The organism is Microbacterium sp. LKL04, from assembly GCF_900102005.1.
Classification (GTDB): Bacteria; Actinomycetota; Actinomycetes; order Actinomycetales; family Microbacteriaceae; genus Microbacterium.
This window is the reverse complement of record NZ_LT627736.1, coordinates 1134398-1191353: the sequence shown is the minus strand read 5'-3', so window position 1 is coordinate 1191353 and position 56956 is coordinate 1134398. Positions and strand designations below refer to the sequence as shown.

Genomic DNA, 56956 nt, shown 5'->3' with positions numbered 1-56956 from the left:
GACGTCCCGACCGCGGCGGTAGGCCCCGCCCGTGCCCTCGCCGAGACGGTCATCGTCCGGGATCTGCTGCGCACCGTCGATCTCGCCGCGGTCGCATCGGGGGAACGTACGGACGACGACGTGCTCGACGCGCTGATCGGCGGTGGCCTCGACCCGGTGGAACTGCGTCGCCTGCGCGCCGCTCTCCGCCACGCGGAGCTCCGGAGCGGCGGCGAACGATCCGCCCGGGATCTGCTCGCGTCGGGGATGCGGCATCCGATCGAGTTCGACATGATCGACACCCCCGAAGCTCGCCGCGCCGCGCGCGTGGCCCGCACTCTCGCAGACCTGGGAGAGCAGTTGCAGGCCGGTGCGACCGCCCACGAGCTCCTCTGGACCGTTTGGGAGCAGCGTGGCCTCGAACGTCAGTTGCGATCCCTGGCCGACGGTCAGGGATCGATGGCCGACGGAGCCCGTCGCGACCTCGATGCCGTCGTCGCCCTGTTTGAAGCGGCGAAGCGGCACGGGGAGCGCGAGGACGGCACGGCGCCGATCGACTATCTGCGCGCTTTGCTGCACTCCGAGGTCGCCGAGGATCGCCTGCGGACCGGGACCGTGACGAGCGGCGTCCAGATCTCCACGCCGGCTGCAGCCCTCGGCCTCGAGTTCGACACCGTGATCATCTCGGGTGTACAGGACGGGGTGTGGCCGAACCTCCGACTGCGCGGCAGCCTCCTGGAGACCGCGCGGCTCGCTGAGGAGGACACCGACCGTGACACCGCGGACCGGCGCCGCGCGGTCCTGCACGACGAGCTCCGACTGTTCGCGCGTGCGGTGTCTCGGGCGCGATCCCGGCTCGTGGTGACCGCGGTCGACGACGACGACTCTGGCCCCAGCGTCCTGTTCGAGCTGCTGCCCCCCGCGATGCCCGCTCCGCGCTCGGCAGAGCATCCGCTGACGCTGCGCGGTCTCGTTGCGGCCCACCGTCGCACCCTCACGGATGCGCGCAGTGCGGAATCGGCACGAGCGGGGGCGGCGGGCCAGCTCGCTCTTCTCGCCGAGGCCGGCGTTCCCGGCGCGGATCCGGCGCAGTGGTACGGACTCGCCGAGCCGACCTCGACGTCTCCCATCCGGGACCTCGATGCTGCCCCGCTGCGCATCTCGCCGTCGCGCATCCATGCCCTCGAGCAGTGCCAGCTCGATTGGGTCATCGGCGATCTCGGTGGCGATCCAGGGACTGCGGTCGCGGGACTCGGAACCCTCCTGCACGCTGCGCTGGAACGTGCGGAGGCGGGGGATGCCGAGACGCTGTGGGCCTTCGTCGAGGAAGGCTGGTCGCAGCTCGAGTTCGACGCCGCGTGGATCGACGAGGCCGAGCGCCGTCGCGCCCGCGACCTCGTCGACAGACTTGCCGCCTATCTCCGCGACACGGAGCGGGACGGCACCAACCTGGTGGGCGCGGAGCCGCACTTCGAGGTCACGCTGCCGGTTCCCGATGCCGCGCATCCGGCGATCCTGTCGGGCTACATCGACCGGGTCGAGCGCACGCGGGACGGCCGCGTCGTCATCGTCGACCTGAAGACGGGTCGGTATGAGGCGACGGGGGACCAGGCCGCTGCGGAGAATCCGCAATTGGCTGCATATCAACTGGCCTTCGAGCGCGGAGCGATCCCCGAGGTGGCAGGTGCCGACGGGGGCGGGGCGAAGCTCCTGGTCCTGAAGGGGACGCGGAACGCTCCCTACGCACAGCCGAGGCAGGCACCGTTCGACGACGAGACGCGCGCGGCATTCCTCTCCCGCGTCGAGGAGGCGGTCCGTGTGATGCGAGGAACCTCGTTCATCGCACCCTTCGAGGAGCACTGCCGCGACGACCACACCCGCGGGCTCTGCCGCATCCACACGATCGGCCCGGTGAGTTCTGCGTGAGTGCCCCGTTCGTCAGCCCCGAAGCCGTCGCGGCGGCCCTCGGCCAGTTCCCGCCGACGACCGAGCAGTCCGCGGTCATCTCCGCGCCCATGTCTCCCGCGCTCGTCGTCGCGGGAGCGGGGAGCGGTAAAACGGAGACGATGGCCGGCCGCGTCGTGTGGCTCGTCGCCAACGGCCTCGTCCGCCGCGACGAGGTGCTCGGACTCACCTTCACCCGCAAGGCCGCGGGCGAGTTGGCGGAGCGCATCGGGTCGCGGCTTCGCCGGCTCGCCGAGTTCGAGCGGCGAGGACTGCTCCCGCAGCTCGAACGACTCCACGCCGACGGTCGTCTCGCCGTGTTCGGAGAGCTCGAGCGCTCGGGCGCCCCCGACTCGGCCCGCCGCGCCGCGCTCGACGCCCTCGCGCCCGATGGCGCCGCGCCGGATGCGGGCGACGCGCTGCTCGAGCGGCCCGCCGTCTCGACGTACAACAGCTTCGCGGATGCGATCGTGCGCGAGAACGCGGTCCGGATCGGTCGTGACGCCGAAGCGGTGGTGCTCAGCGAATCGGCGGCGTGGCTGCTGATGCGCCAGGTCGTGCTGTCCTCCGACGACCCCCGCCTGCCCGATCGCCCGGAGCGACCCTCGACGATCATCGACGCCGCTCTGCGGATCGCTCGGGACAGTGTCGACAACCTCGTCGCCCTCGCCGACCTCGAGGCATTCGCGGGCGGGTTCCAGGACGTCCTCGACAGGCCGAGTCAGCGCGCCGGGACGACGGTCTATGCGGACGTGCGGACGGCGGCTGAGAAGGTCTCGGGGCTCACGGTCCTGACCGCTCTGGCGCGCACGTACGACGCCGAGAAGCGTCGCCGCGGCCTGATCGACTTCTCCGACCAAGTGGCCGGCGCTCTGCAGGTTGTCCGCGCACATCCGTCGGTGGCCGACGAGGTGAGGCAGCGCTATCGGGTCGTCCTCCTGGACGAGTACCAGGACACGTCCGTCGTGCAGACGGACCTGCTGGCCGCCCTGTTCCGCGGAACCGCGGTCATGGCCGTCGGCGACCCGCACCAGTCGATCTACGGGTGGCGCGGCGCGAGCGCGGGCAATCTCGGCGACTTCGCGCGATCCTTCGATCCGGATGCCGCGGCTCGCACGTACTCGCTTCTGACGAGTTGGCGCAACGGCGTCGACGTCCTCCGCGCCGCCGGCGCCGTCCTCGAACCGCTCGACGCACCCGTGGAGGTCGGAGCTCTCCGCCCTCGCCCGGGAGCCCCCGCCGGACGCGTCGACATCGCCGTCGAAGACGACGTCGACGCGGAGGCGGGCGCCGTGGCCGACTGGTTCCGCGGCGTCCGGGAGGAGCGTCAGCGCGCCGGTCGTCAGACGACGGCGGCCGTGCTCGTGCGGAGCAAGAAGCACATGGTCCGGTTCGCCGACGCGCTGGGGCGGCGCGGCATCCCGCATCGCATCCTCGGGCTGGGCGGTCTCCTCTCGACACCGGAGGTGGTCGACGTGGTGGCCGCGCTCAGAGTGATCAGCGACCCGCGAGCAGGATCCGCCCTCATCCGATTGCTCGCCGGGCCGAGGTGGTCGATCGGGCTCGCGGATCTGCGGGAGCTCGCCCAGGTGGCCGCACGGCTGGTCCGTCACGACACGGCGCTCCAGCCACTCCCGCCCGAGCTCGCCGAGACGATCCGCTCCTCGGCCGGGGACGAGGGCGGCTCGCTCGTCGCGGCGCTCGACTTCGTCTCGCGGCAGAAGCCCGACCACGGCTGGCTGGGCGGCTTCACCCCAGCGGCGCGGACCCGGTTGCGAGAGGCCGGTGCCGTGTTCGCGGGACTGCGCCGCGCATCGGCCCTTCCGATTCCGGAGCTCGTCCGGCTCATCGAGGCGGAACTGCGTCTGGACGTGGAACTGGCCGCGAACGAGTCGCGCGGCCCCGCCCGGACGGCCTCGGATCAGCTGCGCGCCTTCATCGACGAACTGCACGGCTTCCTGCAGACCGACGAACGCGGCTCGCTGCCGAGTCTGCTCGCCTGGTTGGACCGGGCGGAACGCATCGACGAGTTCGCCCCGCGCACGGAGCCCCCCGAGGAGGACGTGGTCCAGCTGCTGACGATCCACGGCTCGAAGGGTCTCGAGTGGGATGCCGTGGCGGTCGTCCGCGGCGTCGAAGAGGAGCTGCCGGCTCGGCTGCAGGACTCGAAGGGCTGGGTGGGGTTCGGGGTGCTGCCGTACTCCTTCCGAGGGGACAGGGAATGGCTCCCCGACCTGAGATGGCGCGCGCACGACGCACCCACCCAACAGGACCTCAAGTCGGCACTCGGGTCGTTCACCGAGGGGATCCGTGAGCGCCACCTGGCCGAGGAGCGGCGTCTCGCGTACGTCGCCGTCACCCGGGCGCGCGAGCATCTGCTGATCTCCGCCTCACCGTGGGCGGGCACCAAGAAGCCGCGCCGGGTGAGCAGATTCGTCACAGAGATCGCCGCAGAGCTCGAGATCCCGCTCCCCGCGGCGGACGAGACCGAGAACCCCTACGAGGGTGCGCGAGCCACCCTCGAGTGGCCCATCGACCCGCTCGGCGCACGCGGGCCGAGGGTCCGGGATGCTGCTGCGCGCGTCCGGGAGGCGATGGTTTCGGCCCCGGCGACACCGACCCGCGACCTCGAGCTGCTGCTCGCCGAACGGGCCGCCCGCGCGGCCGGCCAGAAACGCGCCGCGCCCACCCGCATCCCGGCCTCACGGTTCAAGGACTTCGTCGCCGACTACGACGCAGCAGCGACGGCGGTCGCCCGCCCGCTGCCGGAGCGGCCGTACCGGCAGACACGGCTCGGCACGCTGTTCCACTCCTGGGTCGAGCAGCGCTCCGGGCTCGTGGCGAGGTCCCGTTCCGCGGACGACGTGCTGTGGGACGACGACGAGGACGCCGGCTCGATGTCCTCCGCGGATGCCGACGCGCTGGACCGGCTGCGGGAAGCCTTCCTCGCGTCGGAGTGGGGCCCGCTGCAGCCGATCGAAGTGGAGACCGAGATCGACTTCGTCGACGTGGACGCGTTCGGCGACGGACGCCCGCACATCGTCATCTGCAAGCTCGATGCCGTCTACCGGCGCGGGGACCGCATCGAGATCGTCGACTGGAAGACCGGCCGCCCGCCACGCACGGCAGCCGAACGGACCGAGCGGATGCTGCAGCTCGAACTGTACCGACGGGCGTACCACGCCAAGCACGGGGTGCCCCTTGAGATGATCGACGTCGCGCTCTTCTACGTCGCGGACGAGCTCATCCTCCGGGCCTGACCGCACGCGGGGTCAGCGGGCGGAAGGGCTCAGGCGGTTCCCGTCCAGCGGCGGAGCGCGTTCTTCGCGGCGTCGTCGGGGTCGCGCTCCTCGGCCGCCGGCGCGTCGTCGGTCCCGGGCCAGTCGCTGAACTCGATCGGTTCGGTCTCGTCGCCCTCTCGGGATTCCACCGGCTCAGGAGCCTCGTCCTCGTAGCCGTCCAGCATTCCGGGGTCGTAGGCGTCGGTCTGCATCGACGTGTCGATGGACTCGGTGGTCGTTGCAGGCACACGGCCGATCGCCGCGATGGCGTCGTCGATGCTCACCGTGCCCGAGCCGATCGGCGGCTCGTCGCGGACGCTCTCGTCGAGGGAGGTGAGCAGCGCGACGGCATCCGTCATCACCGAATCGGACGCGGATCCGTGTCCGTGCACGAGCCACTTGGCGAATTCGAGCTCGGCGTGCAGGCGAGCGCGCTCGGCGAGCATCGTGTCGGGCGAGCGTCCCGCGGCCGCGGCATACGCGGCGATGACGTCGGGGGCGGCATCCGGAGCACTGGCGATCCAGCGGAGGTCCTCGGCGGGGTCGCCGACGCTCAGTCCGCCCCAGGCCAGCAAGCCGTCGACGGTCGGGACGCCGTCGACGTCGATCAGGGTGAAGGAGGCGGGGTCGATGCCGCCCAGGACGACCGTGGGCTCGACGTTCCACAGGCCGTCCAGCGCAATGGCGCGGCTCCACCGACGCAGGAGCCCGAACGGCAGACGCCCGGTGGCTTCGGCGCGGTCGAGGAGGCGCTCGGTGTCGGAACGGACCTGCGCGGCCGTGCGGGACGGAAGACCCGCGCTCTGGACGATCGAGGTCGGCAGATCGTGGATGCCGGCGATCGCCGTCGCAACGGCTGTCGCCACACCGCGGCCGGCCGGGATGTGCGCCGCGTCGACACGGTATCCCGGCAGGTGCGTCTCGACACGGGCGGTGCGGCCGTCGATCCGCGCCTGGCCGAGGACCTCGGGGGCGCGGAACGGAAGCATGGCCCGGACACCGGCCGTCAGCGCAGCGAGCGCGGCAGCCTCCCGCGAGGCGTCCGCTTCGGCCTCGTCGCTCTCGGGCACCCGGACGACGAGCCGTGTGCCGTCGTCGAGGTGGACGAGCGCGCTGTCGTACCGCCCGCCGGCCCCTTCGCTCAGCCGTCCCGCTGCGGTGATGCTCGTGCGCACGCCCGAGGCTTGCGAGAGAGCTGCCGTCGCCGCCGCGGCTAGAGTGAGAGGAGAGCGTGCCATGCCCCCCAGGGTAGGCGGGGCCCGCCGCAGCGCATTCGCGCCACGCCCGCAAGAGAGGTCCTCGATGACGACGAAGGACGTCCCGCCGCCACTGGCTCGAGCGGTCATCGACCGTGCAGCCGAAGAGCGGCTCGACGAAGGTCTGCTCACCCGCATCCAGCAGGACGCCGGTACGCGTGTCCTGCTGCTGCACGGCGACCGTGCCCCGCTCGACCAGCATTCCGCCCTCCGGTGGCTCCGTCCGGACGCCGTCCCCGGTGACGCCGTCTGGGCCTTCCTCGGACGCGACGCCGGCGAGCATGCCGTCGCGCTGGCGGCTCTGCCCGCCGCGGCCCCCGAACCGGTCGTGGATGCGGCCGGCTGGGGCAGCCTGCGCGTGATCGGCGGAGAACTCGACCCCGACGACGCCGGACGCGTCGTCCAGGGGTTGAGCCTCGGGCGCTGGCTGCTCGACGCGCCGTTCTGCCCGACCTGCGGAGGGTCGACGGAGATCCAGCAGGCCGGCTGGTCCCGGCGATGCGTCGTCTGCGGGCGTCAGCACTTCCCCCGGACGGATCCCGCCGTCATCGTGGCTGTCGCGAGCGCGGACGGTGAACGACTCCTGCTCGGGCGCAACGCGGCGTGGGGCGACATCCCGGTGTACTCGACGTTCGCCGGATTCGTCGAGGCGGGGGAGTCTCTCGAGACCACCGTCGAACGCGAGGTCGCCGAGGAGGCGGGCGTGCGCCTGGACCGCATCGTCTATCGCGGTTCGCAGGCGTGGCCGTACCCGCGTTCGCTCATGCTCGGGTTCACCGCCTACGCCGTCGCCGATGACGAGGCGCGTCCCGATGGGGAGGAGATCCTCGACGTCCGTTGGTTCACGCGCGCCGAGATCCGCAAGGCTCTCGCGGGTCGCGGTGAGATCCGCCTCCCGGGGTCCGCGTCGATCGCACGCAGCCTGATCCTCCGGTGGGTGGGGGAGTGAGCTCGGACCCCCTCGCCGATCTCGACGACCGTCAGCGCGAAGCGGCGAGCACCCTCCGGGGTCACGTGTGCGTCCTCGCGGGTGCCGGTACCGGAAAGACGCGTGTCATCACACACCGGATCGCTCACGGCGTCGACACCGGCGCCTACTCGCCGCAGCGCGTCATGGCGGTCACGTTCACGACGAAGGCCGCGGGCGAGCTGCGCGGCCGACTCCGGTCGCTCGGCGTGGAGGGAGTCGCGGCGCGCACGTTCCACGCTGCAGCCCTCGCACAGCTGAACTTCTTCTGGCCGCAGGTCGCGGGAGACACCGCCCCGGCGATCGTCGACAGCAAGGTGCGCCTCCTCGCTCACGCCGCCGACGGGATCGGCCTGCGCCTCGATGCGTCTACGCTGCGTGATGTCGCCTCGCAGATCGAGTGGCGCAAGGTCACGATGCGATCGATCGAGGACTACGCGCAGGTGCGGCCCACCGGCATCCCGGGTCTCTCGATCGACCCCCTCGTCGGCCTGCAGCGCGCGTACGAGAAGCTGAAGGACGAGCGTCGTCAGCTCGACTTCGAGGACGTCCTGCTCGCGTGCGCCGGGATGATCGAGTCGGAGCCGCGCGTCGCGACGGCCGTCCATGAGCAGTACCGGCACTTCACGGTCGACGAGTATCAGGACGTCTCGCCGGTCCAGCACCGCCTGCTCCAGCTGTGGCTCGGCGAACGCAAGGATCTGTGCGTCGTCGGCGACGCGAGCCAGACGATCTACTCGTTCGCGGGTGCCGATCCGCGCTATCTCCTCGAGTTCGCCCAGCGCGACGAGGACGTCACCGTCGTGCGCCTGGAGCGGAACTACCGATCGGATGCCGCGGTCCTGGCCGTCGCGAACGAACTGATGCGCGGGCGGCCCGGGGCGCTCCAGCTCGCGACGCCGGCCCCCGCCGGTCCCGCGCCCGAGGTCACCTCCTACGAGGACGACGCCGCCGAGGCCGACGGCATCGCGGATCGGATCGCCGCGCAGCTGAAGACGGGAATCGACCCGCACGACATCGCGGTCCTCTACCGCTTGAACGCTCAGTCGGCGCCGTTGCTCGCCGCCCTCTCGTCGCGCGGCATCGCTGCGACCGTTCTCGGCGGCAAGAGATTCTGGGACCTGCCCGAGGTCCGCCAGGCGCTTCTCGCGCTTCGCGGTGCATCGGTCGCGCCGATGTCCGGGTCCTTCATCGCGACGGTCCGGGACGTGCTGCGGTCGCTCGGGTTGACGGACGAGGCTCCTCCCGCGGGGGGCGCGCTGCGCGATCAGTGGGAGGCGCGGGCTGCGGTTCTCCGCCTCGCCGAAGAGGCGCCGGAGGGTACGACCCTGCGGGCGTTCACCGACGAGCTGACGGCCCGCGCCAAGGCCCAGCACGAACCGGCGATGCGCACCGTGACCCTCGCGACCCTTCACGCGGCCAAGGGGTTGGAGTGGGCGCACGTGCATCTCATGGGATTGAGCGAGGGGCTGCTCCCGATCTCCTACGCGACGACGTTCGAGCAGGTCGACGAGGAACGCCGCCTGGCGTACGTCGGCGTCACGCGGGCCGCGCGAACGCTGTCACTGTCGTGGGCGCAGCGGTCGGGGAATCGGGAGCGTCAGCGATCCAGATTCCTTCAGGAGATCGGCAGAGGCACGCTCCGTGAGGCCGGTGCTCGCGCAGCTCGCGCCGGTCGTCCGTCGCACTGACGACGATCGATCGCCCGGCGTCTCCGGTCCGGAGCATGCGCGCGGCGAGCGTCGCCGCCTCGACGAGGAGCAGCGGGTCCGTCGGGACCGACGGGCGGGCGAGCAGTTGAGCGGCGACGAACGGCCACTCCGGATCACGCTCGCGCCGTTCGGCGTGCACGCACGCCAGGCAGGCGGTGGCGCCGGGGATCACGAGCGGGCCCACCACGACCCGATCGCCCGACAGCTCGATGGGAAGGTGCGGGATGTCGCTCGCCGTCAGGCGCGCAGCGCGATGCGGGTCGACCAGGCGAGCAGCCACGAGGACGATCGGCGCGTACCCCGACGGCAGCGCCCAGCGAGCGGTGTCCTCGACGCTCAGACCGGCGCCCGCCATACCCGCCAGCAGCGTCCGCTCCTCCTCCCGCGCGAGGTCCGCGGGGAGCTCGACGCGCACGGGAGGGCTCGCGATCTCATCGGTGACGAGAGAGTCCTGGATGCGGCGGATGAAGGCGTCCGCCTCGGCATCGCTCGCGCCCAGTTCACGTGCGAGCGGACCGAGTCGCGCGTCCGGGATGCCGCTCACGAGTTCGTCGAGCAGTCGCTCCTGCCACGGGCGCAGTCCCGTCAGGGGAGTCTCGTCGTCGATCCCCAACTGGACGCTGGTGGGTGTCCGCCAGAGCGGAGGATGTGAGGGAGCGAGGCGCAGCATGCCGCGATTCTGTCGGCGACCGCCGCGCGGCGTGTGCCCCCTCCACAGCCGCCGCGATCACGATCCGCTGCGGGGCTTCTGTGGAGGAGGCTGTCGGCTCAGACCGGGCGCGGGCCCGTCGGGCCGTCGTCACCCGGCTCGTCGTCGTTCTTCGGGGTTTCTCCGGAGGCGTCGTCCGCCGCGGCTTCCTCGTCGAGCAGCGCCGCGAGGGCGTCGTCGAAGGCATCGCGCTCGGGCTCCTCGCCCCGCTGACGGGCCTGCAGACGGGCGATGAGACCGGCGGGGTCGTCGATGTCCTCTGCGGTGGGCATCAGGTCGGGATAGTCCCACAGCCCATCGCGGACAGCAGGACCGACGGCATCCGTGACGGCCCGCCACATCGCGGCGGCCTCACGCAGGCGCCGCGGACGCAGCTCCAGACCCACGAGCGAGGCCATCGCCTGCTCGCCGGGTCCACCGACGGCGCGGCGGCGGCGTACCGCCTCGGCGATGCGATCGGCTGACGGGACGCGCGTCGTCGCGTCCGCGGTCACGACGTCGACCCACCCCTCGATCGTGGCGAGGAGGTTCTCGAGCCGGGTGAGAGCGGCGACCTGGGCTTCGGAGCGCTGGGGGAGGAGCGCGCCGCTCTCGATCGCGGCCTTCAGCTCCTCGGGTGCCGACGGGTCGAAGCGCGACGCGAGCTCCTCGAGTGCATCCGTGTCCACGTGCACGCCGCGCGCGAAGTCGGTCACCTGCGAGATGACGTGCAGGCGCAGCCACCGGGCGTGACGGAACAGGCGGGCGTGTGCCAGCTCGCGGGTCGCCAGGACGAGGGCGAGCTGGTCCTCCTCGATCTCGAGGTCGCGTCCGAAGTCGGCGAAGTTCTGCGGCAGGATCGCGGCGTCGCCCGTGGGCATGAGAGGGATGCCGACGTCGCCACCGCTGACGACCTCGAGGGAGAGCTTCCCGATCACCGACCCGAGCTGCCCGGCGAAAAGCGCGCCGCCGACGCGGCGCATGAGGCGTCCCGCGCCCTGGATCGCCGACCGCATCTCTTCGGGCGTCTGCGATTCGAGGGCCGCCATGAGAGCGTCGCTGATCGACGTGGCCACCGGCTCGGCGAGCTCCTGCCACACCGGGAGCGTGGCTTCGACCCACTGGCCGCGCGTGATGGGCTTCGGCTCCTGGGCGAGCTCGGCGATCGCGGTGACCTCGCTGAGCCAGAGCGAGGCGAGGGCGAACGCCTGATCGAACTCGGTTCGGGCACCGGAACTGATGCCCAGCCCGTCGCGGTTGGCGATGTGCAGCGCCTGCGTCTTCGCGGCGGACCAGTCGAGGCCGTCGTCGTCGCCGTCAGCGGACATCGCGGCCTGGAACTGCCGCATGATGTTCTGCATCATCGCCGGATCGATGCCCATGCTCGAGAGCTGACGCAGCTGCTCGGGGTCGATCCCGCCCTGCCCGCCGAGCATGCGCCGCAGCATCTCGGCGAGGTCGTCGTCACCGGGCAGATCGTCGTCTGCAGGAGTCATGTCAGGCGCCTTTCAGCAGGGGGGAGACGTCTCGTTCTACGCTAGTCGCAGGTTTTCTCCGCCCGGTCCGAGCGGGAGACGTCCCGTGTACGCCGGTCGCGAACGAGCACCGGAGGAAGGACCCGCGTGTCGTTCTTCACGCCTGTACCCGAGCGCGCCGAGCGTCGCTCCTCCACCCGTTCGCGGCGGTTCGCCGCCGGCGTCTGGGCCCTCGTCGTCGCGCTCGTCGCTCTGCTCGTCCTGAGCTTCCTTCCGACCGGCTACGTCATCCAGCGACAGGGGCCCGTGGTCAACACGCTGGGGACGGCCGAGAACGCCGAGGGCGAGGATGTCCCGCTGATCTCGGTGTCGGGTGCCCAGACCTACCCGACGGGAGGCGCGCTGGACCTGACGACGGTGCAGGTCCTGGGGAACCGCGAGCAGACCCCCTCGTGGTTCGAGCTCGCGCTCGCCTGGTTCGACCCCGCCGAAGCGGTCCTCCCGGTCGACAGCATCTTCCCCGCCGGGACGACGACGGAGCAGCGGAACGAGCAGAACGCGGCGCTCATGGTCGACTCCCAGAAGGAAGCGACCGCCGCCGCCCTCACCCAGCTCGGTTACACGGTGCGTGAGCACGTCGGGGTGGGCGCCCTCCCGAAGGACTCTCCCGCGACGGGGATCCTCCAGGTGGGCGATGAGATCGTCTCCGCCGGCGGCACGACGATCACAGACACGGCGCAGCTGCGGTCCGTCATCAATGACGGCGGAGGCGAGCCCGTGGACCTCGTGATCCGTCGCGATGGCGAGGAGCGCCCGGTCACGATCACTCCGGCCCGCACCGAGTCGGAGGACGGACCGGTCTGGATCATCGGGATCACCACCGAGCGCGACTTCGACTTCCCGATCGACGTCACGATCCAGCTCGACAGGATCGGCGGCCCGAGTGCGGGTCAGATGTTCGCGCTGGGGATCATCGACACCCTGACACCCGGCGAGCTCAACGGCGGCGAGCAGGTCGCCGGGACGGGGACGATCGACGCGGCCGGCACGATCGGTCCGATCGGCGGCATCCGACAGAAGCTGTACGGTGCGCGGGATGCCGGAGCGAGCTACTTCCTCGCTCCGAAGGAGAACTGCGGTGAGGTCGTCGGACATGTCCCGAGCGGGCTCCGCGTGGTCCCCGTCTCGACGCTCGACGACTCGCTGGGTGCGCTCGACGCGATCCGGACCGGCACGGGTGTCGACGAACTGCCCGTCTGCGCTGCGGGGTGAGCGCGCCACCCCTGCGATTCCGCCGAGAGCGCACGGGGGCGAGGCCGGGTCGCAACAGCCGCCGCCTAGGATGAGGGTGTGACCTCGACACCTGCCGGGCCGGCCACGTCCACCCCTCCGAATCCTGTCCGCCGCACGATCGCCATCACCGTTGGCGTGTTGGTTGTGCTGGTGATCGCGTTCTTCGCGTTCGCGAACCTGTACACGGATTGGCAGTGGTACCGGCAGCTCGGTTTCGACGGCGTCCTCGTGACGCAGTGGACCGCGCGGGTCGTCATGTTCGTCATCGGATTCGTGGCGATGGCCGTCCCCGTCTTCGCAGCCATCCAGCTGGCCTACCGCCTGCGTCCCGTGTACGCACGACTGAGCTCGCAGCTGGACCACTACCAGGAGGTCGTCGAGCCCCTGCGTCGCCTCGCGATGTGGGGGATCCCGGTGTTCTTCGGCTTCTTCGCCGGGTTCGCCGCGTCGGCGCAGTGGGAGACGGTGTGGCTTTGGGTCAACGGCGTCTCGACCGGCCAGAAGGACCCGGAGTTCGGTCTCGACACGGGCTTCTACCTGTTCCAGATGCCGTTCTACAGCATCGTGCTCGGCTTCGCGTCGGCGGTGCTCCTCATCTGCCTCCTCGTCACGGTGGTCGTCGCCTACCTCTACGGCTCGGTCCGGGTGGGTCAGCGTGAACTGCGCATCTCGAAGGCGGCTCGCATCCAGCTGGCGGTCGTCGCGGCGCTCTACCTGGCCGTGCAGGCGGTCAGCCTGTGGTTCGACCGCTACAAGACCCTCACGACGCAGGGCGACCGTTTCACGGGAGCCAGCTACGTCGACGTCAACGCCGTGATCCCGGGTCTCGCGATCGTCTCGATCGCCGCCGCCATCGTCGCGGCGCTGTTCATCGTGACGGCCATCATCGGCCGGTGGCGCTTCCCCCTCATCGGTACCGCACTCCTGATCGTCTCGTCCCTCGTGGTCGGTGTGGCCTACCCGTGGGCCGTCAGCCAGTTCCAGGTCGCACCGAACCTCGAGACGTACGAGGCGCCGTTCGTCGACCGCAACCTCGCCGCGACGAAGTTCGCCTACGGGATCAACGGACTCGAGAAGACCGACTACGAAGCGGTGACCACGGCCGAAGAGGGTCAGCTGCGGGCGGACGCCGACACGACCGCGTCGCTGCGCATCATGGACCCCGCCATCATCGGCCCCACCGTCCGTCAGCTCGAGCAGTACCGCTCGTACTACCAGTTCCAGAACCCGCTGGACGTCGATCGCTACGAGATCGAGGGCAAGACGCAGGATGCCGTGGTGTCGGTCCGTGAGCTGAACCTCGGCCAGCTGGGCAACGCGCAGTCCTGGTACAACAACACCCTGGTGTACACCCACGGCTACGGCGTCGTCGCCGCGAAGGGCAACGAGCGGACCGATGACGGCAACCCCGTCTTCATGGAGCGCGGCATCCCGACCTCGGGCGAGTTGACCAAGAGCGAGAACTACGAGCCGCGGATCTACTTCGGTGAGTACTCGCCGCCGTATTCGATCGTCGGCGCCCCGAAGGGATCGGATCCCGTCGAGCTGGACTACCCGCGCGGCGAGGACGGGTCTGACCAGACGCGGACGACCTTCACCGGCAACGGCGGACCGGACATCGGCAACCCCTTCAACCGGCTGCTGTACGCGCTGAAGTTCCAGTCCACCGACATCCTGTTCTCGGACGGGATCAACGACAACTCGCAGATCCTCTACGACCGGAACCCGCGGGACCGCGTTCAGAAGGTCGCACCGTACCTCGAGCTCGACAGCGACCCGTACCCGAGCGTCGTGGACGGGCGCGTCGTGTGGATCATCGACGGGTACACCCTGAGCAACAACTACCCGTACTCGTCGATCGTGAGCCTCCGGAATGCGATCTCGGACACGACGAACACGCAGCCGCGGGTGGCGCTCGATGACATCAACTACATCCGCAACTCCGTCAAGGCGACCGTCGATGCCTACGACGGTTCGGTGAAGCTGTATGCGTGGGACGAGACCGACCCGCTGCTGCAGGCATGGCAGAAGGTCTACCCCTCGACGCTCCGCCCCATCAGCGAGATGTCGGGCGACCTCATGAGCCACGTGCGCTACCCGACGGACCTGTTCAAGGTGCAGCGCGCGATGCTCGGCACCTACCACGTCGACGATGCGCAGTCGTTCATCCGACGCGACAACGCCTGGCGGACCCCGCAGGATCCGGTGGACAACTCGAACCTGCAGCCCCCCTACTACCTGACGATGCAGATGCCCGGGCAGGACAATCCCTCGTTCTCGATGTTCACCTCGTTCATCCCCGCGTCGGAGGGTGACGGAGAGCGGAACGTCCTGCTCGGATACCTGGCCGTGGACTCCAATGCAGGGTCGGAGAAGGGGAAGAAGGGCGCCGACTACGGCAAGCTCCGCATGCTCGAGATCGGCGCTGACGTTTCGGTCCCGGGACCCGGTCAAGTGCAGAACGACTTCCGGTCGAATGCCACCGTGGCGCGGGAGGTCAACCTTCTGCAACAGGGTCAGTCCGATGTCCGTAACGGAAACCTGCTGACTCTCCCGGTCGGCGGCGGTCTGCTCTATGTCCAGCCGGTGTTCGTCCAGGCCTCGAGCGGGACGCAGCTCCCGCAGCTTCGGAAGATCCTGGTCTCGTTCGGTAAGGAGGTCGCCTTCGAGGACACGCTCCAAGAAGCGCTCGACCAGCTCTTCGGCGGCGACTCCGGTGCGACCGCGGGTGACGAAGGGACCACCCCGACGCCCTCGGGCTCGCCCGAGGCGACGCCGTCCCCCGAGGCGACCGACGGCACCGAGCCGCCGACCGCCGGCACCGGCGATGAGACCGCTCGGCTCCTGCAGGAGGCTCGCGACGTCATGATGGCGCGTGATGCCGCGATGCAGAAGGGCGACTGGGCGACCTACGGCCAGGAAGACGAAAAGCTCACCAACATCCTCGACCGGCTCATCCAGCTCGACGGGAACTGATCCCGCGATGACCCGGTGGGGGCTGTTCAGGACAGGAACAGCCCCCACCAGATCATCAGCAGCGTGACGACGAAGCCGGCGAACTGGTTGAGCCAGAGGAACCGGTCCCAGCCGCGGGTGGCGGACGCGGCATCCTCATCGCGAACCGAACGGTACGGCCACACCGTCGCGAGGTAGGGGAGAGCGACGATCGCCGCGAGGGGCCCAGGCCACGTGGTGCCGAGCATCGCGAGTCCCGCCGCCGCGTAGGCGACGAGCGAGAAGCGCACCGTCCAGGCGGCGCCGCGGACCGTCGCGATCGACGAGATCCCCGCTTCGCGGTCGGCGACGACGTCCTGCACCGCTCCGAATGCGTGCGAGGCCGCGCCCCACAGCGCGAACCCGACGATGATGAGGACGAGTTGCGGTGTCCACGTCGCCTCCGTCAGCACGAGCGCGTAGACCGCCGGCGAGAAGAAGTGGATGCTGCTGGTCACCGAGTCGGCGAAGGGCCGCTCCTTCAGACGGAGGGGCGGAGCGCTGTAGAAGACGACGGCGAGCAGGCTCACGAGAAGGACGAGCCAGGACAGCGGCGGACCGACGATCACCAGGAAGACCACGAACGGCGCGCACAGCAGTCCGGAGGCCCAGAGGGTCGGAGCGTGCAGGCTCTTCTCGAGGATGGCGCCGTGCGCGCCGCCCTTGCGGGGATTCCGCAGATCCGATTCGTAGTCGAAGACGTCGTTGATGCCGTACATCGCGACGTTGTACGGAACGAGGAAGAAGATCGTCCCCACCACCAGGACGAGGTCGATCTCCCGCGCACTCAGGAGGTATGCGGCCGCGAACGGGAACGCGGTGTTGATCCAGCTGACCGGTCGGGAGGACACGAAGAGCTGTCGGGCGAAGCGCACCGGTGTCACGCGGCATCCCTTCGTTCGGGAATCAGGGCCGAGATCGCGGGGAGGAGGAAAGCGACGCAGAGCGGGTAGGCGAAGTCCTCGACAGGAGCGAGCCCGACGCGGATGCCGCTGATGTGCTCTTCGGGATACGTGAAGAGGTCCGCGGCGATCATGATGTTGTCGAAGATCGCGGTGAGGACGAAGAGAACGGCAGCCGTCCACGCTGAGGCGATCAGTCGTTCGCGACGGCCGGGGCGCCGGAGAGAGGCGAGCGTCACGGTGACCGTGATCACGAGGAACGGGACGACGATGAGCGGGTACGTCACGTCGTCTCCTGTCCGCGGGGCCGGCGTCGTGCGGCGCGGGCGCGCGTCACGCCGGCGTGGATCACGAGGGCGAGGTGACAGAGGAAAGCGAGGAAGACGGGTTCCTCGAGCGGCAGGTGCGGAGCGAGGTCGATCCCGATGAGGAGCGGGCTCTCGCCACGGACGAAGACGCCGGTCGCGATCCCGACGAGATCCCAGACGAGGAGGAATACGGTCCCGCAGAGGACGAGGACAGCGGTCCGTCGCGGGGCCTCTCCGAAAGCGAGTCGGTGACGCAGGTCGACGGCGAGCACGCCGAGCGCCGAGACGATCAGGGCGCCGAGGTAGAGACCCGGCATGGACCTCAGCGCTCCGAGGCGAGGGGCTCGGGGATCTGACCCGTGGAGATGTCGCCGTCGAGGAGTTTGACGACGAGTTCGGCGGAGATGAGGCACATCGGCAGACCGACGCCCGGCAGGACCGTCTGGCCGGCGTAGAGCAGCCCGTCCACCTTCGAGCGCAGACCCGGGCGGAACATGGCCGACTGCCGCAGGGTGTGGGCGAGGCCGAGCGCACCGCCCCGGAAGGAGCCGAAGTCGGCGGCGAAGTCGCCGGGCGAGATGGTGCGGCGCACGCGCACGCGGTCGGCGAGGTCGGCGACACCCGTCCAGGCGGCGATCTGGGCGATGACGGCGTCCGCGGCGGCCTCGATAGGGGCGTCGCCGGCGCCGTCGACGCCGCCGCGACCGAGCTCGGGAGCGGCCGGCATGGGGACGAGGACGAACAGGTTCTCGTGGCCGGCGGGTGCGACGTCGTCATCCGTGGCGCTCGGTCGGCACACGTACAGCGATGCGGGATCGGGGATCGCGCCGGTGGTGTCCTCGCCGAAGATCGCGTCGAAGTTCGCCTTCCAGTCCTTCGTGAACAGGAGGGTGTGGTGCTCGAGCTCGGGCAGTTCGCCTTCGACGCCGAGGAGGATCAGGAGGGCGCCGAACGAGGGGACGCGCTTGTCCCACCAGGCGTCGCTCCGCGAGCGGAGGTCGGGCTCGAGCAGCTCCGTCTCGGTGTGGTGCATGTCGGCCGTGGAGATGACGTGATCGGCTTCGACGCGGGTGCCGTCGGCGAGATGGATGCCGGTGGCCACGTCGCCGACGGTGATGATCCGATCGACTTTGCTCGAGGTCCGGATCACGGCACCGCGCTCCTCGGCCAGGCGGGCAATGGCGCGGATGATCTGCACGAAGCCGCCCCGCGGATACAGCACGCCGTCGTCGAGGTCGAGGTGGCTCATCAGGTGGTACAGGCTCGGAGCGTCGTACGGGGAGCCGCCCAGGAACACTGCCGGGTACCCGAGCACCTGCTGGAGGACCGGATCGGAGAACTGCTTCTCGACGTGGGTCGAGAGCGGGCGCAGCAGGAGCGGCAGGAGCGTCCCGAGCTTCCTGAGGACGTCGGGGTGGGCCAGTCCCTTCACGGAGACGTACGGGTCGTAGAGGAACCGCGAGACGGCGAGGTCGTAGATCTCGCCGGCGGAGTCGAGGTACGCGGCGAGCTTCGCACCGGCGCCGGGTTCGCGCGCCTCGAAGGCCGCGACGGCGGCATCCCGTCCCGACACGACGTCGAACGGCTCACGCTCGCCCTCGTGGTAGACGCGGTAGGCGGGGTCGAGCCGTACGAGGTCGAGCTGCTCCGCAGCAGTCGTGCCGAGGAGAGCGAAGAAGTGGTCGAAGACCTCGGGCATGAGGTACCAGCTGGGGCCCGTGTCGAAGCGGAAGCCGTCCTTCTCCCAGCTGCCGGCGCGACCGCCGACGTCGTCCAGAGCCTCGAAAACGGTCACCTCATCCCCGCGGTCGGCGAGGAGCGCAGCGGTCGCGAGACCGGTGATCCCGCCTCCGATGATGGCGATGCGGCGGGTCATGCGGGGGACCTCCGTGAGGGTGCGGACCGTCGGGCGGGGAGCAGGGTGCGGTGCGCGACGGCGGCGCGCACCGCGATCGCGGCTTTGACGGGATTGGGCACGCGGACGCGCGTGTCGACATCCTCGGTGCGGTGCAGCCTCTCGGCGAGCGAGGCGAACAGCCCGTGCGCCGTCGCGACTGCGACACGGCAGTCCGCGGGAAGGAGCGGGATCGTCGCGGCGGCGGCATCCAGATCCGCGTCGATGCGTGCGAGGACGTCGGCGCGTCGCTCGGCGCCGACACCCACGCCGAGGTAGTCCCGGCCGAGGCGGCCCGCGTCATCGGCGTGGTCGCGCAGGAAGTTGATGTCCTGGAACGCCGCTCCGAGTCGCCGGGCACCCGAAACGAGCTCCGCGTCGGGATCCCGCGGTGACGCGCTCCCCGCGTTGACGAAGACCTGCAGGCACATGAGGCCGACGACCTCCGCGGAGCCGTACACGTAGTCGTCGTGCGAGGCGTCGTCGTGCTCGGCCCGCTCGAGGTCGGTTCGCATCGACGCGAAGAACGGCTCGATATGCACCCTCGCGATCCCGCTCTGCCTCGAGGTCCGCGCGAACGCATGCACGACGAGGTTCGCGCTGAAGCCGCGGTCGATCGCCGCGTAGGTCTCCGCCTCGAGTGCGTCGAGGACGCGTCGCTGCTCGTCCAGCGGGACGCCTGCGGCATCGGCAGCACCGTCGACGATCTCGTCGGCGACCCGGACGAGAGCGTACACGTTCCGCACATGGCCCCGCACGCGCGGCCCGAGAAGAGTGGTGGCGAGTCCGAAGGACGTGGAGTAGGCGCGGATGACGGATGCCGCCGCTGCTGCTGCGGTCTCGTCGTAAAGGGAGTCGCTCATCGAGGGATGCGGTCCTCCACGGCAGCCGCGAGGGAGGCGAGCAGAACGACGGCGTCGCGCGGGAGCGCGGCGTCGGCGGCATGGCTGCGTGCGGCGCGGAGCGTCTCGGCGATCATCTCGACAGCACGATCCCGTGCGCCGCTGGCGGCGAGCTCGCGCTGCGCCTCGGCGATGGCGATGGGACCGGTCGGCGCCATGGCGAGGGCGGACGCGATGCGCGGCCACGCCTCGGTTTCGGCCGCCATGGCAATCAGAGGCGTCCGCTTCGACGCGCGGAGATCGGCACCCGGCTCGCGCCCGGCCTCCGCCCGAGACCCGAAGGTGCCGATGAGGTCGTCGGCGAGTTGGAAGGCCACCCCGATCGCCGAGCCCGCGGATTCGAGTGCCGTGCGCTCGTCGTCGCTGGCTCCCGCGAGGAGCGCACCGGCGGCGAGCGGGGCCTGGAAGGAGTAGAAGGCCGTCTTGTCGCGGGCGGTGCGGATCAGCGAATCGGTGGGCGGGAGGTCCGCGCCGATGGTCTGCTCGACGTCGGCGAGTTCGCCGGCGGCCGAGACCAGCAGGGCGTCGTCGAGGAGGACGAACAGCGCGGCGCGCTGCGGTGCGGTCACGGGCGCGGTGGCGATCAGGCGCGTCGCCTCGAAGAGCAGGAGATCGCCGGCGAGGACCGCCGCAGCGGCCCCGAGGAGGTTCGCGTCATCGGCATCCCCGCCGCGCGCCAGAGCGCGTTCGCGGAACCGTCCGACGACGTTCGGGATGCCGCGACGCTCGACGTCTCCGTCGATCAGGTCGTCGTGCACCACGAATGCGGCGTGCAGGAGTTCGAACGCTGCGGCGACGCGCCACAGTCCGGGGGAGTGGCCGATGTCGCCGCCGAAGGCCTGGAACGCCGCGACGACGAGCGCTGGTCGCAGCTGCTTCCCGCCCGTGGCGGAGGCGGCGGTGGCCTCGCCGAGGGCGGCCGATGCCTCGCCGAGGGCGGCGGAACGGATGCGGAGACGCTCGAGCGCGACCTGCAGGGCATCATCGATCTCGCGTCGGGCAATTGCGGACAGGGCGATCATGAGGCCCTCCGGACGGACACCGGGTCTGCCAGATCGAACTGCTGCGCCTGGAGGACGAGCCACGGGCTGAACGCCCAGGGCGCCGCCGAGACCGAGGCGGCGAGGTCGGCAGGGTCGACCCATCGTGCTTCGGCGACTTCGTCCGGATTGAGCACCGGCTCCTCGTCCGTGTAGGCGACGTAGACGGGGCAGATCTCGTTCTCGACGATCCCGGATGCATCGACCGCGCGGTAGCGGAAGCCCGGGATGGTCGGCGTCACGTCGCGTACGGCCAACCCGACCTCGTGCGCGGCGCGCCGGTGGACGGCGTCGAGGACCGCTTCGCCCGGGCCGGGGTGACCGCAGAACGAGTTGGTCCATACTCCGGGCCACGCCGCCTTGCTGAGCGCTCGGCGCGTCACCAGGATCTGGCCTTGCGAGTTGTAGACGTGGCAGGAGAATGCGAAATGGAGTGCCGTGTCGGTACCGTGGACCGTTGCCTTGGGAGCCGTCCCGATGTCGCGGCCGTCATCATCCATCAAGACGACGTACTCGATGTCAGACACGATTCCTCCGTAAGTTGCTAGATTATCTAGCGATCATCCGACATGCTACCTATCGACCCAGGAGGTGTCCAATGGTTGCAGAACCGTGGGTCCCGACCACCGAGCGTGGCGCTGTCGTGATGAGTGCACTCGAGGCCGTCCGCGCGTTCTCGGACTCCCTGGATCGAATGTACGCGGGTATGCGCGGTGACATGGACATGAACGCGACCGATCTCGCGGCGCTGCGGATGCTCATCATCCGGGAGCAGCACGGCGAGGTCGTGAAGCCGAACGACCTGGCGTCGCACCTCGCCATCTCGACGGCGTCGACGACGAAGCTGCTGGACCGGCTCACCGCAGACGGTTACCTGAACCGCATCCCGCATCCGCATGATCGTCGCGCTCGAATCGTTGTGCTGACCGACGAGGCGCGCACGACGTTCCGCCGTCACTTCGGCGACAGGCTGCGTCGGATGCGGACTGCCGCAGACGCCTACACGGATTCGGAGCTCCGCACGATCGTGCGCTTCCTGGCGGACATGGAGACGGCGATGCTGCCGGACTGACCCGCCCTGACACGCGAAGAAGGCGTCCCCTCCGGAGAGGGAACGCCTTCTTTTTTGTTGCGGGGACAGGATTTGAACCTGCGACCTCTGGGTTATGAGCCCAGCGAGCTACCGAACTGCTCCACCCCGCGGCACAAGAGAAAACACTAGCACGCGATTCGGGAGGACGCGAATCGGGGCGCAGACTGCGCCACGAATGGGCAGGATGAGGACATGTCTGCGCGAGACCCCGATGTCACTTCGGACGCCCAACCCGACGGTCGGGACGAGACGCAAGACGAGCGGGCGGACCGAAACTGGAGCGAGGTGCTGCAGGAGCTGCGCGTGCTCCAGACCGGAACCCAGATCCTCACAGGGTTCCTCCTCGCCCTCGCCTTCCAGCCCTCGTTCGGCGACCTGAACGCGACCCAGCGGGGGATGTACCTGGTGTTGGTGGTGCTGTCCGCGTTCAGCGCCGTCGTCGCTCTCGCTCCCGTATCGGTCCACCGGCTCCTCTTCGCGCGGCGTGCGAAGCCCGCGATCGTTCGCTTCGGTCACCTCTGCATGCTGGGCTCGCTCGGGCTGGTGTCCCTGCTCCTGATCGGCGTCGTGGTGTTCGTGTTCGACGTCGTCGTCGGTGGTGCGGCATCCTGGGTGGCGGGTGCCGGTCTCGCCGCCGTCATCGTGGGACTGTGGGTCGTCGCACCCGTGATCGCCCGTCGTCGTTCGGAGAGGACCTCATGACCGTCACGCCCCTCGGCGTCGCCGTGGCCCAGTTCGCTCCGACCGCCGATGAGTCGGCCAACCTCGACGCCATCGCCGACCTGGTGGAGCGTGCACGCCGCCGCGGCGCCGACGTCGTGCTCTTCCCGGAGTACTCGAGCTACTTCGTCGACCCCTTCGACGCCTCCCTGGCAGAGCACGCACAGGACCTCGACGGACCGTTCGTCCGCGCGCTCACCGCGCTGGCGGCGGCGCACGACGTGCACATCGTCGCGGGGCTGGTCGAACGGGCGGCGTCCCCGGGCCGAGTCCGGAACACCGTCGTCGCCGTGGATGCCGGTGGCATCGTCGCGCGGTACCGCAAGCTCCACCTGTACGACGCCTTCGGGCAGCGCGAATCGGACTGGGTCGAGCCGGGGGACATCGACGTCGCGGAGACGTTCGACACCGGCGGCATCCGGTTCGCCCTCATGACCTGCTACGACCTCCGCTTCCCGGAGGTCGCCCGCGTGCTCGCGGACACCGGCGCGCACGTCGTCCTCGTCGCAGCGGAATGGGTGCGGGGCCCCCTGAAAGAGGACCACTGGCGCACGCTGCTGCAGGCCCGCGCCATAGAGAACACCCTGTACGTCGCCGGCGCGGACCACCCGCCGCCGCTCGGCGTGGGGCACTCGGTCGTCATCGACCCGCAGGGCGTGCCGGTCGTGCACATCGGGACGGCCACCGATGTCGCCGTCGCCTTCGTCGACGTGCGTGCCGTCGAGCGGGTGCGCCGCGTCAATCCCGCCCTCGCCCTGCGCCGGTACACGGTCGTTCCGCGCGTGTGACGCGCGCGTCGCGCGTCAACGGGCGGATGCCGCCAAACGCCGCGCAGCCTCTGCGATGACGTCCGTCCGCTTGCAGGATGCGAAGCGGACGAGCGTTGCGTACTCCGCCCGGTGGCCGGGTGTCACGAACGCCGTCACGGGAATCGCCGCCACGCCGACGCGCTCGGGGAGCGCGCGGCAGAAGTCGGCGGCATCCTCCCCCTCGGCGAGCATCGAGCGGACGTCGGCGACCGTGAAGTACGAGCCCGCGGGGGTGCTCACCTCGAATCCCGCGGCGACGAGTCCGGCGCCCAGCAGGTCACGCCGTTCCCGCTGGGTCGCCGCCAGGTCCTCGAAGTATCGGTCGGGCAAGCCGAGGCCGACGGCGATCGCGGGCTGGAACGGTGCCCCGTTCACGTAGGTGAGGTACTGCTTGACGGCGAGGACGGCGTCCACGAGATCAGCGGGCCCGCTGATCCAGCCGACCTTCCATCCCGTCGTCCGGAACGTCTTCCCTCCGGACGAGATCGTGAGCGTCCGCTCGGCTGCGCCGGGCAGTGTCGCGATCGGTGTGTGGCTGCCCGACATCACCAGGTGCTCGTAGACCTCGTCGGTCACGATGAGCGCGTCGTGCAGATGCGCGAGCCGGACGATCTCCTCGCGGACCTCGGCGGAGAACATCGTTCCGGTCGGGTTGTGGGGATCGTTGACGAGGATGATCCGGGTCCGGTCGGTGACGGCCGTCCGGAGGTCGTCCACATCCGGCTCCAGGCCGGGCCACCGCAACGGGACCGGAACGAGGCGCGCCCCGGCGAGCGCGACCGCAGCCGCGTAGGAGTCGTAGAACGGTTCGAAGACGACGACCTCGTCATCGGAGCCGTCGAGGAGCGCGAGGATCGCGGCGGTCAGGGCCTCCGTCGCGCCGGCGGTGACGAGGACTTCGCGGTCGGGATCGAGGTCGACGCCGTAGAACCGGTGCTGGTGGTCCGCGACCGCCTCTCGGAGGACCGGCATGCCGCGCCCCGGCGGGTACTGATTGACGCCGCTGCGGATCGCTGTCAGAGCTGCGTCGAGCACCTCTGAAGGCCCGTCCTCGTCGGGGAAGCCCTGGCCGAGATTGACGGCGTCGTGCCGGACGGCCGCCGCCGTGATCTCGGCGAAGATCGTGGGGGTCAGGTCGCCGTCGGGGGACAGGAGGCCCGCTCCGCGGGCTGCGCGTTGCCAGGCGCCGGATATGTGCAGCACGGGCCCAGCGTATCGCCGGGCGACCCGGATGCCCGGCGCACTCCCATAGGCTGATCGGAGGGGTGGCATAGCTGGTCCACAGACTCCGGGAGCACTCTGAAGTCGCCTCGAAAAAGGAGCAGTCCCATGAGCGATTCGAACACCCCCGACCCGAACACGTCCGGAGCGAATGTGCCCCCGCGTCCGCCGCTGCCTGAATCCGGTGCGCCCGGTCACCAGGGTGCCCCGGACGCCCAGGCCACGCCTGCGCATCACTCCGGCCAGGGGTGGTACGGGCAGGCGACCCACCCGCAGGGCGCCCAGGATGCCGGCCAGCACGCCCCGGGCGCGGCGTTCTCGACGCAGCCCCAGCCCGGTGAGCCGGCGGCGGAGCGGTCTCACGACGCGAAGGTCGGCTCGGGCAAGATCGTGGCGGTGCTCGTCGCCGCTGCCATCGTGGGCGCGGTGTCGGGCCTCGGCGGTGCAGCGATCGGGAACGACGTCTTCCAGCCACAGGCGGCCGCGGTCGCGCCCAAGGGGTCGACCCAGATCACGGTCAATGATCCGGACCAGGTCAACCAGACCACGGGCATCGCTACCAAGACGCTTCCCAGCGTCGTGACCATCAGCGCCACGTCGTCGAGCGGCGGCGGTACGGGATCCGGAGTCATCCTCAGCGAGGACGGCTACGTCGTCACCAACACGCATGTGGTGACCCTGGACGGAGCGAGCTCCGACGCGTCCCTCCGGGTCACGACCTCCGACGGCCGCGTCTTCAACGCGAAGATCGTGGGCACCGATCCGATCTACGACCTCGCCGTCATCAAGCTGACGGACGCGACAGACCTCACTCCCATCACCTTCGCCGACTCCGCCAAGCTCAATGTCGGGGACACGACCGTCGCTGTGGGCGCCCCGCTCGGCCTGTCCAACACGGTCACGACCGGCATCGTCAGCGCACTGAACCGCTCCATCCAGATCGCCTCCTCCGCCGTCCCCGACTCGGGCGAGCAGGAGCAGGGACAGGGCCAGAACGGCGAGTCGCCGTTCCAGTTCGATTTCGGCCAGGGCGAGCAGCGCGGTTCGGGTTCGTCGGGAACGATCTCGATCGCGGTCATCCAGACGGATGCCGCCATCAACCCGGGGAACTCGGGTGGCGCACTCGTCGACGATGAAGGCAATCTCATCGGCATCAACGTCGCGATCGCGACCGCGGGCGGCGGTTCGTCCTCCTCCAGCGAGGCGGGCTCCATCGGAGTCGGCTTCTCGATCCCGTCGAACGTGGTCAAGCGTGTTGCAGACGAGATCATCAAGGACGGCAAGGCCACCCACGGCCTGCTCGGCGCGATGGTCGGCAATGCCGCGGACGCGGAGGACAGCACCGTCGCCGGTGCGCTCATCAGCCAGGTGACCCCGGGCGGCGCAGCAGCGCAGGCGGGCCTGAAGGCGGGCGACGTCGTCACGGAATTCGACGGAGTCCCGGTCCGCGACGCCACCGACCTCACGGCCCAGGTCCGCGCTCTGGCGGCAGGCAGCTCGGCGAACCTCGTCTACGTCCGTGACGGCAGATCGCAGAGCGCCGACGTCACGCTCGGCACGCTGAGCGACTGATCGCTCCAGCGCCCCTCCGAGGCGCGACCCCATCCCGCGATAGGCTCGCGGGATGGGGTCGTTCTCGTTCTCGTCGGGCAACGCGGCGCAGGTGCTGAGACTCCCGCTCCACGTGCTGGGCCTCGTTGCGACGCGGTTTATCCCTCGGTCCAGGGATCTGTGGGTGTTCGGCTCCGCCGCCGGAATCGGCGAGGGGGCGTGGGCGCTCTGGCAGGTCGCCGCGGCGAACGGGGAGCACGCCGTCTGGCTGACGGGCTCCGAGAAGGATGCCGCTGCCGCCCGACGCGCCGGCGTGCCTTCTGTGCCGAAGGGCGGTGTGCGCGGGTTCTGGCTCACTGCCAGGGCCAGGGTGGTCGTCGTCACCCACGGCGCCGGCGATGTGAACCGGTACGGGACTGCGGGATCATTCCTCGTCCAGCTGTGGCATGGCATCCCCCTAAAGCGCCTCGGACTCGACTCACCGGTCACAGCGAAAGCGCCGGTCAACCTGCCGGGACTCGCTCCTCTCCTGCGGTACGCCTACCGGCGCACGCAACGACGCATCTGTCTGCTGCCCGCCGCATCCCACCTCGTCCGCGGTCGCCTGGAGTCGGCATTCGGGCTGAGTCACGACAGGATCCCGGTCACCGGTGAACCCCGTGTGGACGTGCTCGCCGACGGCTCGGCAGCAGACGCACGGGCTTCGGTCGAGGCGCTGGTCGGACCGACTTCCGGCGCGCACCTCGTGCTTTACGCACCCACGTGGCGGGACGGGGCGCCGGATCCCGCGATCCCGGGGCCGGCCGAATGGGCGACGATCGTCGAGGCGCTCGAATCGGCGAATGCCGTCCTCGTGATCCGCTCGCACCCCCTCGGCGCGGGGGAGTACGCGCCACCCCCGGGGACGGACCGCGTCCGGCGGCTGGGAGCGGACCTCATCGCGGACGTCACACCGGTTCTCCCGGCGTTCGATGCATTGATCACCGACTACTCCTCCCTCATCTACGACACGGCGCTCATCCCGCTTCCCGTCGTGTTCTTCGCTCCGGACGAGCGTCGCTACGCCGTCGAACGGGGCTTCTACGGGAGATATCGCGACCTCGCGGGCGAGGATGCGGCGACCACGTGGGGCGAGGTCGCACGCCGACTCGCGATCGTTCTCCTCGACGACTCCGAGCGTGCCCGGCGGATCGCACGGGCACAGGACCTCAGTTCTCGCGTCCACGCCTACCGTGACGGCCGTAACGCCGAGCGCGTGTACCGCGCCATCCGGCGCGGTCTCGCCGCGTCGCGAACGACGAAAGGCAAGGAATGATCCAGGCCGCACTGGCGCCGGGCGATGCCCTCATCCTCGAGGGGGCGGGGCCGGCTCCTGCCGAGATCCGTCTCGAGGGTCCGCGCGCCCGTGTCGCGGGCTCCATCGCCGAAACGGATGCCGGGTGGCGGGCCACGGTCCCGCTGCGCGTCTCGCGGTGGGGCGGCCCGCTGCTCGCCCTCCCGAGCGGGACGTACCGCGTCGTGATGGACGGCCGCGAGGTCCACGCCGCAGATCTCGTGGCGTTCCCGCGGGCGGTGGGCGAGATGCTCGCCGTCGAGGTCCAGGGCGGACGGGTGATCGTCTCGCCCCCGCTGACGGACGCGGATGCCTCCACCGGCGGCCAGTCCGCACTCGAGAGCACCTACGCCCGCGCATCGTCTCCGCTCGAGAACGCGGTGCTGTTCGAGAGCTTCTACGGCCGGAACGCGAGCTGCAACCCGCGAGCGATCGACGCGGAGCTCGCTCGCGTGGCTCCGGGGGTGACGCGGTATTGGAGCGTGGCCGACCGCTCCGTCGATGTACCGGACGGCGCTGTCCCCGTGGTCGAGGGTTCTCCCGAGTGGTGGCGGGTCCGGGGCGCGGCTCGTCTCCTCGTCGTCAACGATTGGCTCCGCAAGCGGTTCGTCCGTCGTCCCGGCCAGCGCGTCCTGCAGACGTGGCACGGTACGCCGCTGAAGCGTCTTGCTCTTCAGCGTCCGGGCTTCGACCCTCGTCGCGTCCTCGCCGTCATCCGCGAGAGCAGGCGATGGGATGTCCTGCTCGCACAGAACCCCTACGCGGCGGGCATCCTCGCCAAGGCGTATGCATTCGGTCGACGACCGATCTGGGTCGAGGGGTACCCGCGCAACGACGTCCTCGCGACGGGCGACAGGGATCGCATACGCCGGGGTCTCGGCGTCTCGCCGGAGGAGCGGGTCCTCCTCTACGCGCCGACGTGGCGGGACGACCGTGATCAGATGGTGGACTTCCTCGACCTCGAACGCCTGGCAGCCGACGCCGGGGCGGTGGTCCTCGTCCGGGGGCACTCGCGCACACTCGTGCCGGGCACCGATTCGATCGGTTCGCGAGTGATCGACGTCACGGCCTTCCCCGACACCTCCGCCCTCCTGCTCGCCGCGGATGCGCTCATCACGGACTACTCCTCGGTGATGTTCGATTTCACCGTCACCGGGAAGCCCGTCTACTTCTTCGCTCCGGATCTCGACCACTACCGCGGCAAGCTACGGGGGTTCTACTTCGACCTGGCCGCGCGGGCGCCCGGCCCGCTGACCTCGACGCAGGAGGAGCTCACGGCGGCGCTCACCGACGCGAGCACGCCCGAGCGCTACGCCGAACGCTATGCATCGTGGGTCGCGCGATTCAACGCCCGCGACGACGGGCGGGCCGCCGAGCGCGTCGTGGCCAGGCTTCTCGACCAGGGCATGATCCTGCGCGACTGACAGGCGTCAGGGCAGAGGCGTGTTGCGGTCCAGGCGGGACGTGTCGACGGTGTCGTGAGCGCCTCTGAGGACTCCGATGAGGAAGCCAGCGCCCCACGCGAGGTGCATCGTGGGAAGCACCGCCGCGAGCCATGCGCGTTGACCGAGAGTCCGTCCGGCGATCGCGCTGAACGCGAGCACTCCCAGGACGTAGAGCGCCACGGGAAGGTGGACGACGGAGAGGACCGCTGCGAAGAGTCCGCTCACGGTACCGGTGACCTGCAGGATGCCGAGGACGATGCTCATCGTGAAAGCGACGACGAGCGCCGGCGGCGCGAAGAAGCGCAGCGAGTTCTGGCGTCCGAACCGGCGGACGAGTTCTCCGCGCCACGTGCCCGTGGCGACGAACTGGCGGGCGAGACGCGCCCAGTTCTCGCGTGGCCAGTAGGTGACGGCGAGTTCCGGGTCGAACCACACACGGTAACCGGCCTGCCGGATGCGGAGATTGAGCTCCCAGTCCTCTCCGCGCCGAATCGACTCGTCGAAGAGCCCGACCTCCTCCAACACGCTCCGGCGCATGACGCCGAGGTATGCGGATTCGGCAGGTCCTTCCGGGGCGCCGCCGTGGTACGCGCCCCCGCCCAGGCCGGCCGGGGAGTTGTACGCGATCGCGACGGCTCGCTGGAACGGCGTGCGTCCGTCCGCACGCATCACACCGCCGACGTTGGCGGCGCGAACGCGGTCCAGGGTGGACAGTGCTCGACGCGTGTACCCCGGCGCGAGTTCGGAGTGGGCGTCGACGCGGACGATGGTGGGATGCCGCGCCGCGCGGATCGCCAGGTTCAGGGCCACGGGGATGTCGGCTCGCGGGTTGTCGACGAGGCGGATGCGCGCGTCGGCCGAGGCCAGCCGCTGTGCGAGCTCGGTCGTCCCGTCGGAAGACGGTCCGAGGGCGAGGATCAGCTCGGCGGGACCGTCGACGTCCTGCTGCAGGACCGTCTCGACCGCGCGTTCGAGGTAATCGCGCTCGTTGAGTACGGGCATCACGAACGTGACGCCGGCGTCGGGCGCCGGAACCGGCGCGTCGACCGTCACTGCGTGCCCGTGGCGTGGGGAGCGCGCACGGGCGCACCCCGCGGGATCAGCGCATCGAACTGCGAGAGCACCTCCGCGGTGTACGCCTCCACGTCGAGCGATGCCGGCGCGACCCGGCCCTCGAGGAATGCGGACATCCCCTCGGCGAGTGCCTCGTCGTCACGGTCGACGATGTGCATGTCATCGCCCGGCAGAGCGCCGCGCGCGGAGCCGAATGCCGTCGAGACGATGGGCAGCCCCAACTGGGCGGCTTCAATGAGGACCATCGGCTGCCCCTCGTAGTCGCTGGAGAGGACGAAGCAGTCGCACCGTCGCATGACGGACACCGGGTCCCGGAGCGGTCCGGTCAGGAAGACCCGTCCGGTCAGACCGGCATCCCGCACCTGCTGCTCGAGCTGCGCGCGCAACGGCCCGCCGCCGACGATGAAGAGCTGGCTGTCGGGAGCTTCCGATGCGAGGCGAGCGAACGCGCGGATGAGACGGGCATGGTTCTTCTCGGTCGACAGCCGGCCCACCGAGACGAACCTCCGGATGCCGGGGGCCGCGAGGGTGGCGTCGAGCACCTGCCCCAGGATCGCGTCGTCCTCGGGTTCGTCACCGTCTTCGTCGCGCTCGTCGACGGCCTCGGCGGAGACGAGATCCGGAAGGTTTCTGAGAGTGACGAAACTGTCCGGGCGGGCGTAGTCGGCGAGCTCGGCGCGATTGAGATCCGTGAGGGCAGGGGAGACGGACACGAGCTGGTCGTAGGCCCGGTACATCGCGAAGACCCGCCCCAGCGAACGCCGGAACGCCTGCTTGCCGTTGACGGTACGGTCGCGGTCGGCGGCCATCTCGTTGTGCAGCCAGATCGCGCGCACCGCGCGTGGCGAATGCAGCATCAAGTGCGCCCAGAACGGGCTGTATCCGCTGAAGTCCGCGACCCAGTCGAACTTGGCCGACCCGAAGATGCGTGTCCACTCGTCCCGCCACAGCGTGCGGTGCCCGAGGCGGCGGTGCGCGCGGAGCGGGTCGGTGCTGACGTCCGCGACGCGTCGCATGATCTGACGCGCTTTCAGGCCGTTCATGCCGCCGACGCGGAAGACCTGTCGGATGTTCGGGTTCAGGCGGGTCTGGTTGTGACGGGTCGTCGCCCCCCGGGGGAAGGCCATGAGAGCCGTCACGTCGTAGCGCTCGGTGTCGAGCGAATTCAGGAGGTTCACGGCCGCGGTCGTGATGCCGTTCAGACGCATCCCGCCCAGGTAGAACAGCAGACGGGGACGGTCGTCCCGCCGCGCGGGGCGCACGCGGCGTCCCTCCTCGCGGCCACGGAACACGACGTCGATGACGCGGGCGGTCGCTCGACCGTCGTCGTACGGGACGAATCGTTCCGCCCATTCTGCGTACCGCGGGTGTGCCGCGGCATTCGGCCGCAGCAGGTCGGCGAGGTCGCGCCCGAGCGCCAGAGGATCGGTCTGCACAGGGCCGGGGAGTTCGTCCAGCGGCATGTAGGTGCCTCGATCGGCGGAGTACGCGTCGCCATCGGGAACGAGGAAGCCGATGGGTCTGCCGGTTGCCAGGTAGTCGAAGAAGATCGAGGAGTAGTCCGTGACGAGCGCGTCGGCGAGGCCGAGGAGGACGTTCGTTGCGACGATGTTCGGCACGAGGACACGGCGCAGAGCCGGGATGCCGCTGGCCGCCCGGTGCACCACCTGGTGGGTCTTGAGGAGCACAGCGACCTCGTCGCCGAGCTCCCGCTGGAGTCCGGCGACCTGGTCGGCCAGGTGCGCGAGATCCGCATCGGGGGCCTGGAAGGAGTTGCCCCGCCAGGTCGGGGCGAACAGCACGATGCGTTTCCCGGTCAGCGACGTGCCCAACTGAGCGGCGAGCGCACCGACGCGCTGCTCCCGCTCCGCATCCGACATCCACTGCCGGTCGATACGCGGATAGCCCTCTTCGATGATCGCGCCGCGGTAGACGTTGCGGAGCTGGTACGCGTCCTCGTACATGGTCTCGGCCATGAACGGGTTGGCCGCGAGGAGGTAATCGGCATTCAGGAGGTTGCGCAGGGTGTTGGCGGATTCGCGCGCACCTCCGGGCATGTCGAAGCCCATGAGCTTGAGAGGCGTCCCGTGCCAGGTGTTCAGGTAGACCTGGCCGACGCGCTTGCTGAACGCCGGGGGGAAGGTGGCGTTGTTGACGAGATATCCGGCTGTCGAGACGGCGCGCCAGTACGCGGCACTCCCGCGTGCAACGATGACGACATTGCGGGTGTCGGCGAACTCCGCGCGAAGTGCCGCCGCGGCATCCGGATCACTGATCGACCAGATGTGCGTCAGATCGGCGAACTCGGGGTCGGCGAGCAGCGATCGGAAGATCGCCTCGGGGTTGCAGAGCGCGCCGTTACCGGCGAAGGATTCGTAGACCACCGTCCGATGCCGGATCGGCCGGGACCTCGCCCAGGCGATCTGCTCCGACGTCGGGATGCGCTTCGCGCGGCTCAGCGCCGAGCGGACAGCACGGGTGACGGCGGGCGGAAGGGGCGAACGCATGTATGTGCTGTGCTCTCGTCGACGGCAGGTCAGGGCGCGACTTCACCGGCCCGGCGACGGGCTCGCGCCGCAACAGCTCGGTGGACGCGTCGCGCCGCCTTATGCATTCTAGCTTCGACAACCTCGTAGAACCCCCAGGCCACGAGCACGCTGATCGGGATGCCGAGAAGGCCGACGAGCCCCCACGCCTCGGAACCGAAGGCGAAGGCGAGGGTCGCAAGCACCGGGACGTGCACGAGGTAAAGGCTGAAGGAGATCTTGCCGAGCCACTGGATCGGGCGCGTCTCGAACAGCCGGATCGCGGGTCCCCACGCGAGCGCGACGAGGACGATCCCCGCAGCGCCGGGGGCGGCGAAGGCCCACAGCACCTGGCTGAGGTCGGTGCCGCTCGGGACGATCGGGCGCGCGAGCCAGCTGCCGATGAGCATGAGGACGCTCACGAGCGTGAACAGCGGCATGAACCACCGAGGTCGCGGGCGTTCGACCCACGCCAGCAGATCTGGCATGCGCGCGGCCATGATCGTGCCGATCACGAAGACGGGGAAGTAGAGGAGTTCGCTCTGCTCGAACAGGCGACCCGCCACGCTGAGCGCGCAGCAGAGGAGCACCGCGGCCAGGGCGTGCCGCCGGACGAGGAGCGCGAGAGCCGTGGCGAGCGGCAGGACGATGGAATACAGGAGCTCCCAGTGCAGCGACCAGAGGGGGTTGTTCAGGGAGTACTGACGCGGGACGAGGGATGCCTGCGCGAGGAACGACTGCCACGTGACGCTCTCGGCGTGCGTCTCGGCCATCCAGGACCCCGGGGGCATCGTTGACCGGTCGCGTGGAACGAGGAAGATCAGCAGGGCGCTCAGCCCCAGGGAGGCGATGACCGGCCCGTACAGACGGACGACTCGTGCCGAGAGGAATCCCATCCAGGAGAAGTTCTCGCGGAACACGGGCAGGACTACGACGAGCCCCGAGAGGACGAAGAAGACGAGGACCGCCTCGTTGCCGGCCGTGAGGAGCTTCACGGGAGACTCCGAGATCACCGCCCAGCTCACTGTGCCCTCGAGCAGCGGACGTGCGATCAGCAGCCAGTGGTGCAGCAGGACGACCAGAGCCGCGACCCCACGGAGGCCGTCGAGGCTTCGGATGCGGCCTGGCGGGTGCGTCGGGGGAGTCGTTACCACCCGACAACGCTAGTCAGTGTTGCGGGGTGGGCCGAACCACTTGCGCGCGCCCCGCGGGGTGTGCAGGCCGCGCGGGTCAGGTCCACGCGCCGGTCGCGGCGATGACCCCGGCGAGGATCGAGACCGCCGCGAGGATCACTGCCACCGCGATCAACACGGTGTGGACGACGAGGAAGCGGGTGGCGCGACCACGCTCGTCGCGCGAACGTTCGTCGCGCGCCACGCGTCGGTAGAAGGCAGGCCAGACGACGGCGTTGAAGACACCGTTGAGGATGAGCAGAGTGACGAGTACCGGGATCACCCGGCCACGCTACCCGTTGATCTCGTCGCCGTGCCGCGCGCGACGACGCGGTCCACGAAGACGCCGGGGCTTCTCAGCGTCGGGCGGCGTCACGGTCAGTTCCGCGGGGAACACCGGGGGAGGAGCGCCGAAGGCGCGCCGGGCACCCGTGACGACGCGTCGACCCAGGATGTGGTTGCCGCTGCCGCCGACGACGGCGCCGATCCCGAAGGGCAGCGCACGGCCGACCACCGAGACGCCGCCCTGTACGGCGAACCGGCGGATGAAAGCGGATTTCAGCCGGTCGAGGAGAGGTCCGACCATCGCTCGGGGCAATGACGTGGTGACCAGCTCGCCCCAGTAAGCCTGCCGGGGCTTTCCGCCGCCGCTGATCTGCCCGGCGAACTGGCTGACGAGCTCCACACCTTCGCGCCCGACCATCAGCGTGAGAACGAGTGCGCGCGCCCGGTCGGGATCGGACAGGCGGATGCCGTGCACCTCTGCGAGTGACTGAGCGAACAGTGCCGTCGCTTCCAGGAATCCGACCGTCTCCGCCCCGGCGAGCGCGAGCGTCACCCCTGTTCCGATACCGGGGACGACCGCCGTGGCACCGACGGCGGCTCCACCGGTCGTGACCGTCGCGAGATAGCGGCGTTCGAGGATCCGGCAGATGTCGGCGGGTGCGGCATCCGGATGCCGCGCCCGGATGCCCCGGAGATGCGACAAAACTGCCGGGCGCTGGGTGGCGAGTACGCGGTCCAGTATTCGGATGAGCCAGGGATGCTCCGATGACCCGACCGGCGGCAGTCCACCTGCCCAGGCCGAATCATCCGGCAGCGAATGGATGCGGGGGACGTTCGCTGTCACAGGGTTCACGGCGGGCTCCCCGGCTCCGCCTCGAGCGTCAGACGTAGAAGTTCGCCCGGTCGAGGTCCTCGGCGAAGTCCACCTCGACCGCGTAGAGGTCCGAGATGTCGAGGGGGCGCAGCTTCAGCCCGTTCTCGGCGACGGCGAGTTCGAGGCCGCGCTCGAAGTAGTCCTGGTTGTCGACGTGGTTGAGCTGGGCGATCAGCGCCGACTTGTCCGCACGCGAGATGTAGTTGATGCCGACCGCTTCGCCGAGCCCTCCGGCGACCGTCTTTGACAGCTCCGCGATGTTGCCGTCGGCGTCGACGGTGTACTTCACCTCTTCGTCGCTGACCTTCGAGGTGTTTACGGTGACGAAGGACTGCTCCGCCTCGATGAGGGCGATGGCGCGACCGAGCACACGCGGGTCGAAGACGACGTCGCCGTTCATCCAGAGGACGCCGGACTTGCCCGTCGCCTTCAGCGCGCGCAGCAGGCTCTTCGAGGTGTTCGTCTGGTCGTAACGGTCGTTGTAGACGTAGTCGGCGTCGGGGAACGCCTCGACGATCGTCTCGGCGCGGTAGCCGACGACGGTCGTGATGGATGCCGCGGGACCGAAAGCGGCGTGGATGTTGTCGTGCTGCTGGCCCATGATGCTGCGGCCGTCGCTCAGCGGCGTCAGCGGCTTGGGCAGGCTGCGGCCGAGCCGCGAGCCCATGCCGGCTGCGAGGATGACGATCTTGGTCACGGGGGTGCTCCTGACGATGTGGTCACTGTCCGTCCATCGGAAAGACACATCCTTGTGCCAGCTAAATGGTAGCCGGGGCGCCTGACAATGGCCCGAATCCGCGTATGGCGTTGCGCATTCGTGATAACCGTGCTGCGGGTTACGAGGTCCCAGGAGACGGTGATCACCCCTTGGTAGGTTTGACGAGTGACGCTTCCGAAGACACGACAGCCCCGCGGTAAGGCACGAGTGTCCGGCGCCGGCACCGCCCTCCCCCCGCCGCCTCCCTTGCCCGCTGATGTCGCCGCAGCCCGAGGGGCGAACGCCCCCGCTGACGAGGAGAAGGCGACCGTAGCCCTTCCGCCGAAGCCCGATCTGCCGGCATCCGTCGCCGCGGCGCAGTTCGAAGGCGCCCGCACAGACCTCGAGGTCCATGTCGGGGACGAAGGAGAGGCAGACACCGAGCGGCAGTCTGAGACCGAGCTGACGGTCGAGCCTGAGCCTGAGCCCGAGCCCACGGTCGAGCCGGTGCCTGAGCCTGAGCCCGAGCCCGAGCCCACGGTCGAGCCGGTGCCTGAACGCGAGCCAGACCCCGGGCCGGACCCGGAGCCGGAGTTCATGGCCGAGCCGGACCCGGAGCCGGAGTTCATGGCCGAGCCGGACCCGGAGCCGGAGTTCATGGCCGAGCCGGAGCCCGAACTAGAGCCGGAGGACCCCGCGCCCGTCACGGCCGTGCTGCCCGCGACCGAGGAGGAAGACGTCACTCAGAGTGGCGCGGCACCTGCACTCCGGATGTCGAAGGTGTCGAAGTCCTTCGGGCGGACTCTCGCCGTCGACGCCGTCGACCTCGAGATCCCGGCCGGCACGTTCTACGGCATCGTCGGACCGAACGGCGCCGGAAAGACCACGACGTTGTCGATGATCGCGGGTCTCCTGCGTCCCGACGGCGGCTCCATACAGGTCGGCGGCGTCGACCTTCGCCGCGATCCTCGGGGTGCGAAAGCGCTCATGGGGGTCCTCCCGGATCGTCTGCGCACGTTCGACCGTCTCACCGGTCGACAGCTCCTTCACTACTACGGGGTGCTGCGAGGGCTCCGCCCCGCCGTCGTCACCGAGCGCACGCAGGATCTGGCGCGCGCGTTCGACCTGACCGCCGCATTGGCGCGTCCGGTGTCCGACTATTCAGCGGGCATGACGAAGAAGATCATGCTGGCGGGCGCGATGATCCACGCTCCGAGGCTGCTCGTCCTCGACGAGCCGTTCGAAGCGGTGGATCCGGTCTCGAGCGCCGTCATCCTCGACATCCTGTCGGCGTACGTCGCGAGAGGCGGCACCGTCGTCCTCTCGAGTCACGGCATGGAGCTCGTCGAGCGGATGTGCGACGGGGTCGCGGTCATCGTCGCCGGCCAGGTGCTCGCACAGGGCACGGTCGACGAGGTGCGCGGCGACAAGACTCTCGCGGAGCGCTTCGTCCAGCTCTCCGGCGGTCTCAGTGATGTGGAAGGCCTGGAGTGGTTGCACACGTACTCCGACTGAGACTCGCCCTCCTCGTCGGCGCGCTGAATGCACGCCCTGCCGTCGTCGTGCGCCGGCTGGTCGCATTCGGCGTCTTGGCGGTGGCCGTCGCCGCCGTCTGCGTCGCCTTCGTCAGACTCGACCGCGTCCCGGCCGACGAAGCGGCGACACTGGCCGTGGTGGGAGGCGCAGCGCTGATCGCGGGCTTCCTGCTGATACCGCTGTTCACCGGGGCCGATGACCCTCTCGATCCGCGCCGCTTCGTCACGACGGGTGCCGAGCCCCGAACCGTCGCATGGACGGTCGCTGCCGCGTCGCCGCTGGGCGTCCCCGGTGTCGTCGTGCTGTCGATCGCCGTGGCGATGGCCGTCGCAGCGACCGGGCACGGTGCCCCGGTCTGGCAGGCCGTCCTCAGCGCCGCCCTCCTCGTCGCCACGACGGTGCTCGCGTCGCGGTGCGCCATGGCCGTGTCGGCCGTCGCCCTGCGAGACCGACGCTCGCCGCAGCTGACCGGGCTGATGGTGACGGCAGCGGGAGTCGTCGTGATCCCGGTGGCGGCTTTCGCGTTCTCCCTCGAGTGGTCGGGCGGACTTCCGTCGCCTCTGACGGAGGCGGCTCAGGTGCTCGCCATCACTCCCTTCGGCGCGGCGCCCGCGATCGCCGTGCGGGCGGGCGGCCCGCTGGTCGCTTCTCTGCTGGTCGCCGTGGGAACGATCGTTCTTCTGGCACTCGCGTGGTATCTGCTGGTCCAGCTGATGATGACTCGGACCGAGCGTCCTGTTCCCGTCCGCGAGCGTCGCGGCCTCGGATGGTTCGCCGTCATGCCCGGGCTGCCCGGCGGTGCGGTCGCTGCGCGCAGCATCGTCTACTGGTTCGGCGATGCCCGCTACCTCGCCAACGTGATCGTCGTTCCGATCGCCTCCGTCCTGATCGTGACACCGTTGCTCATCGTCGGCGTTCCGCTGCAGACCGTCGCGCTCATCCCTCCGCCGATCCTCGCCCTCTTCCTCGGATGGTTGATCCACAACGATCTGGCCTATGACTCGACCGGCGTCTGGCTCCACATCTCCGCGGGGGTGCGCGGTGTCGCAGACCGGATCGGGCGGCTCGTGCCCATCCTCATGATCGGCATCCCGCTCCTGGCGCTCATGATCACGGGGTCCATCTGGGTGCACGGCCGGTGGGCCGTGCTTCCGGCGCTCGTCGGTGTCTGCATCTCTCTGTTCGCGGCCGGCCTCGGGCTGGGGTCGATCGCGTCGGTCGCTGCGCCGTACGCCGTCTCGCGTCCTGGCGAGGGGCCGTTCGAGCAGCCGCAGCGGACGGGCGGTGGGGTGCCTCAGGCCGTCGTTCTCCTCGGCGCGATCGTCTTGTCGGCCCCGTCGCTCTGGTGGGGGTGGTTGGCACTGAGTGGCGACGAGGATGCCGCGTGGACGTCGTTCTGGTCCGGCCTCGGCGTCGGGGTCGGTGTCCTGGTCGTCGGCGTCGCCGTCGGCGGAGCGCTCTTCGAGCGTCGCACCGGACGCATCATGGAGTTCGCAGAAACCCTCTGACGCCCGGCCACAGCGGCCCCGACCCCAGTACACTCGGGGGAATGAGCACGCCGATCGACAGCCCTGATCAGGGCGGCCTCGCCACACTCGACCGCGAGCTCGAGGAGCTCATCCGCGAGGAGTCCATCGAGCCGGGCGACCATGAGCGTTTCTCGCACTACGTCAAGAAGGACAAGATCATGGAGTCCGCCATCACCGGCAAGCCGGTGCGCGCACTCTGCGGCAAGAAATGGACGCCGGGACGTGATCCCGAGAAGTTCCCGGTCTGCCCGACGTGCAAGGAGATCTACGCCTCGCTGACCTCGTAGACGGTCGGCAGAGCGGGATCGGCGCGGCTCAGCGCCAGCGCCGTCACGGGCAGTTCCTCGCGGACGCGCAGGTGGTGCGCGCGCGCCGCAGAGACGCCGTCGGGGCCGAGGTGCGCGGCATCCGTCTCGCCGTGATCGACGAGCACGGTCTGCAGCGGGCGGGCGTCGGGGTGGGCCGAGGGGGCGTCGAGCTCTTCGAAGCCGTCGGCGACGGCGATGACTTCAGCAGTCGCGACCCCGTCGGCACGGCGCCGGAATGCGGCCTTGCGACCGCCGATGGATGCCTTGGAGGTCGAGGCCTTCGCCACCGGCACCCAGCCGCCGTCCGAGCCCTGCCGGGCGACGAGCTTGTAGACCATTCCCGCCGTCGGGGTGCCGGATCCCGTGACGACGGAGGTTCCGACGCCGTACGCATCGACGGGAGATGCCGCCAGTGCCGCGATCGCGAACTCGTCGAGGTCGCTCGTCACGGTGATCCGTGTCGCTGTCGCGCCGAGCTCGTCGAGCTGCTGACGCACGGAAGCGGCCACGGTCGGGAGGTCGCCGGAGTCGAGCCGAACGCCGCCGAGCCCGGTGCCTGCGACCCGGACGGCCGTCTCGACGCCCTGGCGGATGTCGTACGTGTCGACGAGAAGTGTCGTTCCCGTGCCGAGAGCCTCGATCTGGCTGCGGAACGCGTCCTCCTCGGTGTCGTGGAGGAGCGTCCAGGCGTGTGCGGCGGTACCCATCGTGGGGATGCCCCACGAGCGTCCCGCTTCGAGATTGCTGGTCGCCGAGAAGCCCGCGATATAGGCAGCGCGCGCGGCCGCGACGGCGGAGCGTTCCGCAGCGCGACGGGATCCCATCTCAGCGAGCGGACGGTCGCCGGCGGCGATGCTCATGCGGGCGGCGGCTGTCGCGACAGCAGAGTCGTGGTTGAGGATGCTGAGCGCCAGGGTTTCGAGGATGACCGCTTCGGCGAACGTGCCCTCGATCGTGAGGATGGGGGAGCCGGGGAAGTAGAGCTCGCCTTCTCGGTACCCGCTGATCGTCCCCGTGAACCGGTAGCCCTCGAGGTAGCCGACCGTCTCGGGACTGACGATGTCGTTGTCGCGCAGGTAGGCGAGCTCGGCCTCTTCGAAGCGGAAATCCGCGATCTCCGAAAGGAGGCGGCCGGTGCCGGCGACGACGCCGAAGCGGCGCCCGCCCGGAAGACGCCGTCCGAACAGTTCGAAGACGCACCGGCGATTCGCGGTGCCGTCGCGCAGGGCGGCATCCAGCATCGTGAGTTCGTAGCGGTCGGTCAGCAATGCCGTGGACGTGGCCATCCGGTCACTCTATCCAGGCGCGGAGTCGGGTCGGACCGAGACTAGGCTGGTCGATCGTGACGGACGCACCGATCGGGATCTTCGACTCCGGAGTGGGCGGGCTCACCGTGGCCCGTGCCGTCTCGCAGCTTCTCCCGCGCGAGTCGATCCTTTACATCGGCGACACCGCGCACTCCCCGTACGGGCCGAAGCCGATCGCCGACGTCCGCCGCTACGGGCTCGAGGTTCTGGACTCTCTCGTCGACCAGGGCGTGAAGATGCTCGTCATCGCGTGCAACACCGCCTCTGCCGCGCTGCTGCGCGACGCGCGAGAGCGCTACGACGTGCCCGTCGTCGAGGTCATCGGGCCGGCGGTCCGCACCGCCATCTCGACCACGCGCAACGGACGGATCGGCGTGATCGGGACGGCCGGCACCATCGGCTCAGGGGTGTACCAGGACATGCTTGGCGTCAACGAACGCCTCAGCGTCTTCGCGCAGGCGTGCCCGCGCTTCGTCGACTTCGTCGAAGCGGGAGTGACCGACACGACCGACGTCCTGCGCGTCGCGGAGGAGTACCTCGCTCCGCTTCGCCACGCCGGTGTCGACACCGTCGTCCTGGGGTGCACCCACTACCCGTTCCTCGAAGGCGCCATCAGCTATGTGATGGGTCCGGATGTGTCGCTCGTATCGAGCGACACGGAAACAGCGAAGGACGTCTATCGGCAGCTCGTCTCCCGCGACCTGCTGGCAGGGCCGGACGCCACCCCGACCCACGTCTATGAGGCGACCGGCGATTCCGCCGACGACTTCATCCGACTCGCCGACCGGCTGATGGGCCGCGGCGTCAGCGCCGTCCGGCTCGTGCAGACCGGCGCTATCGATCTACCCAAGGAGACCCCATGAGCGAGACCACCCGTGCCGACGGCCGCGTCGTCGACCAGCTGCGCGCCGTCACGATCGAACGCGGCTGGAGTGCCCATGCCGAGGGCTCCGCACTGATCTCCTTCGGCGGCACGAAGGTGCTGTGCACGGCATCCTTCACCAACGGCGTCCCGCGCTGGCTGACGGGCAAGGGCAAGGGCTGGGTCACCGCCGAGTACGCGATGCTCCCGCGCGCGACCAACTCCCGCAACGACCGCGAGTCGATCAAGGGCAAGGTCGGCGGGCGCACGCACGAGATCTCGCGCCTCATCGGCCGCGCGCTCCGGGCCGTCGTCGACACCAAGGCCCTCGGCGAGAACACGATCGTCATCGACTGCGACGTCCTGCAGGCCGACGGCGGCACCCGCACCGCGGCGATCACCGGTGCGTACGTCGCCCTGGCGGACGCGATCGAGTGGGGCCGGGCGAAAGGCTTCGTCGGCAAGAATGCGAAGGCGCTCCTCGACTCCGTCTCGGCGGTGTCGGTCGGCATCATCGACGGCGAGCCGATGCTCGACCTGGCCTACGTCGAGGACGTCCGCGCCGAGACCGACATGAACGTCGTGGTCACCGGCCGCGGGCTGTTCGTCGAGGTGCAGGGCACGGCGGAGGGTGCGCCGTTCGACAAGCGCGAGCTCGACGCCCTCCTCGAGCTCGGTGTCAACGGGTGCGGCGATCTCCGCGAGGCGCAGCTCGCCGCGTTGGCGCAGGAGCTCGCATGACGACGCGCCGCATCGTCCTCGCCACCCACAACGCCCACAAGGTCGAGGAGTTCGGGGCGATCGTCGCCTCGACTCGTCCCGATCTAGAGGTCGTCGGTTACGACGGACCCGAGCCTGTCGAAGACGGCGTGACGTTCGCGCAGAACGCGCTCATCAAGGCGCGCGCCGCGGCCGCACACACCGGCCTTCCGGCGATGGCGGACGACTCCGGGATCGCCGTCGATGTGCTGGGCGGCTCGCCCGGGGTGTTCTCCGCCTACTGGGCGGGTCACAAGAAGGACGGCGTCGCGAACTACGAGCTGCTGCTCGATCAGCTGGCCGACATCGCCGATCCGCACCGGACGGCGCAGTTCGTCTCCACGATCGCTCTCGTCGTCCCCGGCGGCGAGGAGCACGTCGTGACCGGTGTCTGGCCCGGGCGTCTCGCGGCGGCGCCCGCGGGCGACAACGGCTTCGGCTACGACCCCGTGTTTTTGCCGGACGACGCCGCGGGCCGTTCCGCGGCGGAGTTGACCTCGGCCGAGAAGAACGCGTCATCGCACCGCGCGCGGGCATTCGCCTCGCTGGGACCCCTGCTCGCGACCCTCTGAGGATCCGCCCCCGCCCGCTGAGGCTGAGAATCGGACTCATTCCCGAGTTCGCCGATGGGGCCGGTCGGGGGGACGGCGGGTCCTACCCTCGTAGGTATGCACGATCACGCACCCGCCGGCATCCGGGGAGGACATCCGCGACGCCTGCTCGCGGTCTCCCTGGGTATCACGGCCACGGTGCTCATCGTCCAGCTCGTCGGAGCGATCCTGACCGGATCGCTGGCGCTGCTCGCGGACGCCGGCCACATGTTCACCGACAGCTCGGGGCTCGTCATCGCCCTCATCGCGGCGTCGGTCGCGGCGCGCCCCGCCGACGAACGTCAGACGTACGGATACCAGCGCGCCGAGGTGTTCGGCGCACTGCTCAACGCCGTGATCCTGATCGCCCTCGGAGTGTGGATCGCGGTCGAGGCCGTCGGGCGACTGATCCGCCCCGCTGAGGCCGAGGTGCAGGGTCTGCCGATGCTCGTCGTCGCCATCATCGGCCTGGTCGCCAACGGCGTGTCGCTCTATGTCCTGAGCGTCGCGCAGCGCACGAGCATCAACGTGCGCGGCGCGTACCTCGAGGTCCTCGGCGACCTGCTGGGGTCGGTCGTCGTGATCATCGCGGCGGGCGTGATCTGGCTGACGGGATGGATGCCGGCCGACGCCGTGGCCTCGCTCGTCATCGCCGCCCTCATCGTGCCGCGCGCCATCACCCTGCTGAGGGAGGTCTTCGCCGTGCTGGGGGAGCGGGCGCCGTCGGGGACGAAGGTCACCGACATCCGCGACCACATCCTCGGTACCGAGGGAGTCGTCGACGTGCACGACGTGCACGTCTGGCAGCTCACGCGCGGCGCGCCGGTGTTCACGGCGCACGTCGTCGTCGCGACGGACTACTTCGCCGACGACCGCGCGGGTCTGCTTCTGTCCCAACTGCAGTCCTGCCTCGCCCGCCATTTCGACGTGGAGCACTCGACGTTCCAGCTCGAGCCGGCGGGTCACGTCGAGCACGAGGCCCACGCGTGAGTCGCGCTGGAAAGGATCCCCGATGCCGGATTTCGCCGCTCCCAACCTGCCGTCCCGAGGGTTCGACGCCACTGTCGGGTTCTACGGAGCGCTCGGCTTCGATGTGGTCTACCGCGCCGAGGACTGGCTGATCCTGCGCCGGGAGCAGCTGCAGCTGGAGTTCTTCCCCGATCGGGTCCTCGGGCGGGCGAGTCGCGTATCTCGTGGACCCGGACGGCACTCAGCTGACTCTCGTCCAGAACGGGTGACGGTCCTCGTCAGTCTTCGGTGCGCACGTCCGCGGGAGTCTTATCGGGGCGGAGTCCTCGCCAGCGGGCGTGACGGAGCGTTCCGCTCGGTGTCGCCTCGGCGTACTCCACCTCGCCGACGAGCTCCGGTCTGACCCACAGCGCGTCGGATGCCTCGGCACGGCCGATGTCGATGAAAGGGTTCTCGGCCGTGCGGAGCGGTGCGAATGCGGCATCCAGGCGGGCGAGCGTCGCCTCGCTGAAACCCGATCCGACGCGACCGATGTAGTGCAGACCTCCCTCGGCGGGCACTCCCATGAGCAGTGAACCGATCTCGCCGGTGCGGACGCCCTTGCCCGGTCGGATGCCGCCGATCACCACCTCCTGCATCAGAGTCAGCTTCACCTTGAGCCACTGCTCGCTGCGGACGCCACGACGGTAGACGGACGCGGGATCCTTCACGACCACGCCCTCGAGTCCGAGCATCCGCGCCGTCGCGAGGGCGTCCTCGATGTCGTCCGCGACGGGCGGCACGACGATCGGGCCGATCGTATGCTCGGCGACGCCCTCCAGCAGCTCACGCCGGTGCGAGAGCGGGAGTGGAGCGGCATCCGTTCCATCGACCTCGAGGACGTCGAAGAGCAGGAACTGGACGGGGATCCGCGCCGACTCGCGGTCGATCTCCCCGGCCTTCGTGAGATGCATCCTGTGCTGGAGCAACGAGAAGTTCGGCCGGTTCCGATCGTCGAGGGCGACGATCTCGCCGTCCACGACGCAGGGCGCGGCGCCGAACCCGGGATCGCCGCCGGTCAGCTCGGGATACCGCGCCGTGATGTCCGTTCCGCTGCGGGCGCGGAGGCGGAGCCGCACGCCGTCCCAGATCCCGAGGGCTCGCACCCCGTCCCACTTGAACTCGACCCACGGACCCCACCGGGTCGCCGCCTGCCCCGCGAGGGCTGCGTTCGAGGACGTCGCGAGCATCGGAGCCGGCGCCGAGGCCGGGGCGTCGGAGGGCGGATGTGGGACGGGGGGACCCGCGGCATCCGTCTTCATCCGATGCAGCAGCCACTGCGACTTCTCCCCGTCGCCGCTCGTTCGGATGAGAGCGAGCTTGACGGTACCGAGCGGGCCGTCGCCGCGTCCGGTCGCGGTGAAGATGACCTCGTCCTCGCGCCACTTCTCGAGCTCGAAGGTGCCGGTGTCCCAGATCGACATCGATCCGGCGCCGTACTCACCGGCGGGGATGTCTCCGGCGAAATCCAGGTACTCCATCGGATGCGGCTCGGTCATGACGGCGAGGTGGTTGGTCGAAGGCGACTCCGGGATGCCGCGCGGCACCGCCCAGCTGACGAGCACGCCGTCGTGCTCGAGTCGCAGGTCGTAGTGGAGCCGCCGCGCGTGATGCTCCTGGATGACGAACCGGGAGGATGCCGGGCGAGCGGAGCCGACGGGGGAGTCCGGTACCGGTTCCGGGGTCCTCGCCGCAGTGCGCTTGGCGATGTAGGACGTCAGCGGCCCCGTGCCTGTGGGCGCGAGCGGCGCAATCAGATCGCCGCCCGCAGCGACCCGGTCGAGGACCTCGTCGAAGAGGAGGTGTCGCAGCTCGGGATCGTCGAGCTCCGCCCACGTCCGCGGGGCGGCGACCGTGGGACGTTCACGACCCCGCAGCGAGTACGGCGCGATGGTGGTCTTCTTGCCGTTGTTCTGGCTCCAGTCGAGGAACACCTTCCCCGGCCGGGCGGCCTTGGACATCTGACTCACGACGAGGTCGGGATGATCCGCCTCGAGCGCTCGCGCAAGTTCCTTCGCGAAGGCGCTGATCTCGTCGCTCGTACGGCTGCCGTCGAGCGGGGCGTACAGATGGATGCCCTTGCTGCCGCTCGTGACGGGAAGGGGGTCCATGCCCAGGTCGACGAGGATCTCGCGGGACCACCGGGCGACGTCCGCGCACTCGGCGAGGCCGACACCGGGGCCGGGATCGAGGTCGAGCACGAGCCGGTCGGGGTTGCGTCTCACACCCTCGGCGTCGAAACGCCACTGCGGGACGTGCAGTTCGATCGACGCCACCTGCGCGAGGTAGACGAGGGTCGGGACACCGTCGACGAGCGGGTAGTCCTTCGCGCCGGTCGAATGCTCGATGGGTCTCCGGCTGACCCATGACGGCGCGCCCGCCTCGAGGTGCTTCGCGAAGAACGAGCCCTCGCCCGTGCCGTCGGGCCAGCGGATTCGGGTGACCGGCCGCGCATCGAGGTGGGGGAGGATTGCCGGAGCGATCCGCGTCAGATAGTCGATGACCTCGCCCTTCGTGGTCCCCGTCGCGGGGTACATCACCTTGTCGAGGTTCGTCAGCCGCAGTCGGCGTCCATCGACGACGACCTCCTGCGACGCGGCTGGCATGGGGCCAGATTAGTGCGCAACCCCCATTGGTCGTCGCGTCGGCGGGGTGTGTACTGAGGGCATGAGATCGATCTGGAAAGGCGCGCTGACCTTCGGACTCGTCAACGTGCCCGTCAAGGTGTACTCGGCGACGGAGGACCACGACGTGTCGCTGCACCAGGTGCACGCCGCCGATGGCGGCCGCATCCGCTACCAGCGCATCTGCGAGATCGACGGCGAAGTCGTGCCGTACTCCGACATCGACAAGGCCTACGACGACGGCGAGCGCACCGTCGTCCTGACCTCCGACGACTTCGCAGCGCTGCCGAGCGAGCGCAGCCGCGAGATCGAGGTCGTCGAGTTCGTCCCCACCGAGCAGATCGATCTGCTCACCCTCGACAAGGCGTACTACCTCGAACCCGACTCGAAGAGCCCGAAGGCGTACGTGCTCCTGCGTCAGACCCTCGAGCAGACCGACCGCACCGCGATCGTCCGGTTCGCGTTGCGGCAGAAGACGCGGCTCGCCGCTCTCCGAGTGCGAGGCGACGTGCTGGTTCTGCAGACGCTCCTCTGGGCGGACGAGGTGCGCGCGGCATCCTTCCCGGTGCTCGATGAGCCGGTGAAGATCTCGAGCAAAGAGCTGGAGCTCTCGGCATCCCTCGTCGACAGCTTCTCGAGCGATTTCGACCCGAGTGAGTTCACCGACGAGTACCAGAAGGAACTGCGCACCCTCATCGACGCGAAACTCGAGAAGGGCGATGCGTTCGACACCGCCGAGACCTTCGGGGAGAAGGCGGATGCCGAGGGTGGCGAGGTCATCGATCTGATGGCGGCCCTGCGGGCCAGCGTCGAGAAGAGCCGGGCGGCGAGAACGGGCGAGGATGCCGGCGGGAAGACGAAGGCCGACGCCGACGGGAAGTCGGCGCCGGCCACGAAGGAACCCGCGAAGAAGGCTACGGTGAAGAAGGCTCCGGCGAAGAAGGCTCCTGCGAAGAAGAAGGCGTCCTGATCAGAGGCGCGGGGCGTCCCCGCCGCGACCGTCGGTCTTGCCGTCGAACGCCTCCGGCTCGAGGACGAGCTCCTGCGCCTCGGAGGCGTCCGTGAGCCCGTCGGGACCGGCAGCCATCTCGCGCTTGACCTTGCGTTTCTCGGCGAAGTAGTGCCAGACGATGAAGACGATGGTGCCCGCCACCGCGACCAGCAGGATGACGTCGATGTACTCGGCGACGAACTGACCGACGCCGGGAATGAGGCTGACGAGGTACCCGATGACGGTGAGGCCGAAGCCCCAGATGACCGCGCCGATCAGGTTGTACAGCGAGTACTTGTGCCAGGCCATCTTGCCGACGCCTGCCGCGACGGGGGCGAAGGTGCGGACGATCGGAACGAAGCGCGCGAGGATCACCGTCACACCGCCGTACCGTTCGAAGAATGCATTCGTCCGCTCGACGTTGCTGCGACTGAACAGTCCCGATTCCTTGCGCTCGAAGACGGCGGGTCCGCCCTTGCGCCCGATGAGGTAGCCCACCTCTCCGCCGAGGAAGGCGGCAAGACCGATGAGGAGACCGACGATCCAGACGTTCACGCCGAAGACGCCGTTCGGTGCATGCGTCACCGGGTTGGAGAGCAGGCCCGCCATGATCAGGAGGGTGTCGCCCGGGAGGAGGAAGCCGACAAGCAGTCCCGTCTCGGCGAAGACGATGAAGCAGACCACGACGAGCGCCCAAGGACCGGCCGCGTTGATGATGGTCTCGGGATCCAGCCAGGGGATCAAGGCGAAGGGGTGCACAGAGGTCCTTCAGATCGCGGCGGAGATCCGCCGACAGATGGGCGCAAGGTGTGAGGCACGTCAGTGCCCCGTGCGGAAGGGGGGACTTGAACCCCCACGCCCGAAGGCACAGGAACCTAAATCCTGCGTGTCTGCCAATTTCACCACTCCCGCTGGTGGGTTCAGTCTAGAGCGCGCGGTGGGAGGGACCTGGGAGGGATAACCCCCGAATCAGGTGTGGATAACTCCGGCATCGGCGGCGGCAGGGTTGCGAGGATCCCAGGCCATGAGCTTCCCGCAGACCACGTCGACGACTCGAGGCCTGACCTCGATCGCCGAGCGCGTGCGCGAACGACTGCGGACCGAAGAAGTCGACCCGTCGCGGGACCCCGAGCGGGCGTCCTACATCGCCCGGGCCGAGGTGCGGCGTCACAATGATTTCGCCCTCGCGCGCGGCGTCGACGTCATCGAGGACGAAGCGGCATCCGTTCGAGACATCCTCTCAACGGTCTCCGGTTACGGTCCGCTTCAGGCGCTCCTGGACGATCCGGACGTCGAGGAGATCTGGATCAACGCGCCCGACAAGGTCTACATCGCTCGAGACGGACGCAGCGAACGGGCCCCGATCGTGCTCAGCGACACGGCGGTGCGGGACCTGGTGGAGCGCATGCTTCACGCCACCGGTCGACGGGTCGATCTGAGCCAGCCGTTCGTCGACGCCTCCCTGCCCGACGGATCCCGGCTGCACGTGGTCATCCCCGACATCACGCGCCGCCACTGGGCCGTGAACATCAGGAAGTTCCTGACACGCTTCCGCACCCTCGACGACCTCGTCGCAGCCGGATCGGTGGGCTCTGCGGAGGCTGCGATACTCCGCGCAGCGATGCGCGACCGCACCAGCGTGATCGTGTCCGGTGCGACGCACGCCGGCAAGACGACGCTGCTGGGTGCGTTGATCGCTGCGGCGCCCTCGCACCACCGCATCGTGACGGTGGAGGAGACGTTCGAGCTCACGGCGCAGGCGCCTGACCTGGTCGCGCTCCAGGGACGGCAGCCGAGTCTGGAAGGCACCGGCGAGGTATCCCTCCGACGACTCGTCAAGGAAGCACTCCGCATGCGACCCGACCGGCTCGTGGTCGGCGAGGTCCGCGACGCCGAAGCCCTGGACCTCGTCCTGGCGCTCAACACCGGCGTGCCCGGAGCTGCCACGATCCACGCGAACTCTGCGACCGACGCTCTCCGCAAGCTCGGTTCGCTCCCGCTCCTGGCAGGCCGGAACATCGACCGCGACTTCCTCCTCCCGGCCATCGCCGCCTCCGTCGGGCTCGTCGTCCACTGCCGACGCGATGCCGACGGCCGTCGAGCCGTCGCCGAGATCGTCGCTCCGACCGGTCGGGTGGTCGACGGCGTCATCGAGACCCGTCCCGTGTTCGGGGGCGAGTCGGCATGACGACCGTTCTAGGCGTGACGCTCGCCGCCGGCATCCTCCTCGCCCTCTCACCCTGGTTGTGGCCGCCTCGGACGGTCCGCGAGGAGGGATATCCGCGTGACGGTCGAGCCACGCGCCTCCTGCAGGATGCCGGGTTCGGTCATGCCACCGTCGGGCATCTCGCGATGGTCTCGCTCGCCGCGGCAGCCCTCGCCGGTGCGGCGGTCTGGCTGGTGACAGCTCTCCCCGCCTTCGCCGCCGTCGCCGCGGTGGCCGGCTTCTTCGCTCCGGCGTCGTGGTTGCGCGGACGCGTGCGTCGCCTGCAGAAGGGACGTCGGCAGCTGTGGCCCGACGTCTGCGACCTCCTCGTCGCCTCGGTCCGTTCGGGGATGTCGCTCCCCGATGCGGTCTCCGCCCTGGGTGAGGTCGGGCCACCGGCACTTCGTCCCGCTTTCGCGGCCTTCGCGTCGGACGTCTCCGCCTCCGGGCATTTCGATTCCAGCTCCCTGCGCCTCAAAGCACGCCTCGCCGATCCCGTCGCGGACCGGATCATCGAGGCGCTCCGGATGGCGCGGCAGGTGGGCGGCACCGAGCTGACGAGCGTCCTCCGGGCCCTGTCGGCGTCCGTCCGTGCCGAGGCGGCGCTGCGGGCGGAGATCGAAGCGCGCCAGTCGTGGATCCGCGGCGCCGCCGTCCTGGGTGTCGTCGCACCGTGGGTGATCCTCGGACTTCTCGCCCTGCGGCCTGAGGGCGCCACGGCGTACAGCAGCCCGGAAGGGGTGACCGTCATTATCCTGGGTGCGGCCGTCTCGGTCGTCGCGTTCCGACTCATGCTGGGGATCGGTCGCCTGCCGGAGCCGCGGAGGTGGTTCGCGTGAGCGGCCTCACGCACGTGGCACTGGCGATCGTCCTCGGCGGCGCCTTCGCCAGTGGCCTCGTTCTCGTCGCGACGCGCATTCCGCGTCTCGCCGCCCCGACGCTTTCCCGTCGTATCGCGCCGTACCTGCGCGACATCGCGGATCCGCGCGGCTTGACACCCTTGGCCCCGGTTCCCGGGGACTGGCGTGCGCGCCGCGATCGCCTCATGGCATCGGTCGGCGGGGCGGCGCGACTGGAACATCGCCTGCGCCAGGCCGGCTGGACGCAGGATGCCGCAGGATTCCGCGCTCGTCAGCTCACGTGGGTCGTCGTGGGTGGCCTGCTCGGCGGCGTCGTCGTCGTGATCCTCACTGTCAGTGGAAGACTCACGCCCGGAGCCGCCGTCCTGCCGCCGGTCCTTGCCCTGTCGGCGGCGGCACTCGTGGACTTCCGTCTCACGGCGGCCGCCCGTCGTCGTCGGACGCGCGTGGAGGAAGAGCTTCCCACCCTCCTGGAGTTCCTCTCGCTGTGCCTCGCGGCCGGCGAGGGGCTGCGGGACGCGCTTCATCGGGTGGGCGAGATCGGCAGCGGCGAGCTCACCGTGGAGATCCGACGCGCAGTCCTCGACAGCGGCACCGGATCGAATCTTTCCGACGCGCTCCTCGACCTGGGGCGGCGCCTGGATGTGCCCGCGCTGTCGCGAGCCATCGAGCACCTCGTCGCCGCGATCGACCGCGGCGCCCCGCTCGCCGGCGTCCTGCAGGCGCAGGCGGGCGATGCCCGCGAGGACGCCAAGCGTTCGCTCATCGAGCAGGCCGGGAAGAAGGAGATCGCGATGCTCTTCCCGATCGTGTTCCTCCTGCTTCCCATGAGCGTACTTTTCGCCGTCTTCCCGGGCATCGTCATGCTTCGCCTCGGGGTCGGCTGACCCTCGATCGAAAGGAGATCACCATGATCCATTCCACCCTCGTACGACTGCGGACCGCGTGGGGAACCGTGCAGGCGGACCTTCGAGACGATGAGCGCGGAGATGTGCCCGGCTGGGTGCTGATCACGCTCATGACCGCCGGGCTCGTCGTCGTCATCTGGGCACTTGCGGGGCCGGCGCTCGCGCAACTGTTCCAGCAGGCGATCGACCAGGTCTCGAGCTTCTGAGGCTCTGAGATGCGGCGGCTGCTCTCCGAGGAGCGCGGATCGACCCCGGTCGAGTTCGTGCTCGTCGGCGTGCTGTTGACCGTTTTGACCCTCGGAGTGCTCCAGCTGGGGCTCGCTGTCTACGTCCGGAACGTCGTCCACGATGCCGCTGTCGAGGGCGCCTACCACGCTGCTCTGGCGGATGTGGAGACGTCTGCCGGCGCCGCCCGGGCACGAGAGGTCGTCGATCGTGCGGTCGGCGGTGGGTTCGTCGAGAGCGCGACCGCGACGGAAACCGGTGCCCTCGGGTACGAGACGGTGTCGGTGACCCTGACGACCCGGTTGCCGTTGATCGGTCTCCTCGGCGTCCCGCACGGGTGGGAGGTGACCGTCCATGCGCCCGCGGAGAGCTTCGACTGAGCGCCTCCTCGGCGACGAGGCCGGCTCGGCCGCGCTCGAGTTCATTGTCGGCGGCGTCATCCTGCTCGTGCCGATCATCTACCTCGTCGTGACCCTCGGCATCATCCAGTCGCACGCTCTCGGCGTCGAGTCAGCCTCCCGGCATGTCGCTCGAGCGGTCGCGTCCGCGGAGAGCGTCGAGGATGCCGATGACCGTGCCGCCGCGGTTCTGGACTCCCTCGTGACCGAGTACGACCTCGACCGCGACACGCTGGCGGTCGATGTGTCTTGCGTGGGCGACGCCGTCACCTGCCCCACCGCGGGCGCCATCGTGCGGGTGACGGTCTCCTCGTCGGTCCCGCTTCCGCTGGTCCCACCGGTCCTCGGTCTCGACGACGCGGCCCGGGTCGGGGTGGAGTCTTCCTCGGTGCAGAAGGTCTCGCGGTATTGGAGGGACGGATGATCCGGCGCGATGACCAAGAGGGCAGCATCCTGCTGCTGACGATCGGCTACGCACTGCTCGCCCTCGTCCTGGTGTTCGTGACGGTCGACGCGACCAGCCTGTACCTCGCGCAGAAACGCACGCAGGCGACGGCGGATGCCGCGGCTCTCGCCGGTGCCGATGGTTTCACCCTCGACGTCGTCGACGGCGAGCCTCGTGCGGAGCTGACGGACGGGGGAGTGCGGGAGCAGGCGCAGGCGATCGTCGCCACCGAGCCTGATGCGAGCATCGTCTCCGCGGGCAGCCCCGACGGGGTGTCCGCGCGGGTCGTCGTCAGCTCGATGTGGCGTCCGCCCATATCGACGCTGTTCGTCCCCGAAGGCATCACCCTGCAGGCGACGGCGACGAGTCGCACCGCGCTCGAATAGCGCCCGGTCAGCGTCCCGCGTGGGGGAGGAACCTCGGCAGCCAGCGGATGAAGGCCACGGCGCCGACCAGCCCGATCACGCCGACCGCGCCGGCCGCGAACGACAGCGACGAGACAGCCGTGATGCCCGTGACGATCAGCGGGGTGGTGGCGCCACCGGCATCCGTCAGTGTGCGCCACGACCCGAGGAACGGCGCCGGATCGTCCTTCGGCGCGAGATCCGCACCGATCGTCAGCAGGATGCCGCTGGAGAGGCCGTTGCCCACGCCGAGCACTGCAGCGAACATCGCGAACCACATCTCGGCGCTCGCGCCGTCGTGCGTCACCGAGAGGGCGAGGAAGCCGCTGCCCATGAGGACCATCGCCGGAAGAGCCGCCCACAGCCGTCCGAAGCGGTCCATGACCTGACCGCTCGCGTAGAAAAGGGCGAAGTCGAGGGCGCCGGAGATACCGACCACGAGGGCGATCGACTGCGCGTCCAAGCCGATCGACACTCCCCACAGCGGCAGGACGACCTGACGCGCCGATCGGACGGCCGAGAGGCTCGCCGCCGCGAGTCCGACACGCGACAGCACGCGCCGGTGCAGCCACATCGTGCGGAACACGCCCACCCGCTCTGCGACCGGGATCGAGCCGGTCACGGGTTCGCCCGAGTCCTCAGCCTCGTGACTGCGCACGGTCTTCGCGACGAACTGCTTCTCGGGGTCGGGCCCGAACGTCACCAGGACGATGAGGGCGACGAGACACACCGCGAAGAACCAGATCGTCGACCGCTCGTCGCCGAAGAGTCCGATGAGAGCCGCCGCGATGAAGGGGCCGGTGAACATGCCGAGGCGGAAGGTGCCGCCGAGAAGGGACAGCGCACGCGCGCGGAACATCACGGGTACGCGCGTCGTCATGAAGGAGTGGCGCGCCAGGCCGAACGCCGCGGCGCACGAACCGATGAGGAACACCGCGCCCGCGAAGACCGGCAGGGACGGCACCAGCGCGGCAGCCAGCGAGACGACGAGCGCCACGGAGCCCGCGATCATCATCGTCACCCGCTCGCCGACCCGGGCGACCGCCCAGCCCGCGGGCAGGTTGCCGACCAGCTGTCCGATGACGAGCAGCGAAGCGATGAGTGCCGACAGTGCGACGTCAGCACCCAGGTTGCCTGCCAGGATCGGGATGAGGGGCAGTACGGCTCCTTCGCCGATCGCGAAGAGGACGGTCGGCGCGTAGACCATGGGTCCGAAACGCCAGAGCACCTCCCGGGCAGTGGGGGAGTCGGGTCGGTCGGTCATCGCCATCCACGTTACTCTGGAGTGTCATGCTTGAATTCGATCCGTCTGCGGACATCCAGGCCCTCCGTTCCACCTTCGGTGAGATCAAGGCGGTCGTCGATGTCGACGCGCTCACCGCCGAGATCGCCCGTCTGTCCGACGAGGCGGGCGCCCCCGACCTCTGGGACGACGTGGAGAAGGCGCAGAAGGTCACCAGCGCCCTGAGCCACCGACAGTCCGAGCTGAAGCGCGTCACCGAGGTCGAGCAGCGACTCGACGACGTCGAGGTGCTCGTCGAGCTCGCGCAGGAGATGGACGACGAGGACTCCGCCGAGGAGGCTCGTCGCGAGATCGCCGATCTCGAGAAGGTCATCAGCCAGCTCGAGGTGCAGACGCTGCTCGACGGCGAGTACGACGACCGCGGCGCGGTCGTGACGATCCGTTCGGGCGCCGGCGGCGACGACGCCACCGACTTCGCTGAGATGCTCATGCGCATGTACCTGCGCTGGGCCGAGCGCCACAAGTACTCCGTCAAGGTGATGGACACGTCCTTCGCCGAAGGCGCGGGCATCAAGTCAGCCACGTTCGAGGTCGACGCCCCCTATGCCTACGGCACGCTCTCGGTCGAGGCCGGCACGCACCGACTCGCTCGCATCAGCCCGTTCGGCTCGGCCGACAAGCGTCAGACGAGCTTCGCGGCTGTCGAGGTCATCCCGGTGATGGAGGAGGCCCAGGAGGTCGACATCCCCGAGGGCGACATCCGGGTCGACGTCTTCCGTTCCTCGGGTCCCGGTGGACAGTCGGTCAACACGACCGACTCCGCCGTTCGCCTCACGCACCTTCCGACCGGCATCGTCGTCTCGATGCAGAACGAGAAGAGCCAGATCCAGAACCGCGCTGCCGCCATGCGGGTGCTCCAGACCCGCCTCATGCTGCTGCAGAAGGAAGAGGAAGCGGCCAAGAAGAAGGAGCTCGCCGGAACCATCACGGCGAGCTGGGGCGACCAGATGCGCTCCTACTTCCTCTACGGTCAGCAGCTCGTCAAAGACCTCCGCACCGGCCACGAGGTCGGCAACCCCGCGGTCGTCTTCGACGGCGACCTCGACGGGTTCATCGCGGCCGGCATCCGCTGGCGCAAGCGCAAGGACGACGACGACTGATCCGCCGCGGGCGGTCTGCAGGATTTTCCATCCACCTGCATCCATAACGGGTGTCCCGCAGGAATACCTCTGTGACAGCGCGAGCAGCTCGCGCCGGATCAGAAGGAGTTCCTCATGCGCAAGACACTCTCTGCGGGCGTGGCTCTCGGTGCCGCCGTGGCCCTCGCGGCATTCACCCCCGCCTCGGCCGCCACGGCGGACAACGCGGACCTGTCGGTCCTGCACGCGATCCCCGACACACCCGTCGACGTTTACGTCAACGGTGATCTGACGATCGACGACTTCCAGCCCGGTGATCTCGGCGGACCGCTCGAGCTGCCCGGCGGCACGTATTCGGTCGCGCTCACGGCGGCGGACGCGACCGACGACTCCGACCCGGTGCTCGGCCCGATCGACCTCACCCTCGAGGCGGGCGGGAACTACACCGCCGTGGCCCATCTGGATGCTGCCGGTGAGCCCGCGGCGAACCTGTTCACGAACGACACGTCGAAGACGGCCGCGGGTGAGGGACGTCTGACGGTCCGCCACGTCGCCGCGGCTCCGGCCGTCGATGTGCTGGCCGGCGGAGAAGCCGTGATCAGCGGTCTCGAGAACCCGAACGAGCAGTCACTCGACCTGCCCGCCGACACTGTCAACGCGTCGGTCGCCTTGGCCGGGACGACGGACCCCGTGATCGGACCCGCCGATGTCGAGGTGGCCGAAGGTGTGCTCACGATCGTCTACGCCTGGGGATCGGCCGAAGCCGGCAACCTCGCGCTGGCCACTCAGACCATCGACGGTCTGCACTCCGGCCCGGGCGGAGTGAACACCGGCTCGGCCGGTCTCGTCGCCGAAAACGGTACCGACGGGTGGGTGTTGGCCGGCGGTGCCGCCCTGATCGCCGGACTCATCGCGGGCGGCGTCTACATGACGCGCACCGCCAAGGTCCGTCGCTGACGCCCCGGCAAGGATCACCGCATGCGCCGCCTGCTCGTCATCGCCGTCTCGCTCACGGCCATGATGCTCGCGGCCTGCGCGCCGGTCTCGGAGGCGGGTCCGCCCCCTTCCGAGGCCGGCCCCGGCGCGACCGGGACGGTCTCCCCGACGCCTGCACCCCCCTCACCGCAGGTGTCCGTCCCGGTCGCTTCGGCTACCCCGCGGGCCGCCGCCGACTCGCCCGCACCCGAACGGCTGACGATCCGCTCCCTCGGCGTCGACATGCCCGTCGAACCCGTGGGCGTCGCGGACTCCGGCGAGATGCAGATCCCCGAGCGCCCGACCACCGCCGGGTGGTACCGGTTCGGCTCGGCCCCCGCTGACGGTCAGGGGACGACCGTCGTCGCCGCGCACGTCGACGACCGCGAGTACGGCATCGGACCTCTCGCCGCGTTGCGCGACGTCCGCGTCGGCGATGTCGTGACCGTCACGGATGCCGACGGCACCGTCACGGAGTACGTCACCGAATCGGTCACCTACATCCCGCGCGCCGAACTCCCCGTCGATCGCCTGTTCACCCGGGAGGGTCGGCGCACGCTGGCCGTCATCACCTGTGGTGGTGATTTCGATCAGCAGACCCGCACCTACAGCGATAACGTGGTGCTCATTGCACGGGCGCAATCGTGAGTCTCACCGAGCCGCGGCTCGCTGCACGGAAGGAGCCGGCCGTCGACGACGACAGTGAACTCGCCATTCGCTTCGCGGCCGGTGATGACACGGCGGTGAAGGCCATGTACGACCGCTGGTCGCGCATCGTCTACACCCTCGCGGTCCGCTCGCTCGGAGACACCGCCGAAGCCGAGGACGTGACCCAGCGCACCTTCGTGTCTGCATGGACGTCGAGGTCATCGTTCCGGCCCGGCCAGGCGCCGCTGGGTGCGTGGTTGCTCGCGATCGCGCGCCGCCGGATCGCGGACGCTCACGAGGCGCGAGCACGCGCGACCCGCCTGGAGGAGGCGCTCAAGGCCGTGGTGCCCGAACAGACGGTGGAGCATGACGTCTCGGATGCGATGGTCGTCGCCGACGAGGTGTCGCAGCTCGAACCGGATGCGCGCGCCGTTCTCGCTCTCGCCTTCTACGAAGACCTGACACATCAGCAGATCTCCGAGAGGCTCGGCATGCCGCTCGGTACCGTGAAGAGCCACATCCGCCGAAGTCTCACCCGCCTGCGAACCCGATTGGAG

At 69.7% G+C, this 56956-nt stretch carries 51 protein-coding genes and 2 tRNA genes (2 of these 53 cut by a window edge); 31 read left to right on the top strand and 22 right to left on the bottom strand.

The features are described from left to right. On the top strand, positions 1 to 1905 hold the 3' portion of the coding sequence (locus BLP38_RS05920) for an ATP-dependent helicase (protein ID WP_091359580.1). The gene continues 1173 nt to the left of window position 1, outside the view; 1905 of the gene's 3078 nt are visible here — the last part of the coding sequence; its start codon lies off the left edge, out of view; its stop codon occupies positions 1903 to 1905. Continuing rightward, the gene (locus BLP38_RS05915) at positions 1902 to 5183 is read left to right on the top strand and encodes an ATP-dependent DNA helicase (protein WP_091354370.1); all 3282 of its coding nucleotides are present in this window, start codon (positions 1902 to 1904) and stop codon (positions 5181 to 5183) included. Before BLP38_RS05920 ends, BLP38_RS05915 begins: the two co-directional genes overlap by 4 nt. Positions 5184 to 5212: 29 nt before the next feature. Here BLP38_RS05915 and BLP38_RS05910 read toward each other — a convergent pair whose 3' ends face one another. Next, complete coding sequence (locus BLP38_RS05910; RefSeq protein ID WP_172824662.1) at positions 5213 to 6442, bottom strand: phosphotransferase; 1230 nt, start codon at positions 6440 to 6442, stop codon at positions 5213 to 5215. 64 nt (positions 6443 to 6506) lie between these two features. On the opposite strand from BLP38_RS05910, the gene nudC reads away from it, so the two are divergent. Together nudC and BLP38_RS05900 are read left to right on the top strand one after the other, a co-directional pair. Next, positions 6507 to 7409, top strand: a complete 903-nt coding sequence (gene nudC / locus BLP38_RS05905) for an NAD(+) diphosphatase (protein ID WP_091354364.1) — start codon at positions 6507 to 6509, stop codon at positions 7407 to 7409. Further along, positions 7406 to 9118: an ATP-dependent helicase gene (locus BLP38_RS05900; RefSeq protein ID WP_091354361.1), complete on the top strand. Its 1713-nt coding sequence runs from the start codon at positions 7406 to 7408 to the stop codon at positions 9116 to 9118. Before nudC ends, BLP38_RS05900 begins: the two co-directional genes overlap by 4 nt. 789 nt (positions 9119 to 9907) lie before the next feature. Here the strand turns inward: BLP38_RS05900 and BLP38_RS05895 are convergent. After that, a complete protein-coding gene (locus BLP38_RS05895) occupies positions 9908 to 11323 on the bottom strand; it encodes a zinc-dependent metalloprotease (protein ID WP_091354358.1) in 1416 nt (471 codons plus the stop codon). Positions 11324 to 11449: 126 nt separating this feature from the next. Here BLP38_RS05895 and BLP38_RS05890 point away from each other — a divergent pair, with 126 nt between their 5' ends. Both BLP38_RS05890 and BLP38_RS05885 read left to right on the top strand, forming a co-directional pair. Then, a complete protein-coding gene (locus tag BLP38_RS05890; protein WP_091354354.1) occupies positions 11450 to 12574 on the top strand; it encodes a YlbL family protein in 1125 nt (374 codons plus the stop codon). A 78-nt stretch (positions 12575 to 12652) separates the two neighbouring features. Further along, the gene (locus tag BLP38_RS05885; protein WP_091354350.1) at positions 12653 to 15571 is read left to right on the top strand and encodes a UPF0182 family membrane protein; all 2919 of its coding nucleotides are present in this window, start codon (positions 12653 to 12655) and stop codon (positions 15569 to 15571) included. 26 nt (positions 15572 to 15597) lie between these two features. Here the strand turns inward: BLP38_RS05885 and BLP38_RS05880 are convergent, their stop codons facing one another. Genes BLP38_RS05880 through idi form a run of 7 tightly spaced genes read right to left on the bottom strand, consistent with a single transcriptional unit; the run spans position 15598 to position 21162 of the window. Beyond that, entirely contained in the window at positions 15598 to 16473 is an 876-nt protein-coding gene (locus tag BLP38_RS05880; protein WP_091354346.1) for a prenyltransferase, read from the bottom strand. Further along, entirely contained in the window at positions 16470 to 16778 is a 309-nt protein-coding gene (locus BLP38_RS05875; RefSeq protein ID WP_091354342.1) for a lycopene cyclase domain-containing protein, read from the bottom strand. The genes BLP38_RS05880 and BLP38_RS05875 overlap by 4 nt, the downstream gene beginning before the upstream one ends. Further along, complete coding sequence (locus BLP38_RS05870) at positions 16775 to 17116, bottom strand: lycopene cyclase domain-containing protein (protein ID WP_091354339.1); 342 nt, start codon at positions 17114 to 17116, stop codon at positions 16775 to 16777. The genes BLP38_RS05875 and BLP38_RS05870 overlap by 4 nt, the downstream gene beginning before the upstream one ends. Positions 17117 to 17121: 5 nt before the next feature. Beyond that, a complete protein-coding gene (gene crtI / locus BLP38_RS05865) occupies positions 17122 to 18675 on the bottom strand; it encodes a phytoene desaturase family protein (RefSeq protein WP_091354335.1) in 1554 nt (517 codons plus the stop codon). Then, complete coding sequence (locus BLP38_RS05860) at positions 18672 to 19556, bottom strand: squalene/phytoene synthase family protein (RefSeq protein ID WP_091354332.1); 885 nt, start codon at positions 19554 to 19556, stop codon at positions 18672 to 18674. Before BLP38_RS05860 ends, crtI begins: the two co-directional genes overlap by 4 nt. Then, entirely contained in the window at positions 19553 to 20617 is a 1065-nt protein-coding gene (locus BLP38_RS05855) for a polyprenyl synthetase family protein (protein WP_091354329.1), read from the bottom strand. Before BLP38_RS05855 ends, BLP38_RS05860 begins: the two co-directional genes overlap by 4 nt. After that, a complete protein-coding gene (gene idi, locus BLP38_RS05850; protein ID WP_091354324.1) occupies positions 20614 to 21162 on the bottom strand; it encodes an isopentenyl-diphosphate Delta-isomerase in 549 nt (182 codons plus the stop codon). The genes BLP38_RS05855 and idi overlap by 4 nt, the downstream gene beginning before the upstream one ends. 71 nt (positions 21163 to 21233) lie before the next feature. On the opposite strand from idi, the gene BLP38_RS05845 reads away from it, so the two are divergent. Continuing rightward, entirely contained in the window at positions 21234 to 21707 is a 474-nt protein-coding gene (locus tag BLP38_RS05845; RefSeq protein ID WP_091354320.1) for a MarR family winged helix-turn-helix transcriptional regulator, read from the top strand. A 57-nt stretch (positions 21708 to 21764) separates the two neighbouring features. On the opposite strand, the gene BLP38_RS05840 is transcribed toward BLP38_RS05845, so the two are convergent. Further along, positions 21765 to 21838, bottom strand: a tRNA-Met gene (locus tag BLP38_RS05840). A gap of 82 nt (positions 21839 to 21920) precedes the next feature. Between BLP38_RS05840 and BLP38_RS05835 the strand changes: the two genes are divergently transcribed. Next, positions 21921 to 22430, top strand: coding sequence for a DUF6328 family protein (locus BLP38_RS05835; RefSeq protein ID WP_091354316.1), 510 nt, complete (start codon positions 21921 to 21923; stop codon positions 22428 to 22430). After that, positions 22427 to 23236, top strand: a complete 810-nt coding sequence (locus BLP38_RS05830) for a carbon-nitrogen hydrolase family protein (protein WP_091354313.1) — start codon at positions 22427 to 22429, stop codon at positions 23234 to 23236. Before BLP38_RS05835 ends, BLP38_RS05830 begins: the two co-directional genes overlap by 4 nt. Before the next feature lie 15 nt (positions 23237 to 23251). Here the strand turns inward: BLP38_RS05830 and BLP38_RS05825 are convergent, their stop codons facing one another. Next, positions 23252 to 24460: an aminotransferase class I/II-fold pyridoxal phosphate-dependent enzyme gene (locus tag BLP38_RS05825; RefSeq protein WP_091354310.1), complete on the bottom strand. Its 1209-nt coding sequence runs from the start codon at positions 24458 to 24460 to the stop codon at positions 23252 to 23254. Between the two features lie 126 nt (positions 24461 to 24586). Between BLP38_RS05825 and BLP38_RS05820 the strand changes: the two genes are divergently transcribed. The 3 genes from BLP38_RS05820 to BLP38_RS05810 are packed head-to-tail and all read left to right on the top strand — an operon-like array spanning position 24587 to position 28786. Continuing rightward, positions 24587 to 26050 carry a S1C family serine protease gene (locus BLP38_RS05820; RefSeq protein WP_091354306.1) on the top strand — a complete coding sequence of 488 codons (1464 nt, stop codon included), beginning with the start codon at positions 24587 to 24589 and terminating at the stop codon, positions 26048 to 26050. 52 nt (positions 26051 to 26102) lie between these two features. Next, positions 26103 to 27344, top strand: coding sequence for a CDP-glycerol glycerophosphotransferase family protein (locus BLP38_RS05815; RefSeq protein ID WP_091354303.1), 1242 nt, complete (start codon positions 26103 to 26105; stop codon positions 27342 to 27344). Further along, positions 27341 to 28786 (top strand): CDP-glycerol glycerophosphotransferase family protein, encoded by a 1446-nt coding sequence (locus BLP38_RS05810; protein ID WP_091354300.1) that lies wholly within the window; start codon positions 27341 to 27343, stop codon positions 28784 to 28786. The genes BLP38_RS05815 and BLP38_RS05810 overlap by 4 nt, the downstream gene beginning before the upstream one ends. Positions 28787 to 28792: 6 nt before the next feature. On the opposite strand, the gene BLP38_RS05805 is transcribed toward BLP38_RS05810, so the two are convergent. From BLP38_RS05805 to BLP38_RS05780, 6 genes are all read right to left on the bottom strand, one after another. Beyond that, entirely contained in the window at positions 28793 to 29860 is a 1068-nt protein-coding gene (locus BLP38_RS05805; RefSeq protein WP_091354297.1) for a glycosyltransferase family 2 protein, read from the bottom strand. Beyond that, positions 29857 to 32388 (bottom strand): glycosyltransferase, encoded by a 2532-nt coding sequence (locus tag BLP38_RS05800; RefSeq protein WP_091354293.1) that lies wholly within the window; start codon positions 32386 to 32388, stop codon positions 29857 to 29859. The genes BLP38_RS05805 and BLP38_RS05800 overlap by 4 nt, the downstream gene beginning before the upstream one ends. Before the next feature lie 29 nt (positions 32389 to 32417). Next, positions 32418 to 33560, bottom strand: coding sequence for an acyltransferase family protein (locus BLP38_RS05795; RefSeq protein ID WP_091354289.1), 1143 nt, complete (start codon positions 33558 to 33560; stop codon positions 32418 to 32420). Positions 33561 to 33636: 76 nt separating this feature from the next. Then, a complete protein-coding gene (locus tag BLP38_RS05790; protein ID WP_091354286.1) occupies positions 33637 to 33861 on the bottom strand; it encodes an SCO4848 family membrane protein in 225 nt (74 codons plus the stop codon). A 9-nt stretch (positions 33862 to 33870) separates the two neighbouring features. Beyond that, positions 33871 to 34707 carry a hypothetical protein gene (locus BLP38_RS05785; protein WP_091354283.1) on the bottom strand — a complete coding sequence of 279 codons (837 nt, stop codon included), beginning with the start codon at positions 34705 to 34707 and terminating at the stop codon, positions 33871 to 33873. A gap of 37 nt (positions 34708 to 34744) precedes the next feature. Beyond that, a complete protein-coding gene (locus BLP38_RS05780; RefSeq protein ID WP_231916595.1) occupies positions 34745 to 35404 on the bottom strand; it encodes a phosphocholine cytidylyltransferase family protein in 660 nt (219 codons plus the stop codon). Positions 35405 to 35620: 216 nt separating this feature from the next. Here BLP38_RS05780 and BLP38_RS05775 point away from each other — a divergent pair, with 216 nt between their 5' ends. From BLP38_RS05775 to BLP38_RS05765, 3 genes are read left to right on the top strand one after another with little or no spacing between them, the layout of a single operon-like run. Beyond that, on the top strand, positions 35621 to 36949 hold the full coding sequence (locus BLP38_RS05775; RefSeq protein WP_442922939.1) for an ABC transporter ATP-binding protein: 1329 nt from the start codon (positions 35621 to 35623) through the stop codon (positions 36947 to 36949). Beyond that, positions 36925 to 38478, top strand: a complete 1554-nt coding sequence (locus BLP38_RS05770; protein ID WP_091354272.1) for a hypothetical protein — start codon at positions 36925 to 36927, stop codon at positions 38476 to 38478. The genes BLP38_RS05775 and BLP38_RS05770 overlap by 25 nt, the downstream gene beginning before the upstream one ends. Before the next feature lie 41 nt (positions 38479 to 38519). Beyond that, complete coding sequence (locus BLP38_RS05765; RefSeq protein ID WP_091354268.1) at positions 38520 to 38786, top strand: DUF3039 domain-containing protein; 267 nt, start codon at positions 38520 to 38522, stop codon at positions 38784 to 38786. Here BLP38_RS05765 and BLP38_RS05760 read toward each other — a convergent pair. After that, on the bottom strand, positions 38765 to 40093 hold the full coding sequence (locus BLP38_RS05760) for a nicotinate phosphoribosyltransferase (protein ID WP_091354265.1): 1329 nt from the start codon (positions 40091 to 40093) through the stop codon (positions 38765 to 38767). The two genes, BLP38_RS05765 and BLP38_RS05760, sit on opposite strands and share 22 nt — an antisense overlap. 56 nt (positions 40094 to 40149) lie before the next feature. On the opposite strand from BLP38_RS05760, the gene murI reads away from it, so the two are divergent. The 4 genes from murI to BLP38_RS05740 all read left to right on the top strand — a co-directional run bounded on the left by murI (position 40150) and on the right by BLP38_RS05740 (position 43315). Continuing rightward, on the top strand, positions 40150 to 40977 hold the full coding sequence (gene murI, locus BLP38_RS05755; RefSeq protein ID WP_091354261.1) for a glutamate racemase: 828 nt from the start codon (positions 40150 to 40152) through the stop codon (positions 40975 to 40977). After that, positions 40974 to 41717 (top strand): ribonuclease PH, encoded by a 744-nt coding sequence (rph, locus tag BLP38_RS05750; protein ID WP_091354258.1) that lies wholly within the window; start codon positions 40974 to 40976, stop codon positions 41715 to 41717. Before murI ends, rph begins: the two co-directional genes overlap by 4 nt. Next, positions 41714 to 42307 (top strand): RdgB/HAM1 family non-canonical purine NTP pyrophosphatase, encoded by a 594-nt coding sequence (gene rdgB, locus BLP38_RS05745; protein ID WP_091354255.1) that lies wholly within the window; start codon positions 41714 to 41716, stop codon positions 42305 to 42307. The genes rph and rdgB overlap by 4 nt, the downstream gene beginning before the upstream one ends. 96 nt (positions 42308 to 42403) lie before the next feature. Then, entirely contained in the window at positions 42404 to 43315 is a 912-nt protein-coding gene (locus tag BLP38_RS05740; RefSeq protein ID WP_091354252.1) for a cation diffusion facilitator family transporter, read from the top strand. Positions 43316 to 43572: 257 nt separating this feature from the next. Here the strand turns inward: BLP38_RS05740 and BLP38_RS05730 are convergent, their stop codons facing one another. Next, positions 43573 to 45939: an ATP-dependent DNA ligase gene (locus BLP38_RS05730; RefSeq protein WP_091354248.1), complete on the bottom strand. Its 2367-nt coding sequence runs from the start codon at positions 45937 to 45939 to the stop codon at positions 43573 to 43575. Between the two features lie 61 nt (positions 45940 to 46000). Between BLP38_RS05730 and ku the strand changes: the two genes are divergently transcribed. Further along, on the top strand, positions 46001 to 46927 hold the full coding sequence (gene ku / locus BLP38_RS05725; protein ID WP_091354245.1) for a non-homologous end joining protein Ku: 927 nt from the start codon (positions 46001 to 46003) through the stop codon (positions 46925 to 46927). On the opposite strand, the gene BLP38_RS05720 is transcribed toward ku, so the two are convergent. Beyond that, positions 46928 to 47707 (bottom strand): DedA family protein, encoded by a 780-nt coding sequence (locus BLP38_RS05720; RefSeq protein ID WP_091354242.1) that lies wholly within the window; start codon positions 47705 to 47707, stop codon positions 46928 to 46930. Positions 47708 to 47778: 71 nt separating this feature from the next. Further along, positions 47779 to 47860 (bottom strand) — tRNA-Leu (locus tag BLP38_RS05715). 112 nt (positions 47861 to 47972) lie between these two features. Here BLP38_RS05715 and BLP38_RS05710 point away from each other — a divergent pair. From BLP38_RS05710 to BLP38_RS05680, 7 genes are read left to right on the top strand one after another with little or no spacing between them, the layout of a single operon-like run. Next, positions 47973 to 49136 carry a CpaF family protein gene (locus BLP38_RS05710; protein WP_091354239.1) on the top strand — a complete coding sequence of 388 codons (1164 nt, stop codon included), beginning with the start codon at positions 47973 to 47975 and terminating at the stop codon, positions 49134 to 49136. Continuing rightward, the gene (locus BLP38_RS05705; RefSeq protein WP_091354234.1) at positions 49133 to 49993 is read left to right on the top strand and encodes a type II secretion system F family protein; all 861 of its coding nucleotides are present in this window, start codon (positions 49133 to 49135) and stop codon (positions 49991 to 49993) included. The genes BLP38_RS05710 and BLP38_RS05705 overlap by 4 nt, the downstream gene beginning before the upstream one ends. Further along, positions 49990 to 50901: a type II secretion system F family protein gene (locus BLP38_RS05700; RefSeq protein WP_091354229.1), complete on the top strand. Its 912-nt coding sequence runs from the start codon at positions 49990 to 49992 to the stop codon at positions 50899 to 50901. The genes BLP38_RS05705 and BLP38_RS05700 overlap by 4 nt, the downstream gene beginning before the upstream one ends. A gap of 23 nt (positions 50902 to 50924) precedes the next feature. Continuing rightward, a complete protein-coding gene (locus BLP38_RS05695) occupies positions 50925 to 51128 on the top strand; it encodes a hypothetical protein (RefSeq protein WP_091354225.1) in 204 nt (67 codons plus the stop codon). A gap of 9 nt (positions 51129 to 51137) precedes the next feature. Continuing rightward, positions 51138 to 51527, top strand: coding sequence for a TadE/TadG family type IV pilus assembly protein (locus BLP38_RS05690; RefSeq protein WP_091354221.1), 390 nt, complete (start codon positions 51138 to 51140; stop codon positions 51525 to 51527). Next, positions 51502 to 51969, top strand: a complete 468-nt coding sequence (locus BLP38_RS05685; protein WP_091354218.1) for a TadE/TadG family type IV pilus assembly protein — start codon at positions 51502 to 51504, stop codon at positions 51967 to 51969. The genes BLP38_RS05690 and BLP38_RS05685 overlap by 26 nt, the downstream gene beginning before the upstream one ends. Next, the gene (locus BLP38_RS05680; RefSeq protein WP_091354215.1) at positions 51966 to 52376 is read left to right on the top strand and encodes a pilus assembly protein TadG-related protein; all 411 of its coding nucleotides are present in this window, start codon (positions 51966 to 51968) and stop codon (positions 52374 to 52376) included. The genes BLP38_RS05685 and BLP38_RS05680 overlap by 4 nt, the downstream gene beginning before the upstream one ends. A 7-nt stretch (positions 52377 to 52383) precedes the next feature. On the opposite strand, the gene BLP38_RS05675 is transcribed toward BLP38_RS05680, so the two are convergent. Beyond that, on the bottom strand, positions 52384 to 53658 hold the full coding sequence (locus tag BLP38_RS05675; RefSeq protein WP_091354212.1) for an MFS transporter: 1275 nt from the start codon (positions 53656 to 53658) through the stop codon (positions 52384 to 52386). Positions 53659 to 53684: 26 nt separating this feature from the next. Here BLP38_RS05675 and prfB point away from each other — a divergent pair, with 26 nt between their 5' ends. The 4 genes from prfB to BLP38_RS05655 all read left to right on the top strand — a co-directional run. Continuing rightward, complete coding sequence (gene prfB / locus BLP38_RS05670; protein WP_065570373.1) at positions 53685 to 54797, top strand: peptide chain release factor 2; 1113 nt, start codon at positions 53685 to 53687, stop codon at positions 54795 to 54797. Positions 54798 to 54911: 114 nt separating this feature from the next. Continuing rightward, positions 54912 to 55733, top strand: a complete 822-nt coding sequence (locus BLP38_RS05665; RefSeq protein WP_091354208.1) for a DUF4397 domain-containing protein — start codon at positions 54912 to 54914, stop codon at positions 55731 to 55733. Between the two features lie 21 nt (positions 55734 to 55754). Continuing rightward, positions 55755 to 56399 carry a class F sortase gene (locus tag BLP38_RS05660; protein ID WP_091354205.1) on the top strand — a complete coding sequence of 215 codons (645 nt, stop codon included), beginning with the start codon at positions 55755 to 55757 and terminating at the stop codon, positions 56397 to 56399. After that, positions 56396 to 56956: the 5' portion of an RNA polymerase sigma factor gene (locus BLP38_RS05655; protein ID WP_091354202.1), read on the top strand. Its footprint extends 21 nt past the window's final position; 561 of the gene's 582 nt are visible here — the first part of the coding sequence; its start codon is at positions 56396 to 56398; its stop codon lies off the right edge, out of view. The genes BLP38_RS05660 and BLP38_RS05655 overlap by 4 nt, the downstream gene beginning before the upstream one ends.

Bases quoted from the DNA above. Each gene is read 5' to 3' on its own strand.
- BLP38_RS05910 (WP_172824662.1), bottom strand. From the start codon at position 6,442: ATGGCACGCTCTCCTCTCACTCTAGCCGCGGCGGCGACGGCAGCTCTC.
- BLP38_RS05835 (WP_091354316.1), top strand. From the start codon at position 21,921: ATGTCTGCGCGAGACCCCGATGTCACTTCGGACGCCCAACCCGACGGT.
- BLP38_RS05895 (WP_091354358.1), bottom strand. From the start codon at position 11,323: ATGACTCCTGCAGACGACGATCTGCCCGGTGACGACGACCTCGCCGAG.
- rph (WP_091354258.1), top strand. From the start codon at position 40,974: ATGAGCGAGACCACCCGTGCCGACGGCCGCGTCGTCGACCAGCTGCGC.
- BLP38_RS05855 (WP_091354329.1), bottom strand. From the start codon at position 20,617: ATGATCGCCCTGTCCGCAATTGCCCGACGCGAGATCGATGATGCCCTG.
- BLP38_RS05740 (WP_091354252.1), top strand. From the start codon at position 42,404: ATGCACGATCACGCACCCGCCGGCATCCGGGGAGGACATCCGCGACGC.
- BLP38_RS05810 (WP_091354300.1), top strand. From the start codon at position 27,341: ATGATCCAGGCCGCACTGGCGCCGGGCGATGCCCTCATCCTCGAGGGG.
- BLP38_RS05780 (WP_231916595.1), bottom strand. From the start codon at position 35,404: ATGGGCTCGCGGCTCGGCCGCAGCCTGCCCAAGCCGCTGACGCCGCTG.
- BLP38_RS05760 (WP_091354265.1), bottom strand. From the start codon at position 40,093: ATGGCCACGTCCACGGCATTGCTGACCGACCGCTACGAACTCACGATG.
- BLP38_RS05685 (WP_091354218.1), top strand. From the start codon at position 51,502: ATGCGCCCGCGGAGAGCTTCGACTGAGCGCCTCCTCGGCGACGAGGCC.
- BLP38_RS05800 (WP_091354293.1), bottom strand. From the start codon at position 32,388: ATGCGTTCGCCCCTTCCGCCCGCCGTCACCCGTGCTGTCCGCTCGGCG.
- BLP38_RS05675 (WP_091354212.1), bottom strand. From the start codon at position 53,658: ATGACCGACCGACCCGACTCCCCCACTGCCCGGGAGGTGCTCTGGCGT.
- BLP38_RS05680 (WP_091354215.1), top strand. From the start codon at position 51,966: ATGATCCGGCGCGATGACCAAGAGGGCAGCATCCTGCTGCTGACGATC.
- prfB (WP_065570373.1), top strand. From the start codon at position 53,685: ATGCTTGAATTCGATCCGTCTGCGGACATCCAGGCCCTCCGTTCCACC.
- BLP38_RS05730 (WP_091354248.1), bottom strand. From the start codon at position 45,939: ATGCCAGCCGCGTCGCAGGAGGTCGTCGTCGATGGACGCCGACTGCGG.
- BLP38_RS05705 (WP_091354234.1), top strand. From the start codon at position 49,133: ATGACGACCGTTCTAGGCGTGACGCTCGCCGCCGGCATCCTCCTCGCC.
- BLP38_RS05830 (WP_091354313.1), top strand. From the start codon at position 22,427: ATGACCGTCACGCCCCTCGGCGTCGCCGTGGCCCAGTTCGCTCCGACC.
- BLP38_RS05815 (WP_091354303.1), top strand. From the start codon at position 26,103: ATGGGGTCGTTCTCGTTCTCGTCGGGCAACGCGGCGCAGGTGCTGAGA.
- BLP38_RS05845 (WP_091354320.1), top strand. From the start codon at position 21,234: ATGGTTGCAGAACCGTGGGTCCCGACCACCGAGCGTGGCGCTGTCGTG.
- BLP38_RS05690 (WP_091354221.1), top strand. From the start codon at position 51,138: ATGCGGCGGCTGCTCTCCGAGGAGCGCGGATCGACCCCGGTCGAGTTC.
- nudC (WP_091354364.1), top strand. From the start codon at position 6,507: ATGACGACGAAGGACGTCCCGCCGCCACTGGCTCGAGCGGTCATCGAC.
- BLP38_RS05660 (WP_091354205.1), top strand. From the start codon at position 55,755: ATGCGCCGCCTGCTCGTCATCGCCGTCTCGCTCACGGCCATGATGCTC.
- BLP38_RS05665 (WP_091354208.1), top strand. From the start codon at position 54,912: ATGCGCAAGACACTCTCTGCGGGCGTGGCTCTCGGTGCCGCCGTGGCC.
- crtI (WP_091354335.1), bottom strand. From the start codon at position 18,675: ATGACCCGCCGCATCGCCATCATCGGAGGCGGGATCACCGGTCTCGCG.
- BLP38_RS05820 (WP_091354306.1), top strand. From the start codon at position 24,587: ATGAGCGATTCGAACACCCCCGACCCGAACACGTCCGGAGCGAATGTG.
- ku (WP_091354245.1), top strand. From the start codon at position 46,001: ATGAGATCGATCTGGAAAGGCGCGCTGACCTTCGGACTCGTCAACGTG.
- BLP38_RS05765 (WP_091354268.1), top strand. From the start codon at position 38,520: ATGAGCACGCCGATCGACAGCCCTGATCAGGGCGGCCTCGCCACACTC.
- rdgB (WP_091354255.1), top strand. From the start codon at position 41,714: ATGACGACGCGCCGCATCGTCCTCGCCACCCACAACGCCCACAAGGTC.
- BLP38_RS05860 (WP_091354332.1), bottom strand. From the start codon at position 19,556: ATGAGCGACTCCCTTTACGACGAGACCGCAGCAGCAGCGGCGGCATCC.
- BLP38_RS05695 (WP_091354225.1), top strand. From the start codon at position 50,925: ATGATCCATTCCACCCTCGTACGACTGCGGACCGCGTGGGGAACCGTG.
- BLP38_RS05870 (WP_091354339.1), bottom strand. From the start codon at position 17,116: ATGCCGGGTCTCTACCTCGGCGCCCTGATCGTCTCGGCGCTCGGCGTG.
- BLP38_RS05710 (WP_091354239.1), top strand. From the start codon at position 47,973: ATGAGCTTCCCGCAGACCACGTCGACGACTCGAGGCCTGACCTCGATC.